Source organism: Glaciihabitans tibetensis, from assembly GCF_003003265.1.
Classification (GTDB): domain Bacteria; phylum Actinomycetota; class Actinomycetes; order Actinomycetales; family Microbacteriaceae; genus Glaciihabitans; species Glaciihabitans tibetensis.
Genome location: NZ_PVTL01000013.1, coordinates 1 through 56,363, shown reverse-complemented (window position 1 = coordinate 56,363; position 56,363 = coordinate 1). Strand labels below are relative to the sequence as shown.

The 56,363-nt window shown below is 65.8% G+C and carries 51 protein-coding genes; 20 read left to right on the top strand and 31 right to left on the bottom strand.

What is annotated here, in order from left to right; all coding sequences use genetic code 11:
• The first annotated feature begins 287 nt into the window (after positions 1–287).
• Both B0I08_RS17305 and B0I08_RS17300 read left to right on the top strand, forming a co-directional pair.
• Entirely contained in the window at positions 288–1,688 is a 1,401-nt protein-coding gene (locus B0I08_RS17305) for an MFS transporter (RefSeq protein ID WP_106215157.1), read from the top strand.
• A gap of 225 nt (positions 1,689–1,913) precedes the next feature.
• A complete protein-coding gene (locus B0I08_RS17300; protein ID WP_219905708.1) occupies positions 1,914–2,834 on the top strand; it encodes an SDR family NAD(P)-dependent oxidoreductase in 921 nt (306 codons plus the stop codon).
• 93 nt (positions 2,835–2,927) lie between these two features.
• Here the strand turns inward: B0I08_RS17300 and B0I08_RS17295 are convergent, their stop codons facing one another.
• The 3 genes from B0I08_RS17295 to B0I08_RS17285 are packed head-to-tail and all read right to left on the bottom strand — an operon-like array spanning position 2,928 to position 4,947.
• Positions 2,928–3,332, bottom strand: coding sequence for a cupin domain-containing protein (locus B0I08_RS17295; protein WP_106215155.1), 405 nt, complete (start codon positions 3,330–3,332; stop codon positions 2,928–2,930).
• A gap of 47 nt (positions 3,333–3,379) precedes the next feature.
• Entirely contained in the window at positions 3,380–3,706 is a 327-nt protein-coding gene (locus B0I08_RS17290; protein ID WP_106215153.1) for a carboxymuconolactone decarboxylase family protein, read from the bottom strand.
• Positions 3,703–4,947 (bottom strand): MFS transporter, encoded by a 1,245-nt coding sequence (locus tag B0I08_RS17285; protein WP_106215151.1) that lies wholly within the window; start codon positions 4,945–4,947, stop codon positions 3,703–3,705. Before B0I08_RS17285 ends, B0I08_RS17290 begins: the two co-directional genes overlap by 4 nt.
• 135 nt (positions 4,948–5,082) lie before the next feature.
• On the opposite strand from B0I08_RS17285, the gene B0I08_RS17280 reads away from it, so the two are divergent.
• The gene (locus B0I08_RS17280) at positions 5,083–5,976 is read left to right on the top strand and encodes a helix-turn-helix transcriptional regulator (RefSeq protein ID WP_106215171.1); all 894 of its coding nucleotides are present in this window, start codon (positions 5,083–5,085) and stop codon (positions 5,974–5,976) included.
• A gap of 37 nt (positions 5,977–6,013) precedes the next feature.
• On the opposite strand, the gene B0I08_RS17275 is transcribed toward B0I08_RS17280, so the two are convergent.
• The 9 genes from B0I08_RS17275 to B0I08_RS17235 form a co-directional block, all read right to left on the bottom strand.
• Complete coding sequence (locus B0I08_RS17275; RefSeq protein ID WP_106215149.1) at positions 6,014–6,589, bottom strand: NAD(P)H-dependent oxidoreductase; 576 nt, start codon at positions 6,587–6,589, stop codon at positions 6,014–6,016.
• A 69-nt stretch (positions 6,590–6,658) separates the two neighbouring features.
• Positions 6,659–8,680, bottom strand: a complete 2,022-nt coding sequence (locus tag B0I08_RS17270) for an APC family permease (protein ID WP_181243478.1) — start codon at positions 8,678–8,680, stop codon at positions 6,659–6,661.
• 108 nt (positions 8,681–8,788) lie between these two features.
• The gene (locus B0I08_RS17265) at positions 8,789–9,355 is read right to left on the bottom strand and encodes a hypothetical protein (RefSeq protein WP_106215147.1); all 567 of its coding nucleotides are present in this window, start codon (positions 9,353–9,355) and stop codon (positions 8,789–8,791) included.
• 7 nt (positions 9,356–9,362) lie between these two features.
• Entirely contained in the window at positions 9,363–10,085 is a 723-nt protein-coding gene (locus B0I08_RS17260; protein WP_106215145.1) for a response regulator, read from the bottom strand.
• Positions 10,082–12,586: a DUF4118 domain-containing protein gene (locus tag B0I08_RS17255; protein ID WP_106215143.1), complete on the bottom strand. Its 2,505-nt coding sequence runs from the start codon at positions 12,584–12,586 to the stop codon at positions 10,082–10,084. Before B0I08_RS17255 ends, B0I08_RS17260 begins: the two co-directional genes overlap by 4 nt.
• A 5-nt stretch (positions 12,587–12,591) precedes the next feature.
• Entirely contained in the window at positions 12,592–13,197 is a 606-nt protein-coding gene (kdpC, locus tag B0I08_RS17250; RefSeq protein WP_106215141.1) for a potassium-transporting ATPase subunit KdpC, read from the bottom strand.
• 71 nt (positions 13,198–13,268) lie between these two features.
• Complete coding sequence (gene kdpB / locus B0I08_RS17245; protein ID WP_106215139.1) at positions 13,269–15,476, bottom strand: potassium-transporting ATPase subunit KdpB; 2,208 nt, start codon at positions 15,474–15,476, stop codon at positions 13,269–13,271.
• Between the two features lie 3 nt (positions 15,477–15,479).
• The gene (kdpA, locus tag B0I08_RS17240) at positions 15,480–17,153 is read right to left on the bottom strand and encodes a potassium-transporting ATPase subunit KdpA (RefSeq protein ID WP_106215137.1); all 1,674 of its coding nucleotides are present in this window, start codon (positions 17,151–17,153) and stop codon (positions 15,480–15,482) included.
• Positions 17,153–17,242 (bottom strand): potassium-transporting ATPase subunit F, encoded by a 90-nt coding sequence (locus tag B0I08_RS17235; protein ID WP_106215135.1) that lies wholly within the window; start codon positions 17,240–17,242, stop codon positions 17,153–17,155. Before B0I08_RS17235 ends, kdpA begins: the two co-directional genes overlap by 1 nt.
• Positions 17,243–17,663: 421 nt before the next feature.
• Here B0I08_RS17235 and B0I08_RS17230 point away from each other — a divergent pair, with 421 nt between their 5' ends.
• The 3 genes from B0I08_RS17230 to B0I08_RS17220 all read left to right on the top strand — a co-directional run bounded on the left by B0I08_RS17230 (position 17,664) and on the right by B0I08_RS17220 (position 21,976).
• The gene (locus B0I08_RS17230; protein WP_106215133.1) at positions 17,664–18,179 is read left to right on the top strand and encodes a hypothetical protein; all 516 of its coding nucleotides are present in this window, start codon (positions 17,664–17,666) and stop codon (positions 18,177–18,179) included.
• Between the two features lie 117 nt (positions 18,180–18,296).
• On the top strand, positions 18,297–21,272 hold the full coding sequence (locus B0I08_RS17225; RefSeq protein WP_219905707.1) for an esterase-like activity of phytase family protein: 2,976 nt from the start codon (positions 18,297–18,299) through the stop codon (positions 21,270–21,272).
• 95 nt (positions 21,273–21,367) lie between these two features.
• Positions 21,368–21,976 (top strand): TetR/AcrR family transcriptional regulator, encoded by a 609-nt coding sequence (locus B0I08_RS17220; RefSeq protein ID WP_245884878.1) that lies wholly within the window; start codon positions 21,368–21,370, stop codon positions 21,974–21,976.
• Here the strand turns inward: B0I08_RS17220 and B0I08_RS17215 are convergent.
• The gene (locus B0I08_RS17215; RefSeq protein ID WP_106215129.1) at positions 21,973–22,623 is read right to left on the bottom strand and encodes a TetR/AcrR family transcriptional regulator; all 651 of its coding nucleotides are present in this window, start codon (positions 22,621–22,623) and stop codon (positions 21,973–21,975) included. The genes B0I08_RS17220 and B0I08_RS17215 overlap by 4 nt on opposite strands.
• 591 nt (positions 22,624–23,214) lie before the next feature.
• On the opposite strand from B0I08_RS17215, the gene B0I08_RS17210 reads away from it, so the two are divergent.
• Positions 23,215–23,865 carry an NADPH-dependent F420 reductase gene (locus B0I08_RS17210; RefSeq protein ID WP_106215127.1) on the top strand — a complete coding sequence of 217 codons (651 nt, stop codon included), beginning with the start codon at positions 23,215–23,217 and terminating at the stop codon, positions 23,863–23,865.
• Between the two features lie 119 nt (positions 23,866–23,984).
• Here B0I08_RS17210 and B0I08_RS17205 read toward each other — a convergent pair whose 3' ends face one another.
• Positions 23,985–24,464, bottom strand: coding sequence for a DUF2000 domain-containing protein (locus B0I08_RS17205; RefSeq protein ID WP_181243477.1), 480 nt, complete (start codon positions 24,462–24,464; stop codon positions 23,985–23,987).
• Between the two features lie 109 nt (positions 24,465–24,573).
• On the opposite strand from B0I08_RS17205, the gene B0I08_RS17200 reads away from it, so the two are divergent.
• Positions 24,574–25,050, top strand: a complete 477-nt coding sequence (locus tag B0I08_RS17200; protein ID WP_106215165.1) for an Lrp/AsnC family transcriptional regulator — start codon at positions 24,574–24,576, stop codon at positions 25,048–25,050.
• Between the two features lie 135 nt (positions 25,051–25,185).
• Here B0I08_RS17200 and B0I08_RS17195 read toward each other — a convergent pair whose 3' ends face one another.
• The 3 genes from B0I08_RS17195 to B0I08_RS17185 all read right to left on the bottom strand — a co-directional run bounded on the left by B0I08_RS17195 (position 25,186) and on the right by B0I08_RS17185 (position 30,479).
• Positions 25,186–28,872, bottom strand: coding sequence for a cell wall-binding repeat-containing protein (locus B0I08_RS17195; protein ID WP_181243476.1), 3,687 nt, complete (start codon positions 28,870–28,872; stop codon positions 25,186–25,188).
• A gap of 261 nt (positions 28,873–29,133) precedes the next feature.
• The gene (locus tag B0I08_RS17190; RefSeq protein WP_106215123.1) at positions 29,134–29,490 is read right to left on the bottom strand and encodes a GntR family transcriptional regulator; all 357 of its coding nucleotides are present in this window, start codon (positions 29,488–29,490) and stop codon (positions 29,134–29,136) included.
• Positions 29,487–30,479 (bottom strand): hypothetical protein, encoded by a 993-nt coding sequence (locus B0I08_RS17185; protein WP_106215121.1) that lies wholly within the window; start codon positions 30,477–30,479, stop codon positions 29,487–29,489. The genes B0I08_RS17190 and B0I08_RS17185 overlap by 4 nt, the downstream gene beginning before the upstream one ends.
• Positions 30,480–30,711: 232 nt before the next feature.
• Between B0I08_RS17185 and B0I08_RS17180 the strand changes: the two genes are divergently transcribed.
• The 3 genes from B0I08_RS17180 to B0I08_RS17170 all read left to right on the top strand — a co-directional run bounded on the left by B0I08_RS17180 (position 30,712) and on the right by B0I08_RS17170 (position 33,792).
• The gene (locus B0I08_RS17180; RefSeq protein ID WP_106215119.1) at positions 30,712–32,340 is read left to right on the top strand and encodes a peptide chain release factor 3; all 1,629 of its coding nucleotides are present in this window, start codon (positions 30,712–30,714) and stop codon (positions 32,338–32,340) included.
• A 51-nt stretch (positions 32,341–32,391) separates the two neighbouring features.
• A complete protein-coding gene (locus B0I08_RS17175; protein ID WP_219905706.1) occupies positions 32,392–32,997 on the top strand; it encodes a nitroreductase family deazaflavin-dependent oxidoreductase in 606 nt (201 codons plus the stop codon).
• Positions 32,998–33,123: 126 nt separating this feature from the next.
• The gene (locus tag B0I08_RS17170) at positions 33,124–33,792 is read left to right on the top strand and encodes a Pr6Pr family membrane protein (protein WP_219905705.1); all 669 of its coding nucleotides are present in this window, start codon (positions 33,124–33,126) and stop codon (positions 33,790–33,792) included.
• Between the two features lie 691 nt (positions 33,793–34,483).
• Here the strand turns inward: B0I08_RS17170 and B0I08_RS17165 are convergent.
• Positions 34,484–36,166: a ribonuclease J gene (locus B0I08_RS17165; RefSeq protein WP_106215117.1), complete on the bottom strand. Its 1,683-nt coding sequence runs from the start codon at positions 36,164–36,166 to the stop codon at positions 34,484–34,486.
• A 349-nt stretch (positions 36,167–36,515) separates the two neighbouring features.
• Here B0I08_RS17165 and B0I08_RS17160 point away from each other — a divergent pair, with 349 nt between their 5' ends.
• Positions 36,516–37,040 carry a VanZ family protein gene (locus B0I08_RS17160; protein WP_106215115.1) on the top strand — a complete coding sequence of 175 codons (525 nt, stop codon included), beginning with the start codon at positions 36,516–36,518 and terminating at the stop codon, positions 37,038–37,040.
• A gap of 172 nt (positions 37,041–37,212) precedes the next feature.
• Here the strand turns inward: B0I08_RS17160 and B0I08_RS17155 are convergent, their stop codons facing one another.
• Genes B0I08_RS17155 through B0I08_RS17125 form a run of 7 tightly spaced genes read right to left on the bottom strand, consistent with a single transcriptional unit; the run spans position 37,213 to position 45,401 of the window.
• A complete protein-coding gene (locus tag B0I08_RS17155) occupies positions 37,213–38,190 on the bottom strand; it encodes an alpha/beta hydrolase (protein ID WP_106215113.1) in 978 nt (325 codons plus the stop codon).
• 2 nt (positions 38,191–38,192) lie between these two features.
• Entirely contained in the window at positions 38,193–40,367 is a 2,175-nt protein-coding gene (locus B0I08_RS17150) for a family 1 glycosylhydrolase (protein ID WP_106215111.1), read from the bottom strand.
• A complete protein-coding gene (locus B0I08_RS17145) occupies positions 40,367–41,209 on the bottom strand; it encodes an ABC transporter ATP-binding protein (RefSeq protein WP_106215109.1) in 843 nt (280 codons plus the stop codon). The genes B0I08_RS17150 and B0I08_RS17145 overlap by 1 nt, the downstream gene beginning before the upstream one ends.
• Positions 41,206–42,051 (bottom strand): ABC transporter ATP-binding protein, encoded by an 846-nt coding sequence (locus B0I08_RS17140; RefSeq protein ID WP_106215107.1) that lies wholly within the window; start codon positions 42,049–42,051, stop codon positions 41,206–41,208. Before B0I08_RS17140 ends, B0I08_RS17145 begins: the two co-directional genes overlap by 4 nt.
• Positions 42,048–42,935, bottom strand: a complete 888-nt coding sequence (locus B0I08_RS17135) for an ABC transporter permease (RefSeq protein ID WP_146134471.1) — start codon at positions 42,933–42,935, stop codon at positions 42,048–42,050. The genes B0I08_RS17140 and B0I08_RS17135 overlap by 4 nt, the downstream gene beginning before the upstream one ends.
• Positions 42,922–43,872: an ABC transporter permease gene (locus B0I08_RS17130; RefSeq protein WP_106215103.1), complete on the bottom strand. Its 951-nt coding sequence runs from the start codon at positions 43,870–43,872 to the stop codon at positions 42,922–42,924. The genes B0I08_RS17135 and B0I08_RS17130 overlap by 14 nt, the downstream gene beginning before the upstream one ends.
• A complete protein-coding gene (locus B0I08_RS17125) occupies positions 43,869–45,401 on the bottom strand; it encodes an ABC transporter substrate-binding protein (RefSeq protein ID WP_106215101.1) in 1,533 nt (510 codons plus the stop codon). The genes B0I08_RS17130 and B0I08_RS17125 overlap by 4 nt, the downstream gene beginning before the upstream one ends.
• Before the next feature lie 185 nt (positions 45,402–45,586).
• On the opposite strand from B0I08_RS17125, the gene B0I08_RS17120 reads away from it, so the two are divergent.
• Positions 45,587–46,186, top strand: a complete 600-nt coding sequence (locus tag B0I08_RS17120) for a TetR family transcriptional regulator (protein ID WP_181243475.1) — start codon at positions 45,587–45,589, stop codon at positions 46,184–46,186.
• Between the two features lie 17 nt (positions 46,187–46,203).
• Here B0I08_RS17120 and B0I08_RS17115 read toward each other — a convergent pair whose 3' ends face one another.
• Entirely contained in the window at positions 46,204–46,986 is a 783-nt protein-coding gene (locus tag B0I08_RS17115) for a glycoside hydrolase family 16 protein (protein WP_106215097.1), read from the bottom strand.
• A gap of 178 nt (positions 46,987–47,164) precedes the next feature.
• Between B0I08_RS17115 and B0I08_RS17110 the strand changes: the two genes are divergently transcribed.
• Entirely contained in the window at positions 47,165–48,070 is a 906-nt protein-coding gene (locus B0I08_RS17110) for a D-hexose-6-phosphate mutarotase (RefSeq protein WP_106215095.1), read from the top strand.
• Here the strand turns inward: B0I08_RS17110 and B0I08_RS17105 are convergent.
• The 4 genes from B0I08_RS17105 to B0I08_RS17090 all read right to left on the bottom strand — a co-directional run bounded on the left by B0I08_RS17105 (position 48,057) and on the right by B0I08_RS17090 (position 50,490).
• Entirely contained in the window at positions 48,057–48,827 is a 771-nt protein-coding gene (locus B0I08_RS17105) for a GAF and ANTAR domain-containing protein (RefSeq protein ID WP_106215159.1), read from the bottom strand. The two genes, B0I08_RS17110 and B0I08_RS17105, sit on opposite strands and share 14 nt — an antisense overlap.
• A 32-nt stretch (positions 48,828–48,859) precedes the next feature.
• Positions 48,860–49,543, bottom strand: coding sequence for a GAF and ANTAR domain-containing protein (locus B0I08_RS17100; RefSeq protein WP_106215093.1), 684 nt, complete (start codon positions 49,541–49,543; stop codon positions 48,860–48,862).
• A 178-nt stretch (positions 49,544–49,721) separates the two neighbouring features.
• Positions 49,722–50,027 (bottom strand): hypothetical protein, encoded by a 306-nt coding sequence (locus B0I08_RS17095; RefSeq protein WP_106215091.1) that lies wholly within the window; start codon positions 50,025–50,027, stop codon positions 49,722–49,724.
• 118 nt (positions 50,028–50,145) lie between these two features.
• Positions 50,146–50,490, bottom strand: a complete 345-nt coding sequence (locus B0I08_RS17090) for a hypothetical protein (protein ID WP_106215089.1) — start codon at positions 50,488–50,490, stop codon at positions 50,146–50,148.
• 143 nt (positions 50,491–50,633) lie between these two features.
• On the opposite strand from B0I08_RS17090, the gene B0I08_RS17085 reads away from it, so the two are divergent.
• Together B0I08_RS17085 and B0I08_RS17080 are read left to right on the top strand one after the other, a co-directional pair.
• On the top strand, positions 50,634–50,951 hold the full coding sequence (locus B0I08_RS17085; protein ID WP_106215087.1) for a DUF7882 family protein: 318 nt from the start codon (positions 50,634–50,636) through the stop codon (positions 50,949–50,951).
• A 7-nt stretch (positions 50,952–50,958) separates the two neighbouring features.
• Positions 50,959–51,258 (top strand): hypothetical protein, encoded by a 300-nt coding sequence (locus tag B0I08_RS17080; protein ID WP_106215085.1) that lies wholly within the window; start codon positions 50,959–50,961, stop codon positions 51,256–51,258.
• A gap of 263 nt (positions 51,259–51,521) precedes the next feature.
• Here B0I08_RS17080 and B0I08_RS17075 read toward each other — a convergent pair whose 3' ends face one another.
• Complete coding sequence (locus B0I08_RS17075) at positions 51,522–52,319, bottom strand: hypothetical protein (RefSeq protein ID WP_106215083.1); 798 nt, start codon at positions 52,317–52,319, stop codon at positions 51,522–51,524.
• Positions 52,320–52,540: 221 nt separating this feature from the next.
• Here B0I08_RS17075 and B0I08_RS17070 point away from each other — a divergent pair, with 221 nt between their 5' ends.
• The 4 genes from B0I08_RS17070 to glgX all read left to right on the top strand — a co-directional run bounded on the left by B0I08_RS17070 (position 52,541) and on the right by glgX (position 56,256).
• Positions 52,541–52,888, top strand: coding sequence for a hypothetical protein (locus B0I08_RS17070; protein WP_146134470.1), 348 nt, complete (start codon positions 52,541–52,543; stop codon positions 52,886–52,888).
• 208 nt (positions 52,889–53,096) lie between these two features.
• Positions 53,097–53,552, top strand: coding sequence for an SRPBCC family protein (locus tag B0I08_RS17065; RefSeq protein WP_106215079.1), 456 nt, complete (start codon positions 53,097–53,099; stop codon positions 53,550–53,552).
• A gap of 74 nt (positions 53,553–53,626) precedes the next feature.
• A complete protein-coding gene (locus tag B0I08_RS17060) occupies positions 53,627–53,893 on the top strand; it encodes a GlsB/YeaQ/YmgE family stress response membrane protein (RefSeq protein ID WP_106215077.1) in 267 nt (88 codons plus the stop codon).
• A 215-nt stretch (positions 53,894–54,108) separates the two neighbouring features.
• A complete protein-coding gene (glgX, locus tag B0I08_RS17055) occupies positions 54,109–56,256 on the top strand; it encodes a glycogen debranching protein GlgX (protein WP_106215075.1) in 2,148 nt (715 codons plus the stop codon).
• Positions 56,257–56,363 lie beyond the last annotated feature (107 nt).

Here is a 56,363-nt window from a genome sequence, read left to right as displayed (position 1 = left end):
CACCCGCACCCGCCGGCATCGTCGGAATCAACCATCTCCCCGAAAAAACCGGCACCAACTAACCCCACTGACTCCACACAGCTTGACAACGCCCGTAGCAGCCCGCTCGGCGCGGTTGCGGCTGGATCTACGGCGGGAACTGCCCGCTCGGCGAGGGCTTGGCCCCGCGGCATCCGCCTGCACCGCAGATTCGCCATGGGATAGCCTCGCTGGGGCGCGATCGTGACGGATTCGCGTGTTCCCGGGCAACCTGACGCCTTCACCTGAGTAGCGAGGGCTGCCGCTTTATGAGTACGAACGAGCCCACGACCGACGAGCCCACGACCGAGCGCGAGCCCCAGCCCAAGCCTCAGCCCCAGCCGACGCCCCAAAGCAAGCGCAGGCTCTTCGTCGACCTCTCGCCGCTGCGCGCATCCCCGGCGTTCGCCCGCCTCTGGGTGGGGTCGCTCGTCTCGGGCATCGGCGCGCAGCTGACCGTCGTCGCCGTGGGCCTGCAGGTCTACGAACTCACCCGGTCCACCCTCGCCGTGGCCCTCGTCGGCGGGATCGCGCTGGTTCCGATGATCATTGCGGGGCTGTGGGGTGGGATGCTAGCTGACGCCTTCGATCGCCGCCGGGTACTCATCACGACCGCCATCATCAGCTGGCTCAGTATTCTCGGGCTCGTAGGTTTTGCCACCGCGGAAGCCCTCTACGGGCCCAATCACGTTCCCCTCTGGCCGCTATACGCGCTGACCACGACCACAACCATGGCGTCGACCATCTCGCAGGCGACGCGTTCCGCGGTGATTCCGCGCATCCTGCCCGCCGACATGGTGTCCCGGGCGAGCGCGTTGAACGGCATCTCCGGTGGGCTGCAGTTCACCATCGGGCCCGCGTTCGCTGGGGTGCTCGTGGCGTCCATCGGTTTTCCGTTGACCTTTGCGGTGGATGCCGCGCTGTTCAGCATCGGCTTCCTCGGCATCCTTACCCTGCCGAAACTGAAGCCTCTTGCCGCAACCGCCCGCCCCGGGCTGAAGTCACTGCGCGACGGACTGCACTACCTGCGCTCGGCGCCGATCGTGCAGATGAGTTTCATCGTGGACATCATCGCAATGACGTTCGGCCGCCCGCTCGTGCTGTTCCCGGCGATCGGCGCGACCGTGATCGGCGGGGGAGCGGTCACCGTCGGGGTGCTCACCGCGTCGATCGCGGCTGGAGCGTTCCTGGCGAGTCTGTTCAGCGGTCCGGTGCGCCACGTCCACCGTCACGGCCTCGCCGTCCAGCGATCGATTGCTGTGTACGGCGGCTGCGTCGCACTGTTCGGAGCCGTGGTCGCGGCGACGGAGTTCGGGTGGTTTGGTGAGGCGGGTGCAAACCCGGCACCGGTTGTGGTCATAGCGCTGGTGCTCGCGGTGATCGCGCTTGTCGGCATGGGCGTTTCCGACGAGATCAGTGCGATATTCCGCTCCACCATCCTTCTGACCGCCACGCCGGACGAGATGCGCGGACGCCTTCAGGGTGTGTTCTTCGTTGTGGTCGGGGGCGGCCCGCGAGTCGGCGATCTCTACGCGGGGATCCTCGCGTCGCTGGCCGCACTGTGGTTTCCGCCGGTTCTCGGCGGCCTGATGATCATCGCGCTGGTCACGGTGCTGATGCGCCTGCGGCCGGCGATGCGCGACTACGACGCGCGCACGCCCACGGCGTAGCAGCCGACCCACTGCAGGCATAGTGCCTCACTCGCCGCAGGGCCAGGTATCACCGAATGCTTCACGCACACGCTTCGCGCACTCGCTGCACCCTCGGAGGATCTTCGTCGAATGCTGGTACTGGCAGTCCCACCGTCGAGCGGGGTACTGGTTGGCCCCGGCGCGTGCTGGAAATGTCGTCTGAGCATCACCCGATGCCACACATTTCACGGAAGGGCCCCTCATATGGCTGCCACCCACACTCTGGTGATGACCGGCGCGAGCCGCGGCATCGGCCGAATCGCCGCCGAGCTCATCCTCGCGGGCGATCCCACAGTTCACCTCGTCGTCGTCGCGCGAGGCGATAGCGGTCCCGCTATCGCGGCAGAGCTGGCCAACGGCACACACTCGGTGTCTTCGGTCTCGGCCGACCTCGGTTCGATGTCCAGTGTTCGCCTGGCGGCCAAGGAGATCACGACGAAATTGCAGCGAGGGGAGCTGCCACCGCTCCGCGGGTTCGTCGGCAACGCCGGCATCCAATACACCAACGCTCTCACCGAAGGAGCGGATGGACACGAGGCGACCTTCACCGTCAACGTTCTGGCGAATCACATCTTCATCCGGGCGCTCGAGCAGCAGTTTGCCCGAGAGTCGCGAATCACGATCACGGTCAGCGACACCCACTTCGGCGACTTCAAACACAACATGGGCATGGTCCCCGGGCCCGTGTGGCAAGCGCCGGAAAAACTCGCGCAAACCTCGGCGTTCGCCAGGCCATCGACCACCGCCGCGGGACGCACCGCATACTCGACCAGCAAGCTCGCCGCGATCTATCTCGTGCACGAACTCGCGCGCCGACTGCCCGACGGTGTCGACGTCGTGGGGTTCAACCCCGGTTTCGTGCCCGGAACCGGACTCGCGCGCAACGCAGACCCGATCTCGCGATTCATGATGAGCCGCATCATGCCGCTCATGGCCCTCACCCCGATGGCCACGAGCCAGAAGGACGCCGGGCGCGACCTCGCGAACGTGGTTCTGGGCAGGACCGCGGCGCCCTCCGGTTCCTATGTTGACCGCGCGAAGGTCGACCGGTCCTCTGACGAGTCGTACGATCCCGGCCGCGAAGCCGAACTCTGGAGCGGCGTCGAACGTCTCACCGCAGCCTGAGGCACCAAGCAGGTCGGGCGGGAGGCCGGGCAAGGAGGTCGGGCTGGAGGCTGGGCGGTTCAGGTCGAGCTGGATGCCGGGCGACCGAGGGGGCTAGGCGGGGCGGTTCAGGTCGGCCTCGGAGACATGCTCGAACCAGGTGGTGGTGGTCGAGGGGTCGTCGGCGGATTCGAGCATTGCGACGTGTTCCATATATCCGTCGCCGCCTGCTGCGTGAAAGTGCTCTTCCCCGGGCGGTGTGTAGAGGGTCTGGCCCGGGTGGACTTCGACGATGCTTCCGTCGCGGTCGCCGAATCGGGCAACGCCTTGGGTGACGTGGAGGAACTGGCCGCGGGCGTGCGAGTGCCAGGCGGTGCGGGCGCCGGGGGCGAAGTGCACCGTGGCAACGGTCATCCGCTGGTCGCCGTCCTGCGGAAGTGCGAGGAAGTCGACCCAGACGTCACCTGCGAACTGCTCGGGAGGGTTCTTCATGGTCGGAGTGGTGGGGAGAATTTTCATGGTCAGCTTCCTGGTTGTTCTAGACGCGAAATGGATGCGCGAGGGAGTTATTCGGAGAAGAGCTGCTTGGCCACGCCCATAGCGGACATGCCCTTGGGCCAGCCGGCATAGAAGGTGACGTGGGTGATGGCCTCGATCAGCTCTTCCTGGGTGACGCCGTTCTCGACCGCTCTGCCCAGGTGGAAGCCGAGCTGCTCGGTGTGCCCGCCGGCCGTGAGAACCGCGACTGTGATGAGGCTGCGGTCGCGCGCGGACAGTTCGGGACGGTTCCAGATGTCGTCGAACAGAACGTCGTCGGTGAGTGCGGCAAGTTTCGGTGCGAAGTCCTCGAACATGCGGCGTCCGCCGCCTACCTGCTTGGGCTGGTCAGTCATGATGATCTCCTTCTCGTGGATGGTGGAACGTGTAGCTGGGTCAACACGAGTGCGACCGCGCCGAAGAAAATCATGACGACCGGGAGAACGAGCCCGTCGAAGCCGGATACGAGGGCGGCGCCGACGATCCCGGCAGCAAAGATCGCGAGGTTGAACGCGACCGGCAGGAAGGAGTTGGCGACATCTGAGTCGTCCCCGCCGGTGGTGGTCAGCGCAGCCTGGAGTTGAGCCGCCGCACCGCCGAAGGTGATGCCCCAAACCACCGTCGCGACAATGATCGCGGGTGTCGAGGTGTGGCCGACGAGAAGCGTCAGGCCCGCGGCAATGAAGAGGATGACGCTGCCGTGCAGCAGTGGGCGCGGGTATCGGTCGAGGAGTGCTCCCGTGATGACGATTCCCGCGATCGACGCGATGCCGAAGATGAAGAGCTGCACGTCGACCGTGAGGCTGCTGCCCGTGGTCCGCAGGTATGGGGAGATGTAGGTGTAGATGGTGTTATGGGCGAGCATCCAGGCGAAAATCACGGCCAGAATGGGGAGGATGCCGGGGATGCGCAGCACCCGCGCGACGGGCAGACGTGATCTCCCGGCCTGCCCGTCGGCGTCTGGTGCGATGGCTGCGATGAGGATGCCGGCGACGATCGCCACCGCGGTCAGGCCGACGAAAGCCCACCTCCAGTCGAATGTCGTCCCCAGCCAGGAACCGAGCGGTGTACCCAGGGCGAAGCCGACCGGGGCGCCGGTGGAGACGATTGACAGTGCGAGTCCGGCGCGCCGTGGCGGACTGATTTTGCGTCCATACGCCGCGAGCATGCCCCAGATGATCCCGGAAAAGGCGCCGGCAACGAACCGTGTTATCAACGACAGTGTCACGTCCGTGGAGACGGCGGTGACGGTATTGGCGAGGACGAGGCCGAGGATTGCGGTCAGGATCAGCGGCTTGCGGCGCATACCCCGGGTGAGGCTGATGGCCGGAATGGTGACGATGACCGTGCCGAGAGCGTACGCGCTGACGAACAACCCGACGGTACCTTCGCTGGTTCCCATCCCGGTCGCGATAACGGGGAGCAGGCCGGCGGGCATTGTCTCCATCGCGACGAGCACAAAACCGATCACCGCAAGCAGGGCGAGGCTGACAATCGGGAGTCGTCGAATGGACTGCTCGTCTTCGATCCGAACGTCGCCGATGCGAACATCGTCGGTCCGAACGTCGCCGGGGGCGTGCGAGACGTCTCCGCGCATGGGAAAACTCCTTCGGTTGCTGGGGGATGCCCCCAGTCAACCTTCGCCTCGCGGTTCGAGGGAGTCTCTATAAAGAGGTGTACCAGCAGGACACCCCACGCCGTGCTTCTGCGCCGTATCGTCGTGGACATGGACATGGACAATCAAGCCGAGGTACGCGAGTTCCTCATGTCACGGCGCGCGAAGATCTCCCCAGAACAGGCTGGGCTTCCCGCCGGGCCGAACCGACGAGTCGCGGGTCTACGCCGCAACGAGGTCGCTATCCTCGCCGGCGTCAGCGTCGAGTACTACGCCAAACTCGAACGCGGAGCCATCGCCGGCGCCTCCTCATCGGTCCTCGACGCTCTGGCGCGTGCGCTGCAGCTCGATGACACCGAGCGCACACACCTCTTCGACCTGGCCCGTGCGGCAGACGGCATCCCCCTGTCCGGCCGCACCCGACGGCGTTCAGGCAAAAACGCGGGCACCCGCCCGAGCCTTCAGTGGGTTTTGGGTACCATCACCGATGGGGTCGCCTTCGTGCGCGACCAGCATCAGGATCTTCTCGCGACGAACGAGCTCGGCCGCGCCTTTTACTCCCCGCTCATCGGCGAGGGCGGCCGTACCCCGAACCTCGCGCGGTTCCAGTTTCTCGATCCTGCATCCCGCGATTTCTATCCCGACTGGGACCTCTTCGCAGCGATGTGCGTCGGAATCATGCGCACGGAGGCGGGTCGCGACCCGAACGACAAGGGCCTGCAGGACCTGGTCGGCGAACTGTCGACCTGCAGTGACACGTTCCGCCAGCTCTGGGGCGCGCACAACGTGCGAACCCACGGCACCGGTACAAAACGTTTCAACCATCCGGTTGTCGGCGAGCTCACTCTCGCCTACGAAGAGCTCGCCATCACGGCTGACCCCGGCACCGTGCTCATGATCTACACCGCAGAGCCCGGCTCCCCGAGCCAGGAACGTCTCAGGCTTCTCGCCAGCTGGGCCGCCACGAACGCGACGGTACCCGACCAGACGCAGCCGCGCACCCCGGTCTAGAAGACGCGGGGCCGCGGCGTGAAGTCTGCGTGAGGTACTACGCGGCGGCGGTCGGCTCGACTGCGGTGACCGCGGCGGCGACGGCGGCAACGACCGCGGTCAGCTGCTCGACGACCTCCGCGTCATCCTTCGGGTGGATCTCAGCGAAACGCACGACCGAGCCCGGGATCGACAGGGTGACATCGGTGAGCACGTTGGCTCCCGCGATTCCGGTCGACTTGCGCACCTCGTCCTGTGCCCACACTCCGCCGAACTGGCCGTAGGCGCTGCCGATTGCGGCGAGGGGCTTGCCGGTGAGCGCTCCCTGGCCGAACGGACGCGATGCCCAGTCGATGGCGTTCTTGAGCACGGCGGGGATGGTGCCGTTGTGCTCGGGGGTGATGAGAAGGAATGCGTCCGCGGCGTTGGCTGCAGCGCGGAAGTCGACGGCGGCAGCGGGAACCGAACCCTCGACGTCGATGTCTTCGTTGTAGAAGGGAAGGTCAGCGATGCCCTCGAAGACGGAGACGGTGACGCCCTCGGCCGCGACATCCGTGGCAACCTCAGCAAGCTGGCGATTCTTGGAACCGGAGCGCAGGCTACCGACAAGGACGAGAATATTGGTGTCAGTCATGGTTCATTCCTTCGAAAGTTAGGGACGCGTACCTAACCCATAACCGGACCGCGGTCCGTATATTCCCAATTACCCCACGTGCACGTTCGGCCGGTGGGTCGTGTTGGGTTCGGCCCGGCGCAGAACCTCGCGCGTGACCGGCGCCACCTCGCCCGTTCCCGTGATAAGGAAGCGGAACATGTTGGACAACGGATTGCCTTCGGTCCATTCGAAGTAGACGTTCGGAACAATCCCGCTCTGGTCGCGGATGGCCAGGAGCACCGCCGCGAGCGTGTTCGGCACGTTTCCGCTGCTGACCTGGAGCACGCGATATCCGTTCCGCATGACCCCACGAACCACGAGGTCCTCCTCGAAGTTGGAGGAATCGCCCGGGTAGACCTCCAGGAACAGCACGGGTGCGCGGGCGGGGATGCCGCTGTCGCGGCGTTCGTCGTGGAGTTTCATGCGGTATTCGTCCGCACTGTCGTCGGCGTCTGGTTCGTGCGCGATCACGTGGATCGATCCGTGGTCGTTCGTGTCGGCGGTGACAAAGCGCTCGGCAGTCGGGTCGAGTTGAACGGATGTCGCGCGCAGCTGGAACGACCGCTGCACGCGCGAGACGAGCGAGACCACCATGATGCCGAGAATGAACAGAGCGGCGATGCGCACTCCATCGGGCCGCTCGATCACATTGACCACCGTGGTGTAGACGAAGACCACGGAGATGATCGCGAATCCGATCGTGCGCTTGCGCTGGTTCTTGTGCAGCGCGGAGAGAGTCACCGCCACCGAAGCAGAGGTGATGAGCACGAGAACACCTGTCGCATACGCGCCACCCTGTGCGTCGACATCCGCCTGAAATGCAATCGTGATCGCAAAGGCGATGACCGTGAAGACGATCACGAGCGGGCGCACGGCGCGAGCCCACTGGGGAGCCATGCCATACCGCGGAAGGTAGCGCGGCACGAGGTTGAGCAGGCCGGCCATCGCGGATGCTCCGGCGAACCAGAGAATGCAGATGGTGCTGACGTCATACAGGGTGCCGAAACCGTCGCCGAGGTACTCGTGTGCGAGGTAGGCGAGGGCGCGGCCGTTGGCCTCGCCGCCGGGCTGGAATTCGGACTGGGGGATGAGGAACGTCGTGACGATGCTCGAAGTGATGAGGAACGCGCTCATGATGAGCGCCGCGGTCGTGAGCAGTCGCTGCGCGCCCTTGATGCGGGCTTCCGGGTTTTCGGGGGTGTCCTTGGGCCCACCCTTGATCTGCGGCATGACGGCGACACCTGTTTCGAACCCGGAGAGCCCGAGCGCCAGCTTTGGGAAAACCAGCAGCGCGATTCCCACCATGAGTAGCGGGTTGCTGTGCTGGGCTGTGAGGGCCTGCCACCAGTCATCCACCACGGTGAAATCGCTGCCGATATGAACGAAGGAGACGGCGATCACGATCGCGTTGAGAGCGAGAAAGACGGCGACGAGCACTACGGCGATCGAGATGGCCTCTTTGAATCCGCGAAGGAAAACGGCGGCAAGCAACCCGACAAAGACGAGGGTGATCAGCACCTCGTTGCCCTCGAACCAGGCCGGGGCGAACGGGTTTTCGACGGCGTGGGCGGTTGCGTCTGCGGCCGACAGAGTGATGGTGATCATGAAGTCGGTCGCGGCAAAGCCGAGCAGCACCAACACAAACAGTTTGCCGCCCCACCAGGGCAGGAGACGTTCGAGCATCGAGATCGAACCCTCGCCGCGGAAACTCTCCCGGGCGACACGGCGGTAGACGGGCAGGGCGCCGAACAGGGTGAGCGCCACCAACACGATGGTAGCCAGCGGCGACAGCAGGCCGGCCGCGACCGCCGCGATCGCGGGCTGGTAGCCGAGTGTCGAGAAGTAGTCAACGCCGGTGAGGCACATGACCCGCCACCAGGAGTGGGTCTTCTCCACCGAGTCGGCGTGGGGTCCGGGGTGGGAACCGGATCTGTCGGTAAGCCCGTCGAGCAACCACGCGCTCGCCGCGCTCCGCGTGCTGCGGTGAACGGGCGTCGAGTCGGTGCCCGTCGTGCCCGTCGTTTTCTTTGCCGCGCTGGGCACCACCTGCGCCACCTGATACCCCGTCATTCTCTGCGTTGTCTGCGTTGTCTGCACTGTCTGCGATGTCTACGCGACATTCTCCGCACGAGATTACAACGGTAGGGGTTCGGCGCGGGGCCGAACCCCGATCCAGCGTTAGGGTTCCGTAAGGATTTTGACGTCGTGGAGAATGGTGGGCCCGCAACACGGGATTACCAGGAGGTCTCCGGCGCGCACGTCCGCCGGTACTCGCGTGGCAAACCCGCTGCCAGGCCCGGTCAGCCCGTTGACCTCGATCGTGGTGGTCGCCGAGTGTTCCGAAGACTCGCGTCCGATCACGCGCAACTCACCACCGGCGGGCTGGCACCCGCGGACATCCGCGTCGATGTAAACGTGGAGTCGAAGGTCGCTGCGCCACTCGACGTGGAGTACCCGCGCCACCACAACTGACGCCGTCTCCGTGTTCGACGGGCGCCCGCCTGAGCGGGGCTGCACCGCGTCCGCGGTGTGCACGCAGGGTGTGCCGCACAGGTCGACCAGGCGAAGCATCGAGATTGCCGCGATCACCACGTCCTGCTCGGTGTGAACGGTGAATGCGGGCCAGGTATCTGGCGCAGTGATCGGTGGGTGTGCCGCAGAAATTCTCATGTAGCCAGCGTGCTGGCTTGTGGTGATTCCCGCCTCCGGCCTAACGAGCTCCATGCGGTCGTCGGTTCGTTCCATACGACATCTATGCGCGACCGGCCCCGTCGCCGGAAGCAGCCCCGTCGTCGCCGAGGAACCGGTATCCCATGCCGGGTACGGTCACCAGATGGCGCGGCCGCGAGGCAACCGGCTCGAGTTTTTTGCGCAGTTGCGCCAGGTACAACCGCAGGTAGCCGGTATCCGCGGAGTGGTGCGGACCCCAGACCTCGGTGAGGAGCGCTTCGCGCGTTACGAGTCGGCCGCCGCTGCGCACCAGTATCTCCAGGATGCGCCACTCCGTCGGGGTGAGCCGCACGGATTCCGTGGTCTCGTTTCGCGTGCGCTGGATCTGCTTCGCGGAGAAGTCGACGCTGACAACGCCGAACTCGACGACCGGTTCGGCCTCCTCGGTCGGGACCCGGCGCGTGAGGGCACGGATCCGCGCGAGCAACTCTTCGATGGAGAACGGCTTGGTGACGTAGTCGTCCGCCCCGGCGTCGAGGGCCTCAACCTTGTCGGTTGCCCCGCTGCGTCCGGATACCACGAGGATCGGCACCTGGCTCCACCCGCGAATGCCCTCGATCACCTCAATGCCGGTGAGGTGGGGCATGCCCAGGTCGAGCATCACGAGGTCCGGGTGGTGATCGATGGCCCGGTCGAGTGCCTCGGCGCCATTTGCGGCGGTGACAATGCTGTAGCCCCGGGCGCCCAGTGTGATTTTGAGCGCCCGGATGATCTGTGGGTCGTCATCGGCAACGAGAATCTTCACGCGCCGCCCTCCTCTCCGCGGTTGTCTCCGGGCGCCGCCGGGAGCGACACGACCATGGTGAGGCCGCCGCCCGGGGTGTCCTCCGCATGGAGGGTGCCGGCCATACCCTCGACGAATCCCTTCGACAGCGCGAGTCCGAGGCCAAGCCCGGTCGTGTTATCGGTGTCGCCGAGGCGCTGGAACGGCACAAAAATGTCGTCGATCCGATCCGAGGAGACCCCGGGCCCCCGGTCGGTGATCCGAATCTCGATCGTGCCGGCAAACGCGCTTGCCGAAAGGCGCGGGGGAGAGCCAGGAGGGCTGAACCGGCGCGCATTGTCCAGCAGATTTACCAGCACGCGTTGCAGCAGTCCCGCGTCGGCGACGACCTCCGGAAGCTCATCAGCGATGGCGAGTTCGACGTCAGCTGGGCCGAGTCCCAGCTCATCGAGCGCGGGCAGGACGACCTCGGCGACGTCCAAAACGCTCGGGGACACCGCGAGTGCCCCCGCCTGAAGCCGGCTGGCGTCGAGGAGGTTCGTCACAAGCGCGGCGAGAGATTCGAGGGACTCCTGGGCCGTTGCGAGCAGTTCGGTCCGATCGGAGTCTGACCACACGACATCCGCTGATCGAAGTCCGCTGATCGCCGCGGTCGCCGCTGCGAGGGGTCGCCTGAGGTCGTGCCCGACCGCGGCGAGCAGGGCGCTGCGCATCCGGTCCGCCGCAGCGAGCGGCGCGACTTCTTCCGCTTGTTTGGTGAGAGCGTTGTGCTCCAGCGCCGCGTCGACCTGGGCGGCTATCACGGCGAGGAGTCGGCGTTCCGACGCTCGGAGGTCGGGCCCGACGAGTTCCAATGATCCGCGCTCTCCCGCGGGGATGGTCGTCACGTGCTCGCCCTCAACTGAGTGACCGGAGGTGTACAGCACGTCCCCATCGGCGACGACGCGCACGCAGCTCAGTCCGAATGCTTCGCGGGTGCGGGAGATCAGCGCGTGGAGGGCATCCTGGCCGCGCAACACGCTTCCGGCGATCGTCGCCAGAAGCTCGGACTCGGCAAGCGCGCGAACGGCCGAGCGCGAGCGTCGAGCCGCCTGATCAACGACGTAGCTGACGAGAACGGCGTTGGCGATGTACAGGGCGAGCGCGAGGGCGTGCGGGGGGCTCGCGATGGTGACGCTGTACACCGGCTCGATGAAAAAAAAGTCGAGGGTGAGCCCAGAAAGCACAGCCGCGAACAGCGCGGGCCAGATGCCTCCGATCAACGCGACCACAACCACCAGGAGCTGGAAGCTGAGCACATCGCTCGCGATGGAGTCGTCGCTTCGGAGTCCCGACAGCAACAGGGTCAGCAGCGGGCCGACCACCAGCGCGACCGCGAGTCCCAGGAGGCGGCGGCGGGCGGTGAGCGCTCCTCCGACCCGCGGCAGCGTGAAGCGGCCGCCTGCTGCGGCGTGGGTGACGATGTGCACATCGATCAGGCCGGACTCGCGAATCACCGTCGCACCGATTCCCGGGCCGGTCACTGCCGCGGCAATCCGGCTGCGGCGGCTGACACCGATCACGAGTTGGGTGGCGTTCGACGCCTTCGCGAAGTCCACGAGCGCTCGAGGGACGTCGTTTCCCACCACCTGGTGGTAGGTGCCGCCGAGCTTTTCTGCCAGCGCACGTTGCGCGGAGAGGGCACCGGGATGGGTCTCGCTGAGACCGTCTTGGCTGCTGACGTGCACCGCGAGGAGTTCACCTCCGGCGGAGCGGGCGGCGATCCGGGCACCCCTGCGGATGAGCGTCTCGCCTTCTGGCCCGCCGGTGAGGGCAACCACCACCCGCTCGCGCGCCTCCCACTTGTTGTCGATGCCGTGTTCGCCCCGGTATGTTTTCAGCGCGCTGTCCACCTCGTCGGCGAGCCACAGCAGCGCCAGTTCGCGCAACGCGGTCAGGTTGCCGAGGCGGAAGAAGTTAGATAGGGCCGCGTCGATCCGCGCCGCGGGGTACACATTGCCTTCGGCGAGGCGGTCGCGGAGCGCCTGCGGTGCCAGGTCGATGACCTCGATCTGGTCGGCCTTGCGCAGCACCGCGTCGGGGATCGTTTCCCGTTGCGGCGCACCGACGATCTGCTCGACCACGTCGCTGAGCGATTCGATGTGCTGCACGTTGACGGTCGAGATCACGGTGATGCCGGCGGCGAGCAGGGTCTCGACGTCCTGCCACCGTTTTTCGTTCACGGAGCCCGGCGCGTTGGTGTGCGCCAGTTCGTCGACCAGTGCGATCGCGGGCCTTCGGGCCAGCACGCCGGGGAGGTCCATCTCGGAAAGCTCCACCCCGCGATGCTCCACGGTGGTGCGGGGGAGCACCTCCAGGTCATGCAGCAGCCCAGCCGTGGCGGCGCGGCCGTGGGTTTCCACGACCGCGACGACAACATCCTTACCCTCGGCGCCCATGCGGGCACCTTCTTCGAGCATGGCGTAGGTCTTGCCCACGCCGGGGGCGGCGCCGAGCAGAACGCGGAGCCGCCCTCGTTTCACTGTTCCTATCCCTTCAGCTGGCTCAGAGCGATGTTCAGCTCAAGCACGTTTACCGTCGGCTCGCCCAGGTATCCGAGGTCTCGGCCCTGCAATGACTCGTCGACAAGAGCCTGAACATCAGACTCGGGGATGTCGCGGGCCTCAGCGACTCGCGCCACCTGCAGCTGCGCGTAGTCAGGGCTGATGTGCGGATCGAGGCCCGAGGCCGATGCGGTGAGCGCGTCGGCGGGAATGCTGTCCGTGGAGACGTCGTCGAGGGCAACGATCGCATCCCGTCGCTCCTCAATCGCGGCGATCAGGTCTTCATTCTCCGGCCCGTAATTGCTGCCGCTGGATGCCGCGCCGTCGTAGCCGTCGCCCGCTGCGGAGGGCCGTGACTGGAACCATTCCGGCAAAGCGGCCCCATCGGCATCCACAAATGCCTGGCCGATCAGGCTCGACCCGACTACCTCGCCGTCGACCCGGGCGAGCGAACCGTTGGCGTGCGCGGGCAGCGCGAGTTGTCCCACGGCCGTGATAACCGCGGTGTAGCCGACTCCGAGCACGAGCGTGAAGACGAGCATGGCCCGAATGGCGACCCCGTACTGGCGGGCGGTTGAACGTGGTGACATGAGTGTTGGATTCCTTAGTGCTGGGTCGAGAAAAACGGTGTGGTGGGGAACGGTGTCGCGAGCAACGGGCGCTAGAACCCGGGAATCACGCTGACGACCAGGTCGATCAGCTTGATCCCGATGAACGGCGCAACGATCCCGCCGAGGCCGTAGACGAGGATGTTGCGGCTGAGGATCTTCGACGCCGACAGGGCGCGGTACGAGACGCCGCGCAGGGCCAGCGGGATCAGCACCACGATGATGATCGCGTTGAAGATGATGGCCGACAGGATTGCGGATGCCGGGGAGTGCAGCTGCATGATGTTCAGCATCGCGAGCCCAGGAAACACCCCGGCGAACATCGCGGGGATGATCGCGAAGTACTTCGCCACGTCGTTTGCGATCGAGAAGGTCGTCAGCGCGCCGCGGGTAATCAGCAGTTGCTTGCCGATGCGCACGATGTCGATGAGCTTCGTCGGGTCGGAGTCGAGGTCAACCATGTTGCCCGCCTCCTTTGCCGCAGACGTTCCCGTGTTCATGGCCACTCCGACGTCGGCCTGGGCCAGCGCCGGCGCATCGTTCGTGCCGTCACCGGTCATCGCGACGAGGTTTCCGCCATCCTGTTCCTTGCGGATCAGCGCGAGCTTGTCCTCGGGGGTCGCCTCAGCGAGGTAGTCGTCCACCCCGGCCTCGGCCGCGATCGCCTTCGCTGTCAGCGGGTTGTCGCCCGTGATCATCACGGTGCGGATGCCCATCGAGCGCAACTCGGCGAACCGCTCGCGCAGGCCCTCCTTCACGATGTCCTTGAGGTACACCACGCCGAGGATCTGCCCGGTGCCGTCTGCCGCCTTCGTCGCAACCACGAGCGGTGTACCGCCCGCGTTGGAGATGCGTTCGATGTTGGCCTCGAGCTCGTCCAGCTCGCTGCTGGGCAGCGGGTGCCCCTGCCCGAGAGCCTGCTCCTGCTCGATCCACGCGATCACCGCGGAGCCTGCGCCCTTGCGGATCTGGGATCCGTCGGCCAGGTCCAGCCCACTCATCCGGGTCTGCGCGGTGAACGGAACGATCTCACCCGTGGGCGCGGCCGAATCCGTGAAGCCCTGCTCCTTGGCGAGGTCGACGATCGACTTACCCTCCGGCGTCGGGTCGCTCAGCGACGACACCGCCGCCGCCTGGATCAGCGTGTGCAGCGAGATGCCGCGCAGAGCGGTGAACTCGGCGGCACGGCGATTGCCGTAGGTGATAGTGCCCGTTTTGTCGAGCAGCAGCGTGGTGACGTCGCCGGCCGCTTCCACGGCCCGGCCCGACATCGCGAGCACATTGCGCTGCACGAGACGGTCCATTCCCGCGATGCCGATCGCGGACAGAAGCGCCCCAATCGTCGTGGGGATGAGGCAGACCAGCAGAGCGATCAGAACCGGCACACTCACCGCGGCGTCGGAATAACCGGCGATGGGGTTCAGTGTCAACGCGACGACCACGAAGATGATCGACAGGCTGGCCAACAGGATGTTGAGAGCGATCTCATTCGGTGTTTTCTGGCGGGATGCCCCCTCCACCAGTGTGATCATGCGGTCAACGAACGTCTCTCCAGGCTTGCTCGTGATGCGAATCACGATGCGGTCGGACAGCACCCGGGTGCCGCCGGTTACCGCGCTGCGATCTCCACCCGACTCGCGGATGACTGGTGCGGACTCGCCGGTGATCGCCGATTCATCCACCGAGGCAATTCCCCAGATGATGTCGCCGTCTCCGGGAATGAGATCGCCCGCCACCGCCACGACGATGTCGCCGAGGGTGAGATCGGCGGAGGAAACCGGCGCGGTCGCCGCATTCGTTGCGGCCGGGTCGCCCTGCGCGTCGTAACTCGTGACGCGCGCGGCGGTCGTGCTGGTGCGGGTCGCGCGGAGGCTTTCGGCCTGTGCTTTGCCTCGGCCCTCGGCTACCGCTTCCGCGAGGTTTGCAAAGATCACGGTGAGCCAGAGCCAGAGGGCGATGCCCCAGGTGAACGAGCCGGGCACACTGCTGCCGCCTGAGTCGGCCGCCCCTCCGAGGAAGGGTTCCGCGATCGCGAGAACGGTGGTGTACGCCGCCCCGATCTCGACGATGAACATGACCGGGTTGCGCCACATCTGGCGCGGATCGAGCTTGCGCATCGCCCCGGGCAGGGCGGCGACGAGCTGGGCGGCGGTGAAGGCGCCCTTCCCATTTGCAGAGGCAGACGCGGAAGCGGATTCTGAGGTGGGGGGAGTGGGCTCCGGGTTGTGTTCGGGAGCGTCGGTGGTGGTCAGTGCGGACATGGTTTAGTGCAGCCCTTCAGCAAGCGGTCCCAAAGCCAAAACAGGGAAGTAGGTGAGTGCGGTCACGATGATCGACACCCCGAGGAGCAGGCCGACGAATTGCGGCCGGTGGGTGGGCAGGGTTCCGGCGGTCGCGGGCACCCTGTCCTGCGCGGCGAAAGAGCCGGCGAGGGCGAGCACAAACACGATCGGCAGGAAGCGCCCGAACAGCATTGCGATGCCGAGGGCCGTGTTGAACCACGGCGTGTTGGCTGTAAGGCCGGCGAAGGCCGAGCCGTTGTTGTTCGCGGCGGAGGTGAACGCGTAGAGCACCTCGGAGAAGCCGTGCAGCCCCGGGTTCCAGATGGACGTGCCGAACACGTCTTCACGAACCGCAGGAATCGCGAAGCTCAGCGCCGTTCCGACCAGCACCAGCGTCGGGGTGATCAAAATGTAGATGCTGGCGAGCTTGATCTCCCGTGGGCCGATCTTCTTGCCCAGATACTCGGGGGTGCGTCCGACCAGTAGACCGGCGATGAACACGGTGACGATAGCGAGCACGAGCAGTCCGTAGAGCCCGGAGCCGACTCCGCCGGGAGCGATCTCGCCGAGCATCATGTTCAGCATCGCCATCATCCCGCCCAGAGACGTGAACGAATCGTGCATCGCGTTCACCGCGCCCGTGGAGGTCAGGGTGCTCGTGGATCCGAACAGGGTCGAACCCCAGATGCCGAACCGGTCCTCCTTGCCCTCCATCGCCGATCCTGCGAGACGGGTGGCCGCGCCTCCGGTGGTGGTCTCGAACCAGGTCATAGCAGCGAGCGACACGGTGAAGATGGTCGCCATCACGGCCACGATCGCGTTGCCCTGGCGCTTGTCGCCGACCATCTGGCCGAACGTGCGGGGCAGCGAGAAAGGAATCGCGAGCATCAGCACGATCTGGAACAGGCTCGTCCAGGCCGTAGGGTTCTCGAACGGGTGCGCCGAGTTGGCGTTGAAGAAGCCGCCCCCGTTGGTACCCAGCAGCTTGATCGCCTCTTGCGAAGCTGCCGGCCCTCCCGGAATTGTCGCCGACCCCCCGGTCAGCGTCGTCACCGTTGTGAATCCGGCGAAGTTCTGGATCACCCCGCCGATGATGAGAATCAGAGCGGATGCCGCGGCCAGGGGCAACAGCAGACGCAGCGTAGCGCGGGTCAAGTCGACCCAGAAGTTGCCGATGGTTCCGGACGAACGCAGTGCGAGACCGCGGATCAGAGCCACTGCGACGGCGATACCCACGGCCGCCGACACGAAGTTCTGCACCACGAGGCCGAGGATCTGCACCGCGTAACCCATGGTGACGTCGGGGGAGTAGGACTGCCAGTTCGTGTTTGACACGAACGAGATGGCGGTGTTGAAGGACAGGCCCTCGGGGATGGCGGGGAACCCGAGAGAGTAGGGCAGAACCGCCTGGGCGCGCTGGATCGCGTACACCAGCAGCACACCGACGAGGGAGAAGACCAGCACGCTGCGCAGGTAGCTGCGCCACGCCTGACCCGAACTCGAATCGACGCCGATTATTCGGTAGAAGCCGCGCTCGACCCCGAGGTCTTTCTTCGTCGTGAAGATGTGCGCCATGTAATCGCCCAGGGGGCGGTAGATCAGCGCGATGACAAGTGCCACCGTGAGGATCTGGAGGATTCCGAACAGGATGGTCATCAGAATCTCTCCGGCTTCACGAGGGCGAAGACGAGATACACGAGGGCGCCGACGGCGAGCCCGGCAGCGATGACGTCAAACACGATCACAGCTTTTCCACCCCTCGAGCGACTAAACCGACAACCGCAAAAGCGGCAATCGCGACGAGGACGTACACAATGTCGAGCACTGACAACTTCTCTCCGGTAAACGGGCCAACGACGGCCCCACCTTCACGGTCCCGTGGGGACCCGGCGCCTGAATGAGGCACAGCAGATGAGTAAATACCCGTGGGGCAGCCGAAAGACGGATCCTCATGGAGTCCTTACGGGCGGGGCCGGAACCCTAACGGGTTCCTAACACTGGCGGCGCAGCGGGCGGCGCTGAGGCGGCGGTTGAGGAAGTGCAGAGCAGGCCGCGACAGACCAGCGGTCGGCCCGATTGTTCCGGAAACGTAAGGATGTGCCGCCGCGGCGTAGGAGTGTCGTTAGGGACGCGCTGAGCGGAATGATTCGGGCGTACTCCGGTCTTATGACTCTGACCCGCATGATTCCCTCGCTTCGCCGCTCGCTGCCCGATCCTCTCTCCGCCGACCTATGGCCGGAGGCGACGGTTGCGACCGTCACCGACGTTGTGGTGTCCGGCATTTCCCTTCTGCGACTGGTCGAGGTGTGTGGCACTCCGTGCGTTCACAGCGGAGCTGCCGTCGTCCCACGGACCGGAGGCAGGCCTTCGACGACCGACCGAACGACCGTGTTGGTTGTGCGCGTCACCAGCGTGGAACACGCACCGTCCGGCCCCGTCGTTGTCAGGACCGACGCGCGTCTCGACGATCCCGCTCTCATCTGGTTGGAAGCGCGGCTGATCGGGAGGGTATCGACCGCGCACAACGGCCTCACGCTCGTCGCCTGCCGTCCACTCGAACCCGACGCCGGAACCGGCACAAACGGGCGCGCGGCAGACCTTCCTCAGGACGTTCGCGCCGGAGACTTGCTCGCAATTCCCAGCGAACCCGCTCGAACCTCGTTTACCTTTTGGACACCGTGAGGCAAGGCGCCATTCACACAGGTGCCACGCGCCCGCCGCTCCACGCCGGAAGGATCGGTGCCGGGTACCACAACACCGTGGAGTTTCCGCCGACGATCAGACACCTGGGGCAAGCACTTGCGATTTTCGACACTGGCGCAACGCGCCGTTTTGACCGCCGGGGCGTCCGTCGCTCTTGGATGCCTTCTTGCTGCCCCCGCGTTCGCGGCAGCGGGTGTGCCCGCGGGTGCCTGGACGGCTACGCCCCGCGCAGCCGCCGCACCCGCAGCGGCAGCGGCAGCGGTTGACCCGGCGAGCCAGTCCTTCTCGCGCACCGCGACCTACCCGGTGTTCCATAACGTTCCGGCGGGCGTGGATCCCGCAGCGGCCACCGCAGCGGAGATCTCGGACGTCACAGACGACGGCAACACCGTGATCTACACCGACGCGCCGGGCAAGCGCATCGGCTTCATCAACATCACCGACCCGAGCAACCCGGTCGGTACCGGCAGCATCTCGCTCGCCGCGCTCGGTCACGCCGACGACCAGCCCACGTCGGTGGCCGTCTACGGCGACTACGTTCTGGTGGTTGTTGACGAGAGCGGCGGAAACTTCGTGGAGGCCGCGGGACGCCTCGATGTCATCCGCATCAGCGACCGCTCCCTGGTGACCAGTATCGACCTGGGCGGCCAGCCCGACTCGATCGCCATTAGTGCCGACGGGGCCTACGCCGCGATCGCCATGGAGAACCAGCGGGACGAAACGGCTACGCCGACGGGAGCTGCGGAGGGTGACCTTCCGCAGCTGCCGGCAGGATTCATCCAGACCATCAATCTGAATGCGAACCCCACGAGCTGGACAGCGACGCCGATTGCGCTGGTGAACACCGACGGCACTGCGCTCGCCGCCTTCACCGCGGCCGGCTTCGACACCCCGATTGACCCAGAGCCCGAGTACGTGGCGATCAACAGCAAGAACCAGCTGGCCGTCACCCTGCAGGAGAACAACGGCATCGTTGTCATCGACCTGCCCACCCGGGAAATCGTCAAGGCGTTCAGCGCCGGCAGTGTCTCGGTGTCCGGCATCGACACCACCAAGGACAAAAAGATCAACCTGACCGGGTCGATCACCAACACGCCCCGCGAGCCCGACTCGATCGCCTGGGTGGATGACACCCACCTCGCCACGGCCAATGAGGGCGACTGGAAGGGCGGCAGCCGCGGCTGGACCATCTTCGACGCGGCCAGCGGGGCGGTGTCGTGGGATGCCGGCAACACCTTCGAACACCTCGCGGTCACTCACGGCGTCTCCAACAACGACCGTGCGGCGAAGAAGGGCAGCGAGCCCGAGGGACTGACCATCGCCACGTTCAACGGGGTTCGCTACGGATTCGTCGCCTCCGAGCGCAGCAACTTCGTCGCCGTCTACAACCTCACCAACCCGGTCGCCCCGGTGTTCGAGCAGCTGCTCTTCGCGACCAACGGACCCGAGGGCCTGCTCAGCGTGCCGTCGCGCAACCTGCTCGTCGTCTCGAGCGAGACCGACGACGCGAGCGTCAGTGTGCGTGCCTCCGTCACCCTCTTTGAGCAGGGTGCGCAGCTCGATCAGGGTGGCAACGTGGCCGGCCAGCCCAGCATCGTGTCCGCGACCACAAACGGACTGCCGATCGGCTGGCAGGCGCTCGGTGCGCTGAGCGCAGCGCCCGGCGACCCCACCCACATTTTCACCGCAAGCGACAGCGCGGTATCGCCGAGCACGATTTATTCGGTGGATGTCACGAAGACTCCAGCCCTGATCGACGGCACCCTCGTCGTGACGAAGGACGGCGCCCCGGCGGCGCTCGACATCGAAGGTGTCTACGCCCGTGAACAGGGCGGCTTCTGGCTTGCCGCTGAGGGTGTGACCGGAGCCGGAAACCTGCTCTACCGCACCGATGCCGCGGGCGCGATCGTGCAGACCGTCGCACTGCCGACCGAGGTGGCCGAGCACATCTCCAAATGGGGATTCGAGGGCGTCACCGCACTAACCGATGCGGCGGGTAACGAGCAGCTGTTCGTGGCCGTGCAGCGTCCGCTCTGGACCGATCCGGCCTCCGCGACCACACAGGTCGACGGCGACGACGTCACCCGGATCGGTCGCTACGACGTGACCACCGGAGTCTGGTCCTGGTTCGGCTACCAGCTGGAGAAGTCATCGGGCGGAGCCGACTGGGTCGGCCTCTCTGAAATTGTGGCGGTGGATGACTCGACCCTCGCCGTCATCGAACGCGACAAGTTGAACGGTCCGACCGCCGCCCTCAAGCGCATCTACACGGTCGAGATCCCCGCGGTTGCTGCCAGCGCTGCTGCTCCTGCTGCTGGCGCTGCTGCCGCACTGCCCCTCCTGCAGAAAACGCTCGCCTACGACGTGCTCCCGGATCTCGAAGCAGTCAACGGCTGGACCCAGGAAAAGCTCGAGGGCCTCACCATCGGCGCGGACGGAATGGTCTACGCGGTCACCGACAACGACGGCCTCGTTTCTGCCACGGGCGAGACCGTATTCCTCGAGCTGGGAACCGCCGCGGAGATCTTCGGCACCGACCCGACCGACCCGACCGACCCAACAGACCCGACGGACCCGACGGACCCGACCGATCCGACGAACCCCGGCGACTCGGCACCTACCCTTACTGTCGGTGACGCAGACCTAACCGTGGCCATCGGAGGCACCCTGCCGCTCTCCGGCGCGGGCTTCGCGCCGAACGTGGGCCTCACGGTGACGCTTGCGTCGGCGTCCGGCTCCGCATCCAGCCCGGTGGTCCTCGGCACGGTGCGAACAGGCGCAACGGGCGCATTCGCCGTGACCTTCACGGTGCCCGCGGGCGTCGACCTCGGTGCCCAGCGCATCGTGGTGACTGGGCCGGACGGCGTCTCGGTGGAGACCACGATCACCATCGTGGCCGCCGCGGTGACGGGCGCCGGGGCATCCCCCGCCAAGGGCACCCTCGCCAGCACGGGCGTCGACGGCTTCGCAACCTCGCTGAGCAGTGCGTTGCTGTTGCTGGTCGCCGGTGCGGCAGCGCTGCTGGTCCGCGGTCGCGGCTTCGGCCGCGGCAACCAGACTGGTGCCAACTAGTCCCGCGCCAACCACACCCTGAGCCGAGCGCGTGGGTGAACTCAGTCCTGCGGACGGGGCTGAGTTCACCTCACGCCGGATGCTAAGGTCCGACCGTGGATCAACGGATGCTACAGGTGGGGCCACCGGCCGAGACCGAACGGGCGGATGCCGTGCGCAACCGTGCCCGGATTCTCGACGCGGCGCGAACCATCCTGGATGCCTCCGGTGTCGACGCCCTCACCATGGACGCCGTCGCCCGCGAGGCCGGCCTCGGTAAGGGCACCGTCTTTCGCCGTTTCGGCTCGCGCAGCCAGCTGCTGCTGACGTTGCTGAACAGTACAGAAGAAGAGTTTCAGCGCGGCTTCCTGGCCGGGCCGCCCCCGCTTGGGCCCGGCGCCAATCCGGTCGACCGCCTCATCGCGTTCGGACGTGCCCGCCTCGACCTACTCGGTGTGCAGGGCGATCTTCTCCGTGCGGCTGAAGCTTCGGCGGAGTCCCGCTACTCGTCCCCGGCCCGCGCGGCCTCGGTCTTGCACATCACGATGTTACTCCGCTCTGGTGGGGTGCAGGGGGATGTCCCGGTGCTTGCCACCACTCTGAACTCCACCCTCGATGCCGCACTGGTGCTGCACGAGAACCGCGTCGGCAGCGTCTCGATGGAGCGCATCGCCAACGGCTGGGAAGACCTGGTGCGCCGGGTCACCGCGCCGCAGCAAACCTAGCGCGCTGCGGTCCACCACTCCGCGGTGCCGCGGCGGATCGCGCTGACCGCGCGCGCGGGGTGCAGTGGATCCGGAGCCCGTAGCCAGGTTTCGAGTGCGGCTACCGTGCCGGAGGCAGCCATGGCGGAGTACAGGGCGGCTTCGCGGTAACGCGCTTCCGAGGCATCCACCTTTGAATTGTTTTCGTTCTCGCCCGCGCTCTTCGCGTCGGATTCCGCCTCTGGATCGCGCGGGGCAATATCGGGGTGCCGGGTGAGGTGATCGACCAGCCCCCACTCGATGTGGTCGATGAGCACGTCGCGCAGCTCCGGGGGCAGCCGGTGGCGGAGGTTGTGGCGGTAAATGGCGGCGTTGCGGTAGACGTGCTCGACCAGCGCCGACTGGAATCGCTCCAGCGGGATCGTTTCATCAGCGGCGGACTGTTCGGACAGCCGGTCGAATTCCTCGCGGAGGGCCTGCAACTCCGCCCCGAGCACGGCACCGAGCAGCGCGCCTGGGCTGGCTGCGTGCGCGTAGAAGGTTGGACGCGAGATGCCGGCGTGCAGGGCGACGTCGGTGACCGTGATGTCGGCAAGGGTGCGCTGGCTCGCCAGGTCGCGGATGGCGCGGGCGAGAGCGTCCCGCGTGCGTAGCTGCCTGACGTCCATGGTGGCACTCTACTTTACGGGTGACAGATATGACCGGGACGTTGGACCCGAGTTCGGTGGTGATCGCCACGCAAGCAGCAACCATGCCGATGTCCTTGGTTTCCATGTTGATCGTCCCAGTTGAATGAACAGACGATGGGTACATGAACGGATTTGAAGATGCGAATTTGGTTATCGCATCCGTGCAGTCGGCAATTACGAGTGATCCGCATGCGGGCGTGACTATCCACGATGCGTGGGCAGATACGCGGCAGAGTGCGTGCGTTATCTACGAGTGCGTTCGTTGGGAGGCTGGCGTTCTCGGGCGGAGGATCACGTTTCCGCCGCACGCAGTTGAGGGCGATCCGACTTCTACGGGAGCGGATTGGGCGCAAACGATGAACGAGCCCCTCGGAGCGCTGGCCGATTCCCTACAGAAGGACTCATTGGGGATTTCGTGGGTGGGCGAGATGAAGCCTCCGTTTCCAGTCCCGCCACACTGGCGGCCTGCCGGTGAGAAAGAGGGATCTCTCCGGCCACCTGGAGTCAACGAACCGACCGGCTGATCCCTGACCCGGGAAGAAATTAGCCATCCCCACTGTTACGAAGCATGTGAACGCATTGACTTTGGGAATTCTGGGCGCTGGGCGCGTCGGCACCTCGGTGGCCCGCGCCGCGCTGAAGGCCGGTTTCGCGGTGAACATCGCAGGTTCCGGACCCGCCCGCACCATCTCGCTAATCGTTGAGGTGGTGGTTCCGAGAGCTCGAGCCGTCGACGCCGTCGAGGCCGTCGCCCAGGCGGACATCGTGGTGCTCGCGCTGCCCCTGCACAAGTACCGCTCGCTCGACCCCGCGCTGCTCGTCGGCAAGATCGTGATCGACGCGATGAACTACTGGTCCCCGATCGATGGCACCCAGGATGACTTTGAGACCGGCACCAGCAGCGAAACCATCGCTGCCTACCTCCCGGGCGCACGCCTGGTAAAGACCCTGAACCACATCGGGTATCACGATCTTGAGGCGGATGATTTGCCCGCAGGTTCACCCGAGCGCCGAGCCCTCGCCATCGCCAGTGACGACGCGGACGCGGCATCCGTCGTTATGGAATTCATCGACAGCCTCGGGTATGACCCGGTGCACGCCGGTGCGCTCGCCGCGGGCGCCGCGTTCGAACCCGGAACCATCATCTTTGGCGGCCCCCAGACCGAGCAGTCCCTGCGCGCGGAACTCGTGCGTTTCCAAACCGAGCGCCTAGCCGCCTGAGTAGCGCCCTCGCGCGGCGCGAGGATCAACTTTCGTCGCTTGCGGAGCTCAGGTCTCATCTTTCGTCGCTTTGCGCGAACTCAAAACGACCCAAGTTGATACCTGGGCGCCGTCGCGCCTCACGGCATCAGCGGGAGCCGCCCGACGATCTTGTCGATGCGGTTCTTCGGGCCGACCAGGCTTACGGCGAGGTACTCGATCCCGTCGGAATCACTCGACCCGAGGGCGTTGACATAGTCGTCGTAGACCCGGGTCTCTTGCGCGGCGCTGGGCATGTCGGCAACAAAGGTGCCCTCGTGCGCCTCGCCCTTCGCGCGGATTGCCCGCAACGTCGTGCTGTCGGCCACCAGGATGGAACATCCCACCCACGGCAGCCCCGGATGCCACGTCCCCTCGCCATCGGTCGCGCCCGGCCCGAGCAGGCCTCCGACTCCGGCCACCGTGGCACCGGCGGCGCAGATCGCCGCGTTCACAGCCCGCCCGGCGGGGATCGAATCGTTCACCACGATCACCCACTTCAGCCGCGCAGCCCGGGTCGACATCGCCGTGTCGATCTCCTCCGGGTCGAAGCCGATTGCTGCTGCCACCACGTCACTCATTCGATTCCTCTGGTCAGTTGTTCGTCAAGGTGAGGAAAAGATACATCGATTGAGGCGGATGCTGCGGCTCCACCGAATTTATGAACAGTCACACGCCATAATGAAGCGCATGGACGAACTAGACATCGCAATTCTGCGGGAACTGCAGTCAGATGCACGGAAGAGCAACCGCGACCTCGCCGCCGCCGTCGGGGTGTCTCCGACGACCGCCCTCGAACGCACCCGGAGCCTGCGGGCCCGCGGCGTCATTCGCGGAGCAAGTCTCGACGTCGACCTCGCGGCAATCGGCAGGGGAGTGCAGGCCCTCGTTGCCGTGCGAATTCGTCCGCCCTCGCGAGACGTCATCGAAGCATTCCGTGACTGGGTGAGCGGTCTTCCGCAGACCCTCGGCGTCTTCGTCACCACCGGCACGGAAGACTTCATCATCCACGTCGCCGTCCGCGACAACGACGACCTGTATGCCTTTGTCATCGACGAACTCACCCACCGTCGTGAGGTCGCCGACGTGCGCACCTCGGTCGTCTACGAGCACATCCAGAACCGTTCGGTCACGCCGATGACCGCCCGGAAGACTCGGCCGCGCTGAAGACTCGGCCGCGCTCAAGACCTGGCCACGCTGAAGACCCGGCCGCGCTCGAGGCGAAGAAACGGCCGGGGAGGGCGGGGAAAGTCCCGTCCTCCCCGGCCGATGGTGCCGGGATGTTGGATCGTTAGCGATTCATCAGCCGGCCTGGCAGGCTGTCAGCGACTCCACTGCGACGGACAGCGAGTTCACGCCACCGAGCAGTGTCACCTGCGAAGCGCCCAGCGCCGTGATCTCGGCGAGAGTAGCCGCCGGGATGCAGGTTCCGGGAACCGTGAACAGCGGCGCATCGACCTTCGGAGCCAGCGCAGACCCAGACAGCGCGTCAGGGAAGTTCAGCCCGGTTGCGATGAGCACACGGTCTGCCGCTTCGAAGAAGTGCTGGTTGATGGCGACCGAGGCCGCGTAGCGGTCCGCTCCGCCGAGTCGCACGACCTCGGCGATCTTTGCAACGTCAGCCATAATGCCGGCCGACACCGAGCTCTCGCCACCGGCGATCACGACTTCCTGAACTCCGAGATCGACGAGGAGCGCCTCGGTGGCCGCATCGAGACCGCCCTGCGTTCCGTTGACCAGGATGATCGGGCCCTGGGAGCCAATTGCGGCGCCAGCGGACAGCGCATCCGGGAAGTTGGTGCCGGTTGCGAGCACCGCGACATCGGCACCCTCGGGGAACGCGGTTGTGGCGATCGCACGCGACGCTTCGTAGCGGTCTGCTCCGGCGGCGCGTTCGATCTCGCCGTACTCGGCGAGAACAGCCTCGACCGCGGGGGTCACGCTGCGCTCACCACCCACGATGAGGATCGACTCGGGCGACAGGCGCTCGAGCTCGGCCTTCACCGAATCGGGCACGGAGCTCGATGTCGTGAGGAGAATCGGAGCATCCAGCACCGCTGCTGCGGGGGCGGCAGACAGCGCGTCCGGGAAGGTTTCTCCCGACGCGATGATGACGACGTCCGAGCCTTCAGGGAATCCCTCCTTTGACGCGTTAACCGCGACCTCGTAGCGGTCGGCGCCGGCGATCCGGTCTACCAGTGGAACAACAGAGATTGTTCCGAGGCTGGCGAACGACGAACCGGCGCCGGTGGCGCGCAGCTCGGCCGTGCCGAACGTCGTCGCCGCAGGAACGGTGACCTCGAACGAGACAGTTCCATCTGCGGCGCTCACGACGCGACCGACGCTCGTGCTGCCGAAGAGCAACTCGACCGACTCGCCCGAGCGGTAGCCCGAACCCGTGACGGTGATGATGTCGCCACGCTCCACGGTAGAGGAGGAGATGGTGAGTGCACCGGCGGTGGCCAGGGCCTCAGCGCAGGCATCGCCCTGAATTCCTACCGCGGGATTGGACGCGCGCGTCGTGCCCTGAGAAACCACGCCGTCATCCTCCCGAACAACGACCTTGCCGAACGAGTCGCCAATGGTGACGCCGCGCTGGGTGTTGGAGGTGTTCGTGATGTAGGACGCTGCTGCCGTGGTGCTCGTCGCCCGGTCGCCCTGAAGCGGAACGGTGATGACCTTGCACACGTCACCCGGAGCGAACTCCAGCGCCTGCATGTTGCCGGGCAGCTTGGTGTTGGTGGATGCAATCGAGCTCACGTAGACCTTTGACGCAATCGTCGCGGGCTTGGAGAGAACGACCGGCAGGTCGACGGTAGTGAGGCCGGAGCCTTCCTCGACCTGAACGTCGGTCATCGCCACGGTGGGCAGGGTTGAGATCTTCGGCGAACCGAGGGTGGTCTCTTTCTGCAGCACGAGGTCGGAGAGCAGCACTCCTCCGGCGACGCGGGAGCCGGTGAAGCGAACCTGCGTGACGTCGGTCAGATCGACACCGACGAACGCGGTCACCGGGATTTCGATCTGCTGGAGCAGCACCTTACGGAGCGGGTCGGTCGTGCCGGGAAGAACGGTCAGTGCGTCACCGAACGTCGACGCGGACACCGCAGCGGTACCGCCGACGCTGTCGACCAGCGTCACGGTGAGTTCCGTGCTCCCCTCGGCGGGCACCGAGTCGTCGGGCGAGACGCGGAACGACAGGCTTTCCGTCGCCGAGAAGTCGCTCGCGGCGGCCGGAACCGGAACGCGAAGCTGCCCTGCCGCCGCAGTGGCGTTCGCCGGGGCGGAGTAGGTGAAGTGCACCGACGTGGTGGACGGAACGGCGATGGCACGACCGTTGCCGTAGAGAGCGCTCAGGAACCCATAGTCGGGTGCCTGCGCGAAGCCGAGCTTGGTGACGCAATACGGCAGGACCGCGGGAACGCTCAGGGGGCTCATGCTCTCGCAGGTCTGGTACGTTCCTGCACCGGTCACCTGAATGGAAGTGTCCGGCTTGTTGAACAGGTTGATGTCCACGCGGTCAGAGGGAGCGTTGTACGCGGAAACACGAACGTCTGCGCGGCCAGCGGAAGCAACCGTGGCGTCAGAACCGTCGAACAGCGGCATGAACTGGTCTTCGTCACCGAGGGTGAGGCGGAACCAGGCCGACATGTAGGCGTTACCCACGTTGTACTGTTCGTCGCTGTTGAGGCGGCTGGGTGCGGAGGTGCCACAGACCGGGTTGGTCTGGTCGCGGTCCATGATCGCCCAGTCGTCGCTGGTGGCGACCGGGTACTTGCCGGGGGTCCACGCGGTGTTGAAGTAGTTGTGGTTCGTACCCATGATCAACACCGAGGTACGGAACACGTCGTCCCCGTACGCGTGACGCGAATCGTCGATGTACTTCTGGCCCATCTGGTCTTCAACATCGCCGTCGCAATACGGGAGGATGACTGCGGTCGCGACATCCGGAACCGTCATTCGGGTGTAGTCGGTCGGCGCCAGCGGCAGAACGGACTGGATCCCGAAGGGCTCGTCCTGCTCGTAGTTGAGCAGCGCGGCGCGCATTACGCCCTCACCGCCGCGCGAGTGGCCCATCATGCCGATGTTGTCGAGGTCGAGGAGGTCGACCAGCTTGGGGCTGAGGCCCACCGCTTCGCCGGCGTTTGCCGCGCGGAGAAGGGAGAGGTGGTCCATAACGAGCTGTCCACGGGCCAGCGCGCCGGTGTCGTCCGCGAGGCTTCCGTCGAGTGCGTTGATCGCGTTCGCGGAGATCGAAACAACCACGTAGCCGTGCGACGCAAGGATGGTCGCGGCGTCGTTGTAGCCGAGGTAGCTCTCGATGTCGGTCTGGGTGGGGCCGCAGGGCCAGGATGCCGGGTTGTTGCCGGGCCCCGCGCAGGACGAGTGGCGTCCGTGCAGGAAGACCACAACCGGACGCTCGCCCGTTGCACCGACCGGCGCGAAGACGGCGGCGCGCTCCTCGCCCAGGCGGTTGAAGCCGCGGATGGGCAGCGCTTCGAGGCCGAGGTTGTAGTCGAGACGTTCGACCGCGAAGGTGCCGAGCGTCGACGGGTCCTCGCCTGCGAGCGGAGTTGCGGGGAACGCGCTGACCGGGGGGAGGCCGTTGGTGATGTCTTCGAGTACCGAGTCATCGATGTCGGTCGTGGTCGCGGGGTCGCCGGCGCCAAACCAGCCCTGGTCGACGACCGTGGTGTCGACGACGGATGCGTCGGTGGTCACGACCGAGAGGGTCAGTCCGTCGAGCGACTGCGTCGCCATGCCGAGGTCGACACCGTCGGCCCAGAGGGTGGGCACGTCGCTTCGAATCTCGAGGGGCTCGGAGAGGGTCTTCGTGACTTCGTACCCGCCGGACACCTCCTCGACGGTCCAGTCGTCGCCTGAGGCGATCGAGCCGGCTGAGGCGAAGGCGGATGTCGGGGGCGCGGCAAACGCCGGAACCCCTACTAATACGGTGGATGAAGCGACGACGAGGGCGGTGGCGACAGCCACGGACCTCCAGGGACGCATAGATCGGGACAAAGTGCTCCTGCCGAAGGCTTAACAAGGATGTAAGAGTGCGCCAGTCAGGCGGTCACGGATCCTGCGGCTTCTTTGCACAGCCGGGATCCGTACCACTGATGGGCATCGTCAAGCTAGCAGTGGATTTATCTCGAAAAGCGTGGGGAAACATGACTGAAACACACTGTTCACAAGCCCCTATCATTTGGCTGAGAGCCATACCGTGCAGCGTGTATTTAAGGTGGATGTCACTCAGGCGTCGAGCGACGCGGTCACAAACGCGACTGCCTCGGTCGAAGAGAACCCGAGTTCGCGCGCGCGCGCGAGGTAGGCCGTTGCCGCAGCCATCGCTTCATACTCGGGTGTGTCCTGCCGTGCCGTAACAAATGAGCCCGCCCGCCCACGCGTCTGGATGAACTCGGCAGCTTCCAGTTCTTTGTAGGCGCGGGCGACCGTGTTCGGCGCAATCCCGAGGTCGGCCGCGAGCCTACGCACGGTCGGCAGTCGCGTCCCGACGACCATCGCGCCACTCGTGATGAGGCCGATGATTTGCACCCGGATTTGCTCGAAGGGAGGGGTTGCCGAGCGCGGATCGACGGTGAGGATCACAAGCGGTCGCCTGGGGAATGATCTGCGAGGTCGAGTGAGCTGTGAAGAGTGCGCGAGTAGTGCGATCGGGCACTTCCTCCAAAGGCCGCGATAAGCAAAATCACCACAACAATCTCCGGGTAGTACCCGAGGCCAGCGTTCAATGCACCCGATTGTGCCGCGACCGCAGCGACGATCTCTCCGAATCCGAAAAGGACGGCGAACATTCCGAGTAAGAAGGCCGAAGCAGCCAAGCCCCGGATTGCTCCGGAGCGGAGAGTGTCGGTCCACGCCAGTCCCAGCTCGGAGGTCGTGGCACTGGGTCGCTGCGCGATGAAGCGGCCGCCGATCTCGAATGCGCCCAGCGCAATGAGCGCGAGGGCAGTTACGATCGCGGCCGGGCTGAACGCCGCGGGAAACAGGGCGAGGAGAAAGTCGCCCGACGTGGACAGAATGGTCGTCACAACTACAATCGCTGTCGCCACGAGAACCGTCAGCCGCACGACAATTCGCTCGCGGAACGGCGCGTAGTCTCTGAGCCCACGACGATGGGCATGGGCCACCCGGATTCCCTCGCTCCCGCGCGATAGTGCCCCACCCAGGCCAACGACAGAGGCTCCGAAACTCGCTCCGACAGCCGAACCGGCGATCAGGAGCGCGACCGCTGGAGATCCTCGATCTGCGCCGATGTACCAAACAAAGACGGTTGTAGTAAAAAGACCGACCAGCCCGCCAATCACGAGCCCTCCGATTCGATGAAGCTGCGGTCGGAGTACCTCGCGTTCGAGATGCGGAGGTACCGGCAGCGCAGCGGAGCGGGATGCACGCGCGAGCAGGAACCTCTGTCCAGAAGGCAGCATTGCGACGATGGCCAGCACAAGCAAAACGAGGCCGACTATCGCGGCTGTGATCCAGGTCGAGGGTCGCACGTCGTCGCCCATGCTCTGCAGAACGCTAGACGGGTTCGACCCGGCTATTCCCACTGCCGTCGGAGCGATTGCAGCAAACATCCGTACCTCCATTGAGTACAAAGCTTCGAGAACCGCACGTTGTGTACCAAGCTTTGTATGAGGTTAGTGATACAAGGGTCAACACACAAGGGGCGGGGCCTGCACGAACAGGGCAAGCGCCTCGACATCCCCCTTTAGAATGGTCTATTGCGCCACACGCGTCACCAGATGCCTCCGCATCTACCGCACCTCGGCGCCCCACGATCGATTGCCTTACCGCAGAACTGGACCCATGACTGACTTCGCAGAGGTAAGCAATCTCGACATCCTGGCCGAGGCGCGTCGCAGGCGCACCTTCGCGGTGATCTCGCACCCCGACGCTGGCAAGTCGACGCTCACCGAGGCCCTGCTGCTGCACGCGCGCGCCATCGGCACGGCCGGCGCAACCCACGGCAAGGCCGGCCGTCGCGGCACGGTGTCCGACTGGATGGCGATGGAGCAGGCCCGCGGAATCTCGATCACGTCGACCGCGATCCAGTTCGAGTACCGCGACACAGTCATCAACCTGGTAGACACCCCCGGTCACGCCGACTTCTCCGAGGACACGTTCCGCGTTTTGTCTGCGGTGGATGCCGCGGTCATGCTGGTCGATGCGAGCAAGGGTCTGGAGGTGCAGACCATGAAACTGTTCGATGTGTGCAAGCAGCGGGGCCTGCCCATCATCACCGTCATCAACAAGTGGGACCGGCCCGGCCTCGACGCTCTCGCCCTCATGGACGAGATCCGCGAGCGCACCGGACTCACCCCGACCCCGCTCACCTGGCCCGTGGGCATTGCGGGCAACTTTCGCGGCGTGATCGAGCGCTCGACCGGCGACTTCATCCACTTCGAGCGTACGCCGGGTGGGGCGACCCAGGCGGTAGCGAAGCGCTTCAGCGCCACCGAGGCCGCCGCCGATGAAGGTGCGGCCTGGACGGACGCCGTTGACGAAGAGGGACTCCTCACCATCGAGGGCCAGGACCACAGCGAGGCGCGTTTCCTCGGCAACGAGACCACCCCTGTGCTGTTCTGCGCGGCGGTGCTGAACTTCGGCGTGCGCGAGCTGCTCGACACCCTCGTCGACTCCGCACCCCCGGCCGAGGCGCGCGCCGATGCCGCCGGGCGGCGCCGACCGGTCAACTCCGACTTCTCCGGGTTCGTGTTCAAGGTGCAGTCCGGCATGAACTCCTCGCACCGCGACCACGTCGCCTTCGTGCGGGTCTGCTCGGGGCTGTTCCAGCGCGGCATGGTGGCCACTCATGGCACCACCGGGCGCCCCTTCGCCACGAAGTACGCGCAGCAGCTGTTCGGTCGGGACGGGACATCCACCGACGAGGCATGGCCGGGAGACGTCGTCGGCCTGGTCAATGCGGCATCGCTTCGCGTCGGCGACTCGCTCTACGCGGGTGAGCCCGTGGAGTTTCCGCGGCTGCCGATGTTCTCGCCCGAGCACTTCCGCAGTGCGCACCCCACCGACAGCAGCAAGTTCAAGCAGTTCCGCAAGGGCATCGAGCAGCTCGACAACGAGGGCGTTATCCAGGTGCTGCATTCCGAGCTGCGCGGAGGGGGAACCCCCGTGCTCGGTGCGGTGGGTCCGCTGCAGTTCGAGGTGGTGGAAGACCGGATGAAGAACGACTTCGGTTCGCCGATCCGCTTCGAAACCCTGCCGTTCGAGGTGGCCCGGATCGTGGACGAGGATGGCGCCGAGTTGCTGCGCACGGAACGCCAGGTAGAGGTCTTCGAACGTTCCGACGGGGCATTGCTCGCACTGTTCAGCACCGCGTGGCGCCTGCAGGCCCTGCTGCGCGCGCACCCGTCGCTGCGCGTGGACGAGCTTGCGGATGTGCGTGCGAGCGACCTGAGGCCGAAGACCCGCCGGTAGGGTCTGCCCCGCCCTTGATTGAGAGGCGCGGCGGCAGCGAGACTTGAACTCATGGATCACGGGACCGGTGGCGGCAGCGGCGGCAGCGCGAGCGGCGGCAGCGCGAGTGGCGGCGGCGCGAGTGGCGGCAGCGCGGAGGCGGGCCAGCCGCGCCAGTACCGCCGCGGTCGTTGGTTCCGGTTCGAGAACGCTGTGATGTGCGGGATGTCTCGTGCCGGAGTCATCCCGCACACCTATCTCCTTACTACAACCGGCCGAAAGACTGGGCTCCAGCGATCGAACCCCGTGACGATCGTCACGTTCGACAACAAACGGTGGCTGGTGGCGCCGTACGGGGTCGTGCCCTGGGTGCTCAACGTGCGCGCGTCCGGCGAGGCGACGATCAGTCGGCGCGGCTCCACCCGCCGGTTCGCCGTGCGGGAGGTGGGGGCGGACGAAGCCGCCGCCAACGAAGCCGGTGCCAGCGAAGCGGGTGCCAGCGAGGCAGGTCCCAGCGAAGCCGGTGCCGTGCTCAAGCACTACCTTTCGGTCGCCGTTTCCGCCCGTCCCTACTTCCGTGCCGATCGGACGGCTCCGGTCAGTGACTTCGCGGCAGAGGCGTCCGAGCACCCCGTGTTCGAGCTAATTGCCTCGAGGGCGCCCGCCGCCGACGTCTGACCGAGACCGCGGCACCGATTACCTCTTGCGGCGGCAACTGAGGGCTTCGGACGATAGGGTTCTCCTCAGAATCGCGGCCCACAAAATTGCCGCCCACAGAATCGCGGCCCACAGAATGGTTCCTCAATGTCTGAGACCGATGCGCACGTTCGGCGGCGAATCGCTATGCGATTCGTTCGGTGGCTTCGGCTGATCGTCGCGGCCTCCATTGCGGCCGCGGTGGTGGCCACTCTCGCCGAGACCGCGTCGCGCACGACCATCAACCCGTTCAATTTCTTCGGGTATTTCACAATTCAGAGCAATCTGATCGGATGCGTCGTTCTTGTGGTCGCCTCGGTATCACGGCCGGATTCTCCGCGACGCGACGAAGCGATACTGCTCCTCCGTGGTGCAGCGACCACGTACCTGGTTGTGGTGGGGCTCGTTTATGCGGTGCTTCTCGCTCCGCTGGGAGCCGCTGGCGGGGTGCCGCTGCCGTGGGCGAATGTCGTTATGCACGTCATTGTGCCCGTGTACTTCGTTGTCGACTGGCTGCTCGCTCCCGATCGGCACCCCCTGCCGTGGAGGAAGTTCTGGATAGTGCTCGTCTATCCGCTCGCCTGGTGCGCCGTTGTTCTGGTGCGAGGCGCAACCGATGGGTGGGTCCCCTATCCGTTCCTCGACCCGTCGAGCGGGTACGGCTCGGTCGCATTCTTCGTCGCGCTCATCACTCTCGTGGTAACCGCGGCGGGCGCCGCCGTGTGGGGACTGTCACGGGTGCCGGCACCCGGGACGCCGGCCTCGCCCCGGGCTTGAAGCAGGTTTGAGCGGGATACTCGGCACAGCGCCGCGCGGCACAGCACAGCGCCGCCGCGCAGTGCAGCGCCGCCGCGCAGCGCACCGCACCGGGTGGCCGGATCTCGCGGGGGCGGAGCACTGCCCTCACGACTTCTGCGTCTCGCCGCGGTAGTTGCCTACCTCTCAGGGCAGCTTGTGCGTCTCGCCGCGGTAGTCACCTACTCACCGCGGTAGAAACAACTACCGCATCGAGAAGTTTTCTACCGCGGCCAGACGGCAGAGTGCAGGCAACTACCGCGCCGAGCGGGTAACTACCGCGCCGAGACCTGTCGCGGCCGGGCCGACCTCGGTCGCGAAGGGGGAATCTGGCCGCGGCGGGTGTCGTAGCGACTCGCGGCGGTGGAAACCTGCTCGCGGATACGGAAATTTCCGGTGCCGCGACCGATTTTCTACCGCCGCGGGGGACTCGACCGGTTCCACAGCAGGGGGGCACGCCATGGGTCGCGACTGGCGCGGTATCCGGGGTCGCCAGTGCTTGCAGTACGGTATCCGGGGTCACCAGCGCTGGCATCGCGCCCGCAACGCAACAACGCCGGCCCCGATTGCTCGGGTCCGGCGTTGCGGGTGGATCAGTGCGCTACGTGCGCCGCAGCCGCAGCCGCAGCCGCAGCCGCGGCCGCCGCAGCACGAGCACCAGCAGAACTACAACTTACGCGTCAACAACAATCGACGTGATGACGGGTTCGCGGCGGTACTTGCGCTGCATCCAGCGACCCAGCGTGCGGGTGAGGAAGCGCTCGAGCTCGCGACCGTCGAGGATCGTCTTGCCGGACTCCATTGCCTTAGTGATGGCCTCGGTCGCCTCGCGCACCCAGTCGTCATCGTGGGCGAACCCGCGCGGGAAGAACTCGAGCGGCTCAACCAGCTTGCCGGTGCGGGTGTCGAGAATGCCGAGCACGGTCACGCTGCCCTCCTCAGCCAGCACCTGGCGGTCGTTGAGTGCGACCTCGGTTGCCTTGCCGGTTCCCATGCCGTCCACAAAGATGTGGGGCGTGGGGATGCGGCCAACGATGCTCGCGCGGCCGTCGACGAGGTCGACAACTACGCCGTCTTCGACGATCAGGGCGCGGTCAGCGGGAACACCCGTGCGGATAGCCAGCTCAGCGTTCGCCTTGAGGTGACGCCACTCGCCGTGCACGGGCATGACGTTGGCGGGCTTCACCAGGTTGTAGCAGTAGACGAGCTCGCCAGCGCTGGCGTGGCCCGAGACGTGCACCTTCGCGTTGGCCTTGTGCACTACGTTCGCGCCCCAGCGGGTGAACGAGTTGATGATGCGGTAGATCGCGTTCTCGTTACCGGGGATGAGCGAGCTGGCCATCAGCACCGTGTCGCCCTCACCGATCTTGATAATGTGCTCACGGGTGGCCATGCGCGAAAGCGCGGCCATCGGCTCGCCCTGCGAACCAGTGCAGATGATGACGACCTGCTCGGGGCGCATACGCTCGAGCTGCTTCATCTCAACGACCAGGCCGGCGGGAATGTTGAGATAGCCGAGTTCGCTGGCGATGCCCATGTTGCGCACCATCGAGCGGCCGACGAACGCGACCTTGCGCTTGTGCACCACGGCGGCGTCGAGCACCTGCTGGATGCGGTGCACGTGGCTGGCGAAGCTGGAGACAACAATGCGGCGAGGTGCCTCGCGGAAGACCCGCTCGATGGCGGGCGCGATGTCGGCCTCGGCCATGGTGAAGCCGGGCACCTCGGCGTTGGTGGAGTCGGTCATAAAGAGGTCAACGCCCTCGTCGCCGAGGCGCGCGAAACCGTTGAGGTCGGTGATGCGCTTGTCCATCGGAAACTGGTCCATCTTGAAGTCACCGGTGTGCAGCACGAGGCCAGCCTCGGTGCGGATCGCCACAGCGAGTCCGTCGGGGATGGAGTGGTTCACCGCGAGGAACTCGAGATCGAACGGGCCAGCCTTGCGGGTGTCTCCCTCGGCGACCGTGATCATCGGCGGCGACTGGCGGTGCTCCTGCAGCTTCGCCGACAGGAACGCCAGCGTCAGGGTCGACGCAATGATTGGGATGTCTTCGCGCTCGCGCAGCAGGTACGGGACCGCGCCGATGTGGTCTTCGTGGCCGTGCGTGAGCACGATGGCCTCGATGTCCTGCAGTCGATTACGCAGGTAGGCGAAGTCGGGCAGGATCACGTCGATGCCGGGCTGCGAGTCCTCCGGAAACAGCACACCGCAGTCGACGATGAGCAGCTTGCCCTTGTGTTCGAACACGGTCATGTTGCGGCCAATTTCGCCGAGTCCGCCAAGGGGGATGACTCGGAGCCCACGGTTGGGAAGCTTAGGTGGCGCGCCAATATCAAGGGAATGGATGTTATTCATAGATCTCTCTCGGTTGAGACCTGCCCGCGCGGCGGACTGGTCTTGCTGTGGTGTGCCGTTCTTACGGCGAAGGTGTGAGGGGAGGGATGGTACTTCCTGGTGCCGAATTCCTGGTGCCGAAGCAGTCACTGGTGCGGGAGCAGGGCCGGCCGTCCCCTCCGGGGACAGACCGAGCATGATCATTCTATCGGTGGAGCCACCCGCACTCCGTCGGCGCTGTCGATATTGTGCGCAAGCTGCCGAACTTGCGGCACACAACACCCCCGAAACACGATCGCGGTACGCTCGCTGACCAGCAGGAGACCAGCACTAGACCAGCACGAGACCAGTACGAGACCGGAAGGAGCACATGACGCCGAGCCATCCCGCAGACCACTCAGCACGCCACTCCACGGACCATCTCGCAGACCATTCCACACGCCACACCGCGACCCGCGCCGTGACCCGCGCCACGACCGGCCCCACGCGGTACCTTCATCGGATCTCTCGTGTGGTGCTGGTCGGGTACCTTGCGGTCGCGGCGCTCATCGTGTTCTGGCCGACTCCGGTGGACCGTCCCGTCCACGGGCAGGTGGCAGCGGCAGTGACGTCCGCGCAGCAGGCTGGCGCCACCGCGGTGACCTATAACACCGTGGAGATTGCGGCAAACGTCGCCCTGTTTGTGCCGCTCGGCGTTCTGCTGGTTCTCGTATTTGTGCGCATGCCGTGGTGGTTAGCGATTGCGATCTGTGCGGCGCTGTCGGCGTTGGTCGAGCTTGGCCAACGCGTGTTCATCGCCGAGCGCTTCGCATCACCGATCGACATCGCGGCCAACACAGCGGGCGGCGCGCTTGGCGTGGTCGCAGCAGTACTGATGCGGCGCTGGCACCGCTAACGCCGCGAACCGGCGCTGGCACCGCTAACGCCGCGAACCGCCGCTAGTCTTGGAGTACTCGGCGTCGGCGTGCAGCCGCAGGCCGCTGCGACCTCTCTCCGTCCAGCATGCTGGACGTTCTTCCAGCGCGCCGCGGCTCTAGCGCGGAACCAGGAGAACGTGTTTCGACGCGCTATTCGTGGGAGCTGGGCGCGGAGTTTACCGTTGGTGCGAAGGCGGCAGCGAAGTAGTCGAGCGAGCGAGAGACCTCGGGGAGCGCCGGGGTGCGGTTCAGGTGTCCGTGCAGCATTCCCGTTGAAAGGCGGGTCTCGACCGGGACGCCCACCTCAGCCAGCTGCTCCGCGAACAGTTCGCCTGACGGCCTGAAGTCGTCGTATTCGCTGATCAAGATGCGCGTGGCCGGGAATTTACGCAGGTCAGCGTGACCGGGTGTCACTTCGGCCGGGAGATCGGAGATTCGCCCGGCGTAGTTCGCGAACATCGCGGTCACCGCTGCTGCGCTGGCACGAAGAACCTGCGGCAATGTGGCCATCACGGCTTGCACATCGTCTTCGAGAGCGGGAAGCGGAAAGTGCAGGGCTGGATAGGCGAGCAGCATCATGGTTGGCAACGGACTCGCGTTGTTGCGCAGCCGAACCACGGTCGCCGCGGCGAGATTCGCGCCCGCGCTGCCGCCTCCGATCGCAATACGCCGGCTATCGACCCCCAGTCCGGCTGCACTCGCGACGAGCCAGAGCCAGGCTGCCTCGACGTCGTCGAGCGGAACCGGGTAGCGCACGCCGTCGGTCGCGAGCCGGTAGCCGACGGACACCACGAGGGCACCCGACCGGGCGGCGAGCTCGGCGCTCGCTACGTGCGACTCGTTCATGTCGAGGTCACCACCGGCGAAGCCGCCGCCGTGGTTCCAGAGCAGAGCCGGAACTAAACCGATGGCATCAACAGCACGGTAGATGCGCACCGGGACGGGTCCGTGCGGCCCGAACACCACGTCGTCGCGTATATCGACGGACACGGGGAGCTCGTATGGCGCCGGATCCGTGAAGAACTCCGCGTAGATAGGGGCGTTGTCGGGATCACTGCGGTCTGCGTTCCAGCTTGGGTCGGTCGGGATTCCGCGCACTCGGCCGGCGAGGTAGGGATCGAGGGGCATGCTCAGTCCACCAACTTTCGACGCAGTCCGGCTAGCTCGTCAGAGGGGAATCCGAACGCTGCGAGATATGTCGCGACCGTGCCATGGTCGTGACGGATGGTCTCGAGCACTTCCTCAATGAGCTCGGCGGGCGAGGCGAGCATGTCGTCGAGCGCGTCCTCCGTGAATGACGAGTTGCCCGACGATCCGGGGTGGAGCAGCGCCATCACCTCGGACCGGAACTCCGCACCGAGGCGCTCGTCCGATTCCGCGTAGGTGCGCACGATGTGGTCGTCGCGCACGCCTATGGCCGCCAGCAGCACCGCGATGAAGACCCCCGTGCGGTCTTTTCCTGCGGTGCAGTGGGCGAGCACGGCTCCGTCAGCTGACGCAATTGCGCGCAGACCCGCAACCATTTCTCCTCCTCGCGTGAGCGCGATCTCCCGATACAGGTCGCGTAGCCCAGGCGTTCCGGAGGCATCGGCCGCGGCGCCCAGCACGCTTCCCGCTCCGGGATCCGCGGGCTCGTGAAGCGGCAGGTGCACCAAGCGTACGCCGGGGAACTCATCGGGCACTCGCGCGGCCTCGCTCCTTCCGCGCAGGTCCAGAATCGTGTCGACTCCGAGTTCCGACAGTGCCTGCCGCCCCTCGTCGGTTATTGCGTGGAGGCCGGCGCTGCGGAACACCAGACCCTCGCGCACGTGTCGACCGTCCACAGTCTCCAGCCCGCCGATCCCGCGTGCGTTGCGCACACCGGGCACATCGATCCCGGTGTGGTCGCCGGTCGGATACTGTTCCACAGCGGTCGGAACCACGCCCGTCCGCACCACCTCGCGGTACCAGTCGAAGGACGCTTTCGGTGTGCGCACAAGAGTGTCAGGGTCCACGTGGATCAGGCCGAAACGCTGCGTGAATCCCGCCATGTATTGCAGGTTGTCGTGGCTCGACCATGCGTGGTACCCGCGCACTCGTACCCCGTCTGCGATGGCATCGGCGACCTCGCGGATCGCCCAGCTGAGGTAGCGGATCCGTGCCTCGTCGCGAACCTCTCCGTCGACGTCGGGCTTGTCTGCGTAGCCGATCCCGTTCTCCGTGATCACAACATCGGGGTGGTCGGGGTAGGTGTCCGCAAGCCAGTCCAGCGCTTCACGAAACCCGCCTGGCGTGAGCTGGCGGTGGGCGCCGCCCCAGGGGAGCCCCGGCGCAGGCACGATCGCGAAGCCGAGCCCGGCGGTGACCGGCGCAAGGCCGTGGAACATTGCGGCGCGCGGCGGTAGCTCGGCCAGGTGGGCGGCAGCGCGCTCGGTCGACGCAACCGTGTAGCGGGAATACCAGTTCACCCCGAGCACGTCCATGGGCTGCGCGATGATGTCGAGGTCGCCCTCGCGAACCGTGTCGCCGAGTACCGCCGCGAGTTCCGGCAGGTGTCCGTGCCCGAGCATGGGGTCGAGAAACAGTCGGCCGTCGAAGTAGTCGGCGCGCGCGGCGGCGGCCACGTCCAACGGGTGGGTGGTCGCCGGGGCGACCCCGTTCATGCTCAGGATGGTGCCGATGTCGCCGACCGCTCCCGCCGCACGAAGCGCGAGAATCGAGGTGCCGTGGGCGAGAAGCAGGTGGTGCACGGATGCCAGACCCGCCGTGCCCTCACGGCGGGCGGGCGGGAGGAACCCCGCGACGTACCCACCGAGCGACGGGTGGGTCGGCTCGTTCATCGTGAACCACTGGTCGACTCGATCTCCGAGGCGTTCCGCCAACACAGACGCGAAGTGACCGAAGTGGTCGGCGAATTCGCGGGTCATCATTCCGCCCAGGTCCTCCATCCACTGCGGGGTATCCCAGTGGTACAGGTTCAGCGCCGGGGCGATACCCCGCGCGAGCAACCCGTCCACCACGCGCTCGTAGTAGTCGAGTCCAGCCGGGTTGACCGTGCCCGCGGCATCCGTGACGATCCGCGGCCAGGCGGCGGAGAACCGGTGCGCTCCCGCCCCGAGACGCTGCAGGAGGTCGAGGTCTTCATCGAGCCGGTGGTACTGGTCGATCGCGCGGTCGCCGCTCGTGCCGTCGGGCGTACGCAGCCACGAGTGCAACGCGGTGTCCCACACCGAGGGAACCTTGCCGTCCGCGTCCCAGGCACCTTCGACCTGGTAGGCCGAGGTGCCCGTGCCCCAGACGAAGCCTTCAGGAAATGTGCGTGTCATCAGTCGTCTTTCGGTTCAGGTGATGGGCCCGCGAATGGGGCCGGTGGAGAAAAATTCACAGGGTCAATCAAGGTGGATGTCGGGGCGGGCCGCGAAGCCCCCGGAAGTCGAGGCGCCGCCTCGAGCAGCTGCCGCGTGTACTCGTGCTGCGGTGCTGAGATGACGCTCTCAGTGTCGCCGCTCTCGACAATCTGGCCCTCGCAAAGCACCGCGACCGAGTCCGCGATCATCCGTACCACGGCGAGATCGTGGGAGATGAACAGCATGCTCAGCCCGATCTCGTCTCGAAGTTCGGCGAGCAGGTTGAGAACGCGGGCCTGAACGGACACGTCGAGAGAGGAGACCGGTTCGTCGCAGAGCAGCAGCGCGGGCCGCGCGATCAGTGCCCGAGCGATGGCCACGCGTTGAGCCTGACCCCCGGAGAGTGTGCTGGGCCGTGCATCGGCGAAGCGGTGGGGATCCAGCCCGACCCGGCTGAGCAACTCGCGCGCGCTCTCCCGGCGCTGGCGCATCGTCCCCTCGCCTCGAATCGTGAGCGGCTCGGCAACGATATCGAGGGCGGCGCGGTGAGGGTTCAGCGACGAGATGGGATCCTGGAACACCATCTGCACCGGGTGGTCGGCTCCGCCACTGGCGATGTTGATGGAACCGGACCGCGGTTTCTGAAGTCCGAGGATCGTTCGCGCAAAGGTCGACTTGCCCGAGCCGGACTCGCCGACCAACCCGACGCTTCCGCCCTTTGGCACGTTGATGCTGACACCGTCGAGCACCACCCGGTCGCCGTATCCGACGACGAGGTTGCTCACGATCAATACGTCTGGCGTGCTCGCTACGTCGCTCATGAGAGAACTCCATCTGCCGAGGTGTGAAGGCGGCGCACGCGGGGGCCGTCGAGGCGCGGGATGCTGTCGAGGAGTGCCCGCGTATACGGGTGTGCTGGGGCGGAGATGACCTGAGCCGTGGGGCCGGACTCCACGATCTGCCCCGCGCGCATCACCACGATGTCGTCGCAGCGTTCCGCGGCAACGCCGAGGTCGTGGGTGACGAGGAGGAGGCTCGATCCGGTGCGCGCCCGCGTCTCGTCCATGATGTCGAGGACCCGCTTCTGCACGGTGACATCCAGCGCCGTCGTCGGCTCGTCACCGATGAGCAGGGCCGGTTCGGTCAGCGCCGCAGCGCCGATCCCGATCCGCTGCCGCTGCCCTCCGGACAGTTCGTGGGGGAACCGGCGCGACTCACTCTCCGGGCTTCGGAATCCCACGCTGCGCATGAGCTCGATGCCCCGGCGAGCACGCTCGCTTCGCCCGGTGCCGCCCGCAAAGGCCAGTACCTCGGTGAGTTGGTCGCCTACCCGAATGGTCGGGTTGAGCGAGCGGAGCGGATCCTGGTGGATCATGCCCACACTGGTGGCAAGTGCGCGGCGGTGGGCGCGGCCGCGGAGGGCGAGCATGTCGTGTCCGTCGAGCTGAACGTGTCCAGTGACGCGCATCGCGACCCCGGGCGGATGCACCCCGAGGATGGATCGGATGAGCATCGACTTGCCCGCGCCAGACTCACCGACGATGCCGAGCGAACGTCCGGGGTAGAGCGTGAAGGAGGCGCCTTCAACGACTGTCCGTTCGACCCCGCGGCGGAGCACCGTGGCGGTGAGGTCGCGCACCTCGAGGATTGGTTGTGAGCTCATCGTTTCGCTTCCCGGGAGTGCTCTCCGAGCACGTTGATGGACAGGATGGTTGCGCACAGCAGCAGCGCGGGCATAAGAGTCACCCAGGGCGCGACCGGCAATTGGGTGCGGCCTTCGGCGATGAGGCCACCCCACGACGGCTCGGGCGGTCGTAGCCCGAAGCCGAGAAAGCTCAGCGCTCCCTCGGCGACGATCGCGGTGGCGAGGGTGGTCATGATGAACGGCATCATGATGGGCAAAACGCTGGGAAGTACCTCGCGGGTAAGAATGCGCCACCCGCTCGCTCCGAGGGTACGTGCGACGATGACGTAGTTCTCGGTGGCGATGGCGAGCGTCGCGCTCCGGCTGAGTCTCGCGAACACCGGAATAGCGAAGCCGGCAATGGTGAGCGAGATGGTCGGAAGGCTGGGTCCGGTCAGCGTCACGATGGTCGCCACGATGATGAGCGACGGCAGGGCGATGGTCACGTCGGTAAGAAAACCCACCACCGCGTCGGCAAACCCGCGCCGCAGTCCCGCCCAGACTCCGAGGAGAATGCCGATGCCTCCGCCGACTACGACGGTGACCAGTGCGACGACCGCGCTCGCCGCGGCCCCGTGGAGCGACCGGGAGAATACGTCACGACCGAGGTTGTCCGTCCCGAAGGGGTGGGCGAGGCTCGGTGCCTGGCTGATGACGGAATAGTCGTTGGCGAGGGGATCCACGGTAAGCCCCACCGCGGCAGCGAGCGCTGCGATCGCCAGTAGCACGAGCCACGCGGTGGCAAGCATCACACCAACCCGCGGGATGCGACGTCGAGCAACGGAGGCCGACGGTGGTGTGCCGGGCCCTGAGGCCGCGCCAGAGGGTGAGGTCAGGGGAGTGGTCAAATCAGTGACGCTCACGGGTGCTCCTTGGGTCGACGCGGCGCACCGCGATATCGGTGAGGATGCCGGCAACCACCACGATGACCGCGGCGAACAGCACAACACCCTGGATGACGGGGAGGTCTCGGGCGCCGAGCGCACCAACGGTGAGGCGGCCCAGTCCGGGAATGGCGAACAGGCTTTCGACGAGCAGAGTGCCGCCGAGCGCCACCGCCAGGTTGATTCCGACGAGGGCGATCAAGGTGGATGACGAGGGGCGCAGGATCCGCCACCAGAGCAACTGCGGGTCAGACGCCCCTCGCACGATCGACGCGTATGCGTAGGGAGAGTGCAGCGACTCCATCGCAGAACCCCGCAGTGCGCGCAGGTACACCGCACCCTCGGCAACCCCGAGCGTGAACACGGGGAGCACCATCCGGGAGAGGTTATCCAGCGGGTTCTCGGCAAACGGGGTGTAGCCAGACGCCGGGAGCCAGCCGAGTTGGACGGCGAAGAGCTGGATGGCGAGAACGCCGACGACGAACGACGGCAGGGCGAGAAGCAGGAAGGTGCCAGTCGAGGTAATCCGGTCGAACCGCCCGCCTGGGTTGCGCGCGCTGTGCAGCGCGAGAGGGATGGCGATGGCGAGGGCGACTACCTGGCTGAGGATCACCAGTTCGGCGGTGGCGGGCACGCGCGCGAGGATTTCGGACAGCACCGGCCGCCCCGACGTAAACGACGTGCCCCAGTCGCCGGTAACTACTCCACCCATAAAGCTAAGGAAGCGCAGGAGGCCGTTCTGGTCGAGGCCCAGCGTGTGGCGAAGTGCTTCACGCTGGGCCTCGGTCGATTCCTGTCCGAGGAGGATGAGCGCCGGGTCGCCGGGCAGGAGCAAGGCGAGTTGGCAGGTGAGCGCCGCGATGACGATCAGGACCAACAGCGATCGGCCCGCGCGCGGCAACCAGGCGGTGGTCACTCGGCAGCCCACCCGATCTGCGCCGGCTGCACCGAGATGAGGGTGATGCCGGTGAGGTCCGGGAACCCGGCAAGGTCCGCGGAGCCGATGAGGCCCGCGTTGCTCGCGGTCAGCCACAGCATGGGCAGGTCGGTCGCGAGCTGTTCCGACGCGTCCGCGAGCAGAGTGGAGCGCTCGGTTCCGCCGGTCATACCGCTGGCTTCTTTGAGGAACTGGTCGACCTCATCGTTGGCGTACCCCGTGAAGTTGTAGGGCCCGGTCGAGGTGGCTACGAGCGCTCCGCCTGAGGGGTCGGAGAAGATCGAGGTAACCAGCTGGGCGGCTTCGAAGTCCTTGGCCGCGAGTGTGGAGCTGAAGGAAGCTCCCTCCACTGGCTCGATCTCGACCTCTACTCCGGCCTCACCGAGCATGTCCTTGATCGCGGTGGCGCGCTGGATCGAGTCCGGGGAGTTGTCGGAGGCGATCGTAAAGCTGAGACCGGCTCCCTCGAGTACGTCCTTCGCTGCCTCGACGTCGTATTCGGGGTAGTCGACTGTGGGGGCGAGGTCGCCCAACAGGCTGTAGGGGCTGTCTACGGTTATGCCTTCGCCGAGGTTCACCACCGCGTTGACTGCGTCACGGTCGATCGCCTGTGCGAGCGCGGTGCGGATCTCTACGTCCTCGAACTTCGGGTTGGACAGGTTCAGCAGCAGGCTGCTCACCGCGGCGGGGGCCGCGTGCACCTCGAGTGAATCATCGGCGCGGGCCTGCTCGAACTGGCTCGTCACCTCGGTCCAGATCAGGTCGACGTCGCCAGACTGAAGGCTCTGGTAGCGCGAGTCGGCGTCGGGCATCATCTTGAATGTGATGCTGTCGAGGGCCGCGGGCTCTCCCCAGTAGTTCTCGTTGCGGACGACGGTGACGGAATCGCCCGGCGTGAACGCGTCAATGACGAAGGGGCCGGCGCCGAGGGGGAAGCCGAGCTCGTCCGTCGCCGTTGTGGAGGTGATCATGCCGAGGGTGCGCGCGAGAAGTGAAGCGAAGTCGGCGTTGGGGGCGGCGAGGTCGAAGACCATGGTGGTGTCGTCGGTGATCGTCATTCCGGCGATCTGCTTGGCCTGTCCGGCGGCGGATGACTTCGACTCGGGGTTGGCGAGACGCTCGACATGCGCCTTGACTGCTGCGGTCGTCAGGGGCGAACCGTCCGAGAAGGTGACGTCGTCCGGGATCGTCAGCGTCCAGTGCGTTGCGGTCTCGTCTGACTCTAGGGACTTAGCGAGCCCGGGGGTGAACGTTCCACCCGCTGCGGGCGCCATCAACGGCTGGTAGAGCGCGTTGGACAGAATCAGAACGGGCTGCTGTGCGAGCAGGCCGTTGGTGACATCGAGGGTGGGCAGTTCGCGGTCGAGCGCGACGGTGAGCGTGCCTCCCTCAGAAATCTCACTGGTGGCGTTGGTGGCGGTGGTTGCTGGGCTGCTGCACGCGGAGAGTGCGAGCGCACCGGTCAGCGCGACTGCGAGCAGGGCGCCGGTTGCCGTACGTCGGAACATGGAAGTCCTCCTGGTCAAGTGGCCGGGGTGACCACGCAACCGAAGTTACGGGCGAATTGTGAATAGTGGCACCAGTGCCACTTTCCATTGAATGAACGGAATGCGAACATAAATGGCACTAGTGCCACGTTTAGGGTTCGAGCATGGCACCATCGAATGTGGAAGGAACGGAGCACGATATGCAGATGAGTACACCCGCGCGCAGCACCCGCGCAGAGCAAAAGGACCGCACCCGCGAGGACATCCGGGTGGCAGCACTCGACTTGTTCGAGAGTCGCGGCTTCGACAGCACAACCATCGATGACATCACCGCCGCGGCCTCGGTCGGGCGACGCACCTTCTTCCGTTACTTCTCGTGCAAAGAGGCCGTACTGTTCAGCGGCGGTGTCTTCCAGAACATGGCCGTCGACCTCCGTGAAGCGCTGAGCTCCGGTCTACCCCCGGTGCGCGCGCTTATCTGGGCAATCGAGCGTGACGCATACGGTGCCGACGATCCCGACGAGGTGACGATTCGCCGTCGACGAGCCCGAGTCTCTCTGTTGGAGATACCCACCGTGGCCGCGTACTACCGCAGCGAAGTCGCGCGGATAGCCCAGGTCGTAACGCACGTGGTGCATCAATATCCTGCGCACGCGAGCGTGCGATTTCTGCCCGAGCTCGTTGGCGGGCTCCTCCACACCATGACACTCGAGCACCTCGAGAGTGGTGAGACACATCACTTTGCCGTCGACGCAGAGGCCTGGCGCACGGCGTTGATCACGCTTGAGCGCGGCTTCGACGCCTAACGGAACCAGGTGCCGCTTCAGCGAGCGCGGCGGTACCCGCGCACTCCGCGCACGTGCGCCGTTTTGGGATAGTCCGCTGGGTCCCGGCTGCGGCGCGTCTCGTCAGGAAACTCGAACAGGTCCACCATTAGCTGCACCGGGTAGCTGAGACCCTGATTGACGGTATGGATGAGTTGCTCATCAACGAAGAACCTGACCCGGTCTGGTCCCCACTCGCCTCCGTAACTGTGTTCCTGGGTGACGTCGCACGCGAGGGTCGTGACGGCCATTTCGTCACGCAATCGCGGGTCGTGGTGCGCCTTCACGCCCACGTTGACCCGTGCACTGTCCGCGGTGATCGCCGAGCCGAACAGCTCAGCGATACAAATCTCACCGGAATCGGCGGGAGAATCCTCTTCGAATCCCACAAGCCACACCGCGACCATACACGCGGGGTGGGCTGTTGCCCGCAGGGTCACATCGACCCGCCTCGCATCGTCGGCGCCCGCACTCGGTGTCCACAGCCGCCGGGTCTCCACCGGGGTGCGGACCCGGAGACCTGGGTCAGACCGATGGGTTCCCCGGTCGGAACCACGCTCGCCCGAAAACGAGCCGGTCTGAATATTCGACACCCGTAGCTGCCCGGTTTCGTCGGGCCAAGTCGCCTGGTCGACGTCGATCCGCAATCGCAGTCCGCCCTCGTCGAAGTCGTAGCGAGCCCGCGATCGCTCCGGGGTGCTCCACTGCGGCAGATAGTGGTCAACCCAGCGCTGCGCGTCGAGGGCCGGCCCGGAGAAATCATCCGCAAAGTCCAGAATCATGCTGGGTTACTCGCTCGGTCGCCGTGTCATTTCCCCAGCATGCCGGGCGCGCGGCGGCGGCGCTACGGCTTCAGCGAGTCCGGCGAATGCTTAGGTTGCAGCGACCCGTCGGGTTGGTGCGGCACCTCAAGACTGAGGATGATGGTACTGAGCGAATCACAACGACCCGGAGGTCCCAGTGTCTGTCTTGCCCGCACCCATCCCGTCCCTTCCCGCGTCCGTTCAGGCGGATGTCGGGCCCGGCGGTCTTCGCGTGCTGCGGGTCACCGCTCCCAGCGCCTCGGCGGAGATCTACCTGCGTGGCGCGCACGTCGCGTCGTGGACCCCGGCCGGCACGGACGCCTCGGTCATTTGGATGAGCGAGAAAAGCGAATACACCGACGGGGTTCCGTTGCGTGGTGGGGTTCCGATCTGCTTCCCGTGGTTTGGTGCGAATGCGGATGATCCGTCCGAACCGTCCCACGGCTTCGCCCGCCTAGCCGAGTGGGAGTTAGTCGAAGCCAAGGATGTGGGCTCCACCGTGGTGCTCACGCTGCGCCTGCATGACGACCTCGCGACCCGCGCATCCGCCTGGGGCCACCGGTTTGAGGCGCTCTATACGGTAACGGTCGGCGGCCATCTGGACCTGGCACTGACGGTGACCAACCCCGACCGCAAGGCGTTCACCTACGAGGCTGCGCTGCACACGTACTTTGGGGTCAGCGACATCCGCTCGGTCTCCGTCACGGGCCTCGAGGACGTGCCCTTCCTCGACAAGCTCGACGGCCCGAGCCCCCTCCCCGCAGAGGGAGAAGCTGTGCGATTTGTCGGCGAAACCGACCGCGTCTACCTGGGCAGTGCCGAGACGATCGGGGTGGTGGATCCGAACGCGAAGCGCGTGATCGACGTGAAGCCGCGCGAGTCGTCGAGCACGGTGGTCTGGAATCCGTGGGTGGCGAAAGCGGCGAAGATGGCCGACTTCGGCGACGACGAGTGGACCACGATGGTGTGCGTTGAGACCTGCAATGTCGGTGCCGCCGCCGTCACGCTGGAGGCGGGCGCCAGCCACACCATGAGCGTGCGTTACGACGTCACGGGCCGCTGACCCCGTCGCCGCTGACCCTGGTGCTCGCTGGCGCGGCGACGTCATCGGCGCTGATCGACCGGTCAACCACACCCTCGGCGACCACCCGGAGCGATTGGGTACTGCTGCGCGCAAACGCGCGGAGCAGGTTGAAGGCCTCGTCCATCGACACGTTCTGCGTGTGCGCAAGCACGCCCTTGGCTTGCTCGACCATCACCCGTGAGTCGAGCGCCAGATGCAGCTGCTCCGCTACGAACCGGGGATCGCGCTGGCTGCGTTCCTGGAGGATTCCCAGAATCGCGACGTCGGCGAGGGCCTGCGCGAGCCGCTCATCGCGTTCGTCGAGCGTTCCGACGCTGGTGCTGAGGAGGTTCATCGCGCCGATGACCCGGCCGCGCAGACGCATCGGGGTGGCGTGAACCGACCGGAATCCCCGATCTGCGGCGGCCCGCCGAAATTCGGGCCAGCGGTCACCGGATAGCTCCAGGTCACTCACCGAGATGGGAAGTCCGGTGGTGAAACAGTCCACACAGGGCCCGGCTCCCGCGGCGACCTGCATGATCTCGACGAACTCCGCCTCCTCACTGGTGGAGGCAATCAGTTCGAGGTTGCCATCGCCGCCATCAATGAGCAGCCCGCCGGCCTGCACATCGAGAAGGTCGACGCACTCCGTGACGAGGCTCGACAGCAGGTCGACGACGTCGTAGCTGTCCATGAGTGTGTCCGCGACCCTGACAAAAGCTTCGTTGATGCGCTGCTCGCGCGACGCTTCGTTCATGTTGTTCTCCATGTGTTCTGGGTCTGCCCGCGTCACTCGGGCAACAAACTGAAGTCGAGCTCGCGCAAGACGACGGCCGAGGCGACGTCGCGCACCGTGCGCCCGTTGGCGAAGGCGTAGGCCTGCAGGCGTAGCAGGGCCTCGGTCGCGGTGCTGTCGAGCTGGGCCAAAATCATTCCCGTGGCCTGATGAATCTGGCGGCGCATCTCGAGTGGTGGAGCGTCCGCTTGCGCCATTGACTCATCCATATCGGCGAAGGTGAGCGCCCGCTCCAGTGCGGGGCCGGCAATCGCTTTTGCCAGCGACATCCCACGCTCGATTGCAGCCTCGTTCAGCGAGCCGCCGGGCCATCGGTACGTCAGGGCGACCCCAACGCAGGCAGCTCCGGTGATCAGCGGGAACGCGAAGAGCGACCCGACATCGAGCGAGGCCATGGCGTCGGCGAATGCGGGCCACCGTTGCCGACAGGTGAGGGGGGCGTCAGGGATAATCTCCGGGTTGGCCGACCAGAAGGACGAGACCATCGGGCCTTCACCGAGGTCAAACTGGATCTCCGCAAGCTGCTCAACGGTGTCGTCACTGGCGTGGATGATCGACTGCCGTCCCGACCGATCGATTACGGAGACCGCGACACCGGAGATGGGAAGCAGGTCGAGAAAGGGCGCGGCAAGGTTGCCGGCGGACTCTGCCGTCGCTTCCACTGCTTTACCGCTCATCACATCCCACAAGCTCGCAGCAACCGTACGTGCGGATTTGTCACGCCGGTTGCGTTGTAGATCGCGAAGGGAGATAGCGGGGTCTGGGCTGTCGTCTTCGAATTGGTATCAAGAATACGGCTGAATAGCCGCGCCCGCACCACCTGGATGCGGAGGGCCGGTGGAGCGTGCAGGGCGCCTAGCCGACCCCGCGTGCGGGGGCGCGTGCGCTGCGTGCGGACGAGGCATCCACCGACACCAGGGCAACAGCTTCGGCGACGTCGGCGGCGCGCATCATCCGGATGGGATCTCCAAATATGGTCACCTCATAGTCGTCGTCGACCCGTTGGATCAACCCGAGGACCTGCCGGTCTGCGCGCCCGGGAGTGGGCTGGCTGACCACGGTCCACGCACGCTCGGGGCACTCGGTGATCACGGCAACGCGCAGGGCGGGAGCAGGCTGCGAGTCGCGGGCTGCTGCCCATTGGCCCAGGTCCGTCAACATTCGGTGGTCCCTCCCGTTCCTCGTGCCACAAGTTGACACCCTCGCCGCCACGTCGCGCGAATCGAGAAGCGCGGGCTTGACACGGAGGTGCGTCTGGTGGTGCGATGTCGGGTCTTTCCTAGAGCTCCCACTCCGAGGGGGCGCCCATGATCTTGTAGTCATCACCCGGGGTGTTGATGGGTGGATGCGACGGCGCGAGTCGCTCGATCTCGAGCTCGATCCGGTCGATGAGCTTTTCGTCAATGATCTCTTCGTTGTCGGTCGGCTGCGGCACGGCGACAAGTTGGCTTGCCGGGCCGACCAGGAGGTTAGCATCGGCAACGGTGCCGTCGGGCAGCCGGATCGGAATCACGATCGTCGCGGATCCGCTGCCCTCTGCGAGCGCGCCGGCATACCGGAGGACCGCGTCAGCAATCAAGTCTCCCGTGAGCAAGGTCTCGCCTGCGTAATGAATGAGCTTCATGGAGACACCATAGAACTATCTGGTAGTGCCGCGCCGCGAACGATCAACCGGGGCGCACATTCGCTGGTTTTGCACAGCTTGTCGAAGGCGGAGACCCTCAGGGATTAGAATTCAGTCCGACCAACCGCCTGAACGAGAGACCTATGGGAACCCTGACGTACGATTCTGAGTTCACCGTCGATTTTGAAGACCGGGTACTCGCGCATCTGCAGATTGTCATCGGCGCCAAGCTGCGCCGCGGAGAGTCCTTCTACTTCTCCTGGAAAGACGACGATCGCATTGGCGACGGGCGCACCGCGATCTGGCTCCATCCGAGTATCTCGTTGATTTACAAGTACTACGGTGGCCGGATGCCGCGGGTCAATCGCTACTGGATCGACCAGCTCGTGGTGACCGCCAACTCGGTCAGCGGACTCCAGATCGTGCCCGAACCTCCCGTACCCACCAGTGACGACGAGTAGGCGCACAATGAGACCACTCAAGCGCATCAACATTCGCTACGACGGCGACCACTACACGCTCGCGAGCAGGGAACTGTCCGAGGTTCAGTCCGAGATCAACACCGCGATCGCGGAGGGGCGCCCGCTCTGGTTGCGCGTCAACCGCGGTGAGGGCTCGTACCAGACGGCTGACTTGCTCGTCACCGCTGGCACCCCGATTGCCCTGATGGGCGTCGAGCTGCCCGCCTCCGAGACCTACAAGGACCCAGAAGAGCTCGGGCAGCCCGAGCACATCGAGTCGGAGTTCGGCGAGCCAGCTCCCCACTGATACGCGCGGTCGACCGGTCAGCCGTCGACACTTTTCCCCGGCGACCGGTCAGTTGCCGCTCCTCCCAGGTATCGACGGGTCAGTTGCCGATCTTCCGGGCTCGTCGAGAGGCCAGTCGCGTCGCTGATTTCGCGAAAGTGCGTCGATTGCTGCCCGCTGGGTGCGCTCGGCGGAGGCGTTTCGTCGCCAACTGACCGCTGGGCGAGGTTCCCCTGGGCGGGGACTCCCGTCGCACCAATAAGCTAGCGAGTTAGCTAGTGCAGCTAGCTGGCGACTGCGAGCTGCTCGACAGCATCGTCGGTCAGCTCGATTTGGAGCCGTTCCGCTCGGAGAAATTCCAGTTGGCGGAATACCTCGCCCTCCGCGATGGCGGAAACGAGAAACGCGAGGACCGGTTCGCCGCGGCCCAGGAGCGCCACAACATCGTTGCGATCCGCGATGTGTGCCAGCGCGGAATCGGCAATAGCGTCGTGGTCGTGGTCGTGGTCGTGGTTAGCGTCGTGGTCAGCGTCAACATCGGCACCAGCATTCACAGATGCCGCGGCAGCGTCCAGGTCGGCCGCGCGTGGGTCGGGGTCAGCGTTACTTGCGTTGGCCGCAACCGGGTCGACCCGGAGCAGAGAGCGCACGAGGGGCGCAAACCCGTTGACGACTTCGACGCGCTGCACGCCCACCGCCTCTGGCGGACCGTCGATCAGCACGGTGCGACGAGCGGCGCCTGCAACACCCGCTACACCAGCAGCGCCCGCTACACCAGCAACACCCGTTGCGCTAGCAGCACCGGTCGCGCCACTGAGCAGCGCGCAGCCCTGAAGAGTGAGCAGGGCGACGGCGTGCAGATCGAGAATCCGCGCGAAGCCTTCCCTGGCGGTGTCTTCGTCGGCCACGCTAAGCAAAACTAGGGTCGGCATGGCGGTCTCGATTCTGTCGAGCTCGGTGTTCTCCCGAGCGATACGACGATAGTGCACGGAGCGGATGTCGGTGCGCCACAGCACGGCCCCGCGGTGAGGTCCGCGCGCACCACCGAACCCCGTCGCGAACTCCAGCGATGCATAACACACGACGTGTCCGATGTCTACCCCCTTCGAGGGCGAACGACGAGTCTTTACCACCCTCCGGCTGGGAGTTAGGGCAGAAACTACCGCGAGATCTCGCGGATTTCGCCGCCCAATCGTCGAGCGCCGACCGTGCGGATCGTCGCATATCTTTTTCCGAGCGGCATTTCTGGGCGCCAGCTGGATACGGTAATTATCAGTTGTTCGGTCAGATAAACGATGGGATTGTGATGCCGCACGGAGCTACGCAGTCAGCCGACATTCAGGTCGTTGTGACGTGGATGGCGCCGGAGGATAACCTCTGGGTCGCCAGCGTAAACGGAGAGTACGCGGGGATGGTCGAGTTCTTCGACGGCCACTTTGTCGCTCGCGACAGCAGTGGTCACGAGCTCAGCAGCCACAGCAACCTTCCGGAAGCAAAAGCTGTCGTGGATGAGCGGATGACGACGGCACCAAGTCTCCTCGTCGCGGTGCACAACACTCTGCACCACATGGGCGAAACGCTCGCGGCGACGTTGCCGAGGGCAGCGCCGCAGTATCACCGCAGCGCTGCCGGGCCCGTCACAGACCACTGACCGCTCAGCCACTGACCAACCAGCGACTGACCAACCAGCCACTGACCAACCAGCCACTGACGGACCAGCTACCGACCGATTAGCCATTGACCGATTCGCCATTGACCGCTCAGCCACTGACCAACTAGCTGCTGACCGACCAGCTCACGGCCGCACATCACAGCGTCGTACTTCAACGCCGACCGCCCACAACAAGAAGGAGAACACCGTGGCCCAGATCATCGACAGCATCGATGTCAACGTCCCCGTAACTACCGCTTACAACCAGTGGACCCAGTTCGAGTCGTTTCCCCAGTTCCTGGAGTTCGTCGAGTCCATCACCCAGATCGACGACACCCACACGCACTGGAAAGTGAAGATCGGCGGAGCCGTGCGCGAGTTCGACGCCACGATCACCGAGCAGCACGCTGACGAGCGCGTTGCTTGGAACAGCACCGGTGGCGACGAGAACCACGCGGGTGTGGTGACGTTCCACAAACTCAGCGACGAGACATCCCGCGTCACTGTGCAAATCGACTGGGAGCCCACGGGCCTCCTCGAAAAGGCCGGCGCCGTTCTGGGCGTCGATGACCACGCCATCAAGAAGGACCTGAAGAAGTTCAAGGCGTTCATCGAAGACCAGGGCACCGCGTCCGGCGCCTGGCGCGGCGACGTGCAGGCGTAAGCCTCACCCCCCCCTCAACTCAACTCCCTCCCCACCACCACAGCATCACTTACACAGAAACGGAGAAACTCATCATGGGCTTCATCGCATTCCTCATCCTCGGCCTCATCGCCGGTGCCATCGCCAAGCTCATCCTCCCGGGCCGCCAGGGCGGCGGCTGGATCATCACCCTGATCCTCGGCGTGGTTGGCGCACTGCTCGGTGGATTCATCGGCAACGCGGTCTTCGGCGTCGGCCTCGAAGAGTTCTTCTCGATCGAGACCTGGATCGTCGCGATCCTCGGTTCGCTCGTCGTCCTCGTGATCTACGGCGCCATCACCGGCCGCAGCCGCAAGGCCTGATCCACTAGCACCGCCCGGCTTCGGCCGTAGCACCCCGCGAGCGGGTGGAGCACCATCTCGGTGCTCCACCCGCTCGTTCTGCGTCACCCGACATCCGCCAGCACCAGGCATCCGCACCACTTCACAGCTACACCGCACCGCCCCACCTCTGCAGCTACACCTCACCGCCCACTTCACAGCCCCACCTCTGCAGCTACTCAGAAAGAGACCTCACCGTGTCCGTAAGCTCGCCGCTGTCCCTGCCCTACCCGTTGGGCGTCACAGTCCTCAAGGGAACCGAACCCGGCGTCAACGTCGCGGTTTACTCCGAGACGGCCGACGCCATCGAGTTCTGCACCTTCGACGACAACGGCATCGAGACAAAGGTAATGCTGAGCGAACGCACCGGCCACGTGTTCCACGGCCTCATCGACGGCGTGGAGGTCGGCACCCGGTACGGCCTGCGCGTGCACGGCGCGTGGGATCCGGCCAACGGCCTGCGCCACAACGCCAACAAACTTCTGCTCGACCCACACGCAACCGCGATCACGGGCGACTACGCGTGGGGCCAGGCGGTTTTCGGGCACGACATGAACGAGCCCACCGAGCAGGACCCCACCGACTCGGCCGGGTCCACACCGCTCTGCATCGTGACCGACCCGAGTTTCGATTGGACGGGGGATGTCGCGCCGCGAACGGCCTTCGCTGACACCGTCGTTTACGAGGTACACGTCAAAGGCTTCACCCAGTTGCATCCCGACGTTCCCGAGGAAATCCGCGGCACCTATGCAGGCCTTGCCCACCCGGCCGCGATCAAGCACTTCACCGACCTCGGTGTCACCGCGGTCGAGCTGTTGCCCGTGCACCAGTTTGTGCAGGACAGCCACCTGCTCGAGAAGGACCTGCGCAACTACTGGGGCTACAACAGCATTGGGTTCTTCGCGCCGCATGGCGACTACTCCTCCACAGGCGATGGCGGCGGGCAGGTCGCCGAGTTCAAGAGCATGGTCAAGGCGTTCCATGCCGCGGGCCTCGAGGTGATCCTCGACGTCGTCTACAACCACACCGCCGAGGGCAACCACATGGGCCCGACGCTGTCGTTCAAGGGCATCGACAACGAGAGCTACTACCGGCTCGTCGAGCACCAGCGCGACTCCTACTTCGACACCACCGGCACCGGCAACAGCCTGAACGTCGGACACCCCGCGGCCCTTGGCCTCATCATGGATTCGCTGCGCTACTGGGTGACCGAGATGCACGTCGACGGTTTCCGCTTCGACCTCGCCACCACCCTCACCCGCCAGGGTGGCGACGCCGCGATCCACAGCGCGTTCCTCAGTCTCATCCAGCAGGACCCGATTCTCGCGCCGGTCAAGATGATCGCCGAGCCGTGGGACACCGCCGGCTACCAGGTCGGCGGCTTCCCGGCCGACTGGTCGGAGTGGAATGGCAAGTTCCGTGACGACGTGCGCGGCTACTGGAACGGCGAGGAGGGTGTGCTCAGCGCGTTCTCGCAGCGCGTGCTCGGCAGCCCCGATGTCTACGAAGAGTCCCGTCGCTCGCCGATGTCGAGTGTCAACTTCGTGACCGCCCACGACGGGTTCACCCTGCACGACCTCACCTCGTACAGCGAGAAGCACAATGAGGCCAACGGCGAAGACAACAACGACGGCGAGAGCGACAACAAGTCTGCCAACGGGGGAGTGGAGGGCCCGACGGATGACGGCGCCGTGACCGAGTACCGTGAGCGCCAGCGCCGCAACTTCCTCGCGACCCTCCTGCTCTCGGCCGGCGTGCCGATGATTCTCGGAGGCGACGAAGTCGGCCGCACCCAGGGCGGAAACAACAACGGCTACGCTCAGGACAACGAGATTTCGTGGTTCGACTGGGACAAGGCCGACGCCAACCTGTTCCACTTCACCGCAGAGCTGATCCGGCTCCGCAAGGAGAATCCGGCGCTGCGCCCGGTCTGGTTCCGTCAGGCACCCGGGCAGGGCGACGACGTCGTCGACGGCGACACCGTGCAGATCCTGACGCCCGCCGCGACCGTGTTCACCGACGCGGACTGGCAGGACCCTCAGGCGCGCGCGGTCGCCTTCCTCCTCTGGCACCTTGAGGAGGACGCGTTTGTGCTGCTCCTGAACGCCGCCACCGAGGGAGTCGATTTCACCCTTCCCGAGGCGCCGAACTCACCCTGGGAGCTGGCCGCCTCAAGCGACCCCGAGCAGAATGTGCTCACGCAGAGTGACGAAGCTGTGGCTGACGCAGCCGAAAATGGTGCAGGGCAGGCGGATGTCGGGTCCGCCAGCGCCGCGGACGAGCCCGTAATGCTGCGCGTGCGGGACGCGTCGTTCACACTTCTGCGGTCGCGCATCTCGCGCTAACTGCTTGCACCCAGAGGCCAGCAGCCCAGCGTCGTTGACGCTCCGTGGGGATCGAAAATATGGGGTGGTCGCCTCCCACAGCCCGCTGGCGCGGACAAACGTCGGGG

Coding starts and splice junctions, on each gene's coding strand:
- B0I08_RS17305 (WP_106215157.1), top strand. CDS start 288: ATGAGTACGAACGAGCCCACGACCGACGAGCCCACGACCGAGCGCGAG.
- B0I08_RS17300 (WP_219905708.1), top strand. CDS start 1,914: ATGGCTGCCACCCACACTCTGGTGATGACCGGCGCGAGCCGCGGCATC.
- B0I08_RS17295 (WP_106215155.1), bottom strand. CDS start 3,332: ATGAAAATTCTCCCCACCACTCCGACCATGAAGAACCCTCCCGAGCAG.
- B0I08_RS17290 (WP_106215153.1), bottom strand. CDS start 3,706: ATGACTGACCAGCCCAAGCAGGTAGGCGGCGGACGCCGCATGTTCGAG.
- B0I08_RS17285 (WP_106215151.1), bottom strand. CDS start 4,947: ATGCGCGGAGACGTCTCGCACGCCCCCGGCGACGTTCGGACCGACGAT.
- B0I08_RS17280 (WP_106215171.1), top strand. CDS start 5,083: ATGGACAATCAAGCCGAGGTACGCGAGTTCCTCATGTCACGGCGCGCG.
- B0I08_RS17275 (WP_106215149.1), bottom strand. CDS start 6,589: ATGACTGACACCAATATTCTCGTCCTTGTCGGTAGCCTGCGCTCCGGT.
- B0I08_RS17270 (WP_181243478.1), bottom strand. CDS start 8,680: ATGACGGGGTATCAGGTGGCGCAGGTGGTGCCCAGCGCGGCAAAGAAA.
- B0I08_RS17265 (WP_106215147.1), bottom strand. CDS start 9,355: ATGGAACGAACCGACGACCGCATGGAGCTCGTTAGGCCGGAGGCGGGA.
- kdpC (WP_106215141.1), bottom strand. CDS start 13,197: ATGTCACCACGTTCAACCGCCCGCCAGTACGGGGTCGCCATTCGGGCC.
- kdpB (WP_106215139.1), bottom strand. CDS start 15,476: ATGTCCGCACTGACCACCACCGACGCTCCCGAACACAACCCGGAGCCC.
- kdpA (WP_106215137.1), bottom strand. CDS start 17,153: ATGACCATCCTGTTCGGAATCCTCCAGATCCTCACGGTGGCACTTGTC.
- B0I08_RS17230 (WP_106215133.1), top strand. CDS start 17,664: ATGACTCTGACCCGCATGATTCCCTCGCTTCGCCGCTCGCTGCCCGAT.
- B0I08_RS17215 (WP_106215129.1), bottom strand. CDS start 22,623: ATGGACGTCAGGCAGCTACGCACGCGGGACGCTCTCGCCCGCGCCATC.
- B0I08_RS17205 (WP_181243477.1), bottom strand. CDS start 24,464: ATGAGTGACGTGGTGGCAGCAGCAATCGGCTTCGACCCGGAGGAGATC.
- B0I08_RS17200 (WP_106215165.1), top strand. CDS start 24,574: ATGGACGAACTAGACATCGCAATTCTGCGGGAACTGCAGTCAGATGCA.
- B0I08_RS17185 (WP_106215121.1), bottom strand. CDS start 30,479: ATGTTTGCTGCAATCGCTCCGACGGCAGTGGGAATAGCCGGGTCGAAC.
- B0I08_RS17180 (WP_106215119.1), top strand. CDS start 30,712: ATGACTGACTTCGCAGAGGTAAGCAATCTCGACATCCTGGCCGAGGCG.
- B0I08_RS17175 (WP_219905706.1), top strand. CDS start 32,392: ATGGATCACGGGACCGGTGGCGGCAGCGGCGGCAGCGCGAGCGGCGGC.
- B0I08_RS17170 (WP_219905705.1), top strand. CDS start 33,124: ATGTCTGAGACCGATGCGCACGTTCGGCGGCGAATCGCTATGCGATTC.
- B0I08_RS17165 (WP_106215117.1), bottom strand. CDS start 36,166: ATGAATAACATCCATTCCCTTGATATTGGCGCGCCACCTAAGCTTCCC.
- B0I08_RS17160 (WP_106215115.1), top strand. CDS start 36,516: ATGACGCCGAGCCATCCCGCAGACCACTCAGCACGCCACTCCACGGAC.
- B0I08_RS17155 (WP_106215113.1), bottom strand. CDS start 38,190: ATGCCCCTCGATCCCTACCTCGCCGGCCGAGTGCGCGGAATCCCGACC.
- B0I08_RS17150 (WP_106215111.1), bottom strand. CDS start 40,367: ATGACACGCACATTTCCTGAAGGCTTCGTCTGGGGCACGGGCACCTCG.
- B0I08_RS17145 (WP_106215109.1), bottom strand. CDS start 41,209: ATGAGCGACGTAGCGAGCACGCCAGACGTATTGATCGTGAGCAACCTC.
- B0I08_RS17140 (WP_106215107.1), bottom strand. CDS start 42,051: ATGAGCTCACAACCAATCCTCGAGGTGCGCGACCTCACCGCCACGGTG.
- B0I08_RS17125 (WP_106215101.1), bottom strand. CDS start 45,401: ATGTTCCGACGTACGGCAACCGGCGCCCTGCTCGCAGTCGCGCTGACC.
- B0I08_RS17120 (WP_181243475.1), top strand. CDS start 45,587: ATGAGTACACCCGCGCGCAGCACCCGCGCAGAGCAAAAGGACCGCACC.
- B0I08_RS17115 (WP_106215097.1), bottom strand. CDS start 46,986: ATGATTCTGGACTTTGCGGATGATTTCTCCGGGCCGGCCCTCGACGCG.
- B0I08_RS17105 (WP_106215159.1), bottom strand. CDS start 48,827: ATGAACGAAGCGTCGCGCGAGCAGCGCATCAACGAAGCTTTTGTCAGG.
- B0I08_RS17100 (WP_106215093.1), bottom strand. CDS start 49,543: ATGAGCGGTAAAGCAGTGGAAGCGACGGCAGAGTCCGCCGGCAACCTT.
- B0I08_RS17095 (WP_106215091.1), bottom strand. CDS start 50,027: ATGTTGACGGACCTGGGCCAATGGGCAGCAGCCCGCGACTCGCAGCCT.
- B0I08_RS17090 (WP_106215089.1), bottom strand. CDS start 50,490: ATGAAGCTCATTCATTACGCAGGCGAGACCTTGCTCACGGGAGACTTG.
- B0I08_RS17085 (WP_106215087.1), top strand. CDS start 50,634: ATGGGAACCCTGACGTACGATTCTGAGTTCACCGTCGATTTTGAAGAC.
- B0I08_RS17080 (WP_106215085.1), top strand. CDS start 50,959: ATGAGACCACTCAAGCGCATCAACATTCGCTACGACGGCGACCACTAC.
- B0I08_RS17060 (WP_106215077.1), top strand. CDS start 53,627: ATGGGCTTCATCGCATTCCTCATCCTCGGCCTCATCGCCGGTGCCATC.